This is a genomic window from Serratia sp. Sp408 (assembly GCF_057180665.1).
Map to the genome: position 1 here is coordinate 57,672 of NZ_JBXUFT010000008.1, position 56,373 is coordinate 114,044.

The window sequence follows — 56,373 nt, forward strand, 5'->3', positions numbered from 1 at the left end:
ACGGCTGGCGGTCAGCCAACCGCTGGCCACCGACAAGATGCGTCTGGAACGACGCATTTCTGCGGTTTACAAAGACTTGCCCGGCGGTCAGGTGCTTGGCCCAACCTACGATTACACCCATCGTCTGCTGGACTTCGCGCTGCTGGCAGAAGGCGAAACGCCCGCCGCGCCGTTGGCCGAAGAGCCGCTGCCGGAGCAATGCGCCCACGTGTTCGATCTGCTCAGCCAGCAGCAACTGGCGCAGCCCGAACTGGATGACGACAGCACGCCGGACGACATTACCCGCACGCCACCGGTTTACCCCTGCCCGCGTTCGGCACGCCTGCAACAGCTGGTGCGCGGCGACGAAGGCTTTCTGCTGGCGCTCGGTTATTCGACCCAGCGTGGCTATGGCCGCACCCACCCGTTCGCCGGGGAAATTCGCAGCGGCTACCTGACGGTGTCCATCGTGCCGGAAGAGTTGGGCTTTGCCATTGATATCGGCGAAATCCTGCTGACCGAATGCGAAATGGTCAACGGCTTCGTTGATCCGCCGCAACAGCCGCCGCATTTTACCCGCGGTTACGGGCTGGTATTCGGTCGCGCGGAACGCAAGGCCATGGCGATGGCGCTGGTCGATCGCGCTCTGCAAACCGCCGAATACGGCGAGAGCGTCGCCAGCCCGGCACAGGACGAAGAGTTCGTGTTGGCCCATGCCGATAACGTGGAAGCCGCCGGCTTCGTTTCTCACCTTAAATTGCCGCACTACGTTGATTTCCAGGCCGAACTGGAACTGTTGAAACGCCTGCGGCAGGAATTTGCCGAGCGTCAGGAGGCGCGTCATGACTGAAGTATTGAGCGGTTATAACCCCGGCTACCTGGACGAACAGACCAAACGCATGATCCGCCGCGCCATTCTGAAGGGCGTGGCCATCCCCGGCTATCAGGTGCCGTTCGGCGGTCGTGAAATGCCGATGCCATACGGCTGGGGCACCGGCGGCATTCAAATCACCGCCAGCGTTATCGGCCAGCACGACGTGCTGAAAGTGATTGACCAGGGCGCGGACGATACCACCAATGCCGTCTCCATCCGCCGCTTCTTCCAACGGGTGGCCGGCGTCGCCACCACCGAACGGACGCCGGAAGCCACGCTGATCCAGACCCGCCACCGCATTCCGGAAACGCCGCTGCGGGAAGATCAGATCCTGATTTATCAGGTGCCGATCCCCGAGCCGCTGCGCTTTATCGAACCGCGCGAGACCGAAACCCGCAAGATGCACGCGCTGGAAGAATACGGCGTGATGCAGGTGAAACTGTATGAGGACATCGCTCGCTACGGCCACATTGCCACCACCTATGCCTATCCGGTGAAGGTCAACGACCGCTATGTGATGGATCCGTCGCCAATCCCGAAGTTCGACAACCCGAAAATGCACATGATGCCGGCGCTGCAACTGTTTGGTGCCGGGCGTGAGAAGCGCATCTATGCCCTGCCGCCGTTCACCAAGGTGGAAAGCCTGGACTTTGACGATCACCCGTTCAGCATCCAGCAGTGGGAAGAGCCGTGCGCGCTGTGCGGTTCGCGCCACAGCTATCTGGATGAGGTGGTGCTCGACGATCGGGGCAGCCGTATGTTCGTCTGTTCGGATACCGATTATTGCCGGCAGCAGCTGGCGCAACAGCAAGAGGCGCAGCACTGATGACTTCCGCACTTTTGGACAGCGCCCCGCTGCTGTCGGTAAGCAACCTGACGCACCTGTACGCGCCGGGCAAAGGTTTTAACAATGTGTCATTTGATATCTATCCCGGTGAAGTGCTGGGTATCGTCGGCGAATCCGGCTCCGGCAAGACCACCCTGCTGAAGTCGATTTCAGCCCGCCTGGCGCCACAGCACGGACAGATCGTTTATCAGCCACAGGTCGGGCAACGGCACGATCTGTACGCGATGGCGGAAAGCGATCGCCGCCGTCTGCTGCGCACCGACTGGGGCGTGGTGCACCAGCATCCGCTTGACGGGCTGCGGCCGCAGGTCTCCGCCGGCGGCAATATCGGCGAACGGCTGATGGCAATTGGCCAACGGCACTATGGCGACATCCGCCAGCAGGCCGCGCAGTGGCTGGAGGACGTCGAGATCCCGGTGTCGCGCCTGGACGATCTGCCAACCACCTTTTCCGGTGGCATGCAGCAGCGGCTGCAAATCGCCCGCAATCTGGTCACCCACCCCAAACTGGTGTTTATGGACGAACCGACCGGCGGGCTGGACGTTTCGGTACAGGCGCGACTGCTGGATCTGCTGCGCACGCTGGTGGTGGAAATGCAGCTGGCGGCGGTGATCGTCACCCACGATCTTGGCGTGGCGCGGCTGCTGGCGCACCGTTTGCTGGTGATGAAACAGGGCGAAGTGGTGGAAAGCGGCCTGACCGACCGGGTACTGGACGATCCGCACCACCCCTATACCCAACTGCTGGTGTCGTCAGTGCTGGCATAACGGAGTGAAAACAACATGACGCTTAAAATCCGGGTTGAACACCTGAGTAAAACCTTTGTGCTGCACCAGCAGCACGGCACGCGGCTGCCGGTGTTGCATGACGCCAACCTGACGGTCAACAGCGGTGAATGCGTGGTGCTGCACGGCCATTCCGGCAGCGGGAAATCCACGCTGCTGCGGTCGCTGTACGCCAACTATCTGCCGGACAGCGGCCATATCTGGATCGAGCATCAAGGCCAATGGCTGGACGTGGTTCAGGCCGAAGCGCGGCAGATCCTGGCGGTGCGCCGCCATACCGTCGGCTGGGTCAGCCAGTTCCTGCGGGTGATCCCGCGCATCAGCGCGCTGGAAGTGGTGATGCAGCCGTTGCTGGAGCTGGGCGTTGAGCGCGCCGTCTGCCGTGAGCGTGCCGAAGCGCTGCTCAGCCAGCTCAATGTGCCGCAACGCCTGTGGCCGCTGGCACCGTCGACCTTTTCCGGCGGCGAACAGCAGCGGGTCAACATCGCCCGCGGCTTTATCGTCGATTACCCGATTCTGCTGCTGGACGAACCGACCGCCTCGCTCGACAGCCGCAACAGCGCGGCGGTCGTGAAGCTGATTGCCCGGGCGCGACAGCGCGGCGCGGCCATCGTCGGCATTTTCCATGATGAACAGGTCCGCGCACAGGTTGCCGACCGGTTGCACGATATGCAGGCGCCACAGGCGCTGGAGGTTCCGTGATTATTAACAACGTCAAATTGGTGCTTGAGGATCGGGTGGTAAACGGTTCGCTGGAAGTCAGCGACGGGGTGATCCGCAGCTTCGCCGATGGTAGCAGTGGTCTGCCGCAGGCGCTGGACGGTGAAGGCGGCTGGCTGTTGCCGGGGCTGATCGAGCTGCATACCGACAACCTCGACAAGTTTTTCACCCCGCGTCCCAACGTGGACTGGCCGGCGCACTCGGCCATGAGCAGCCACGACGCGCTGATGGTGGCCAACGGCATCACCACGGTGCTGGACGCGGTCGCGATTGGCGACGTGCGCGACGGCGGCCACCGGCTGGACAACCTGCAAAAGATGATCGACGCGGTGATCCACAGTCAGCGCGCCGGCGTCAATCGGGCCGAACACCGGCTGCACCTGCGCTGCGAACTGCCCCACCACAGCACCTTGCCACTGTTTGAACAGCTGATGGATAAGCCGGGCGTATCGCTGGTGTCGTTGATGGACCATTCGCCGGGTCAGCGCCAGTTCGCGGCACATGAAAAATATCGTGAATATTATCAAGGCAAATATAACCTGAACGATGGGGAAATGGACGCGTTCGAACAGGAACAGATCGCCATGTCGGCACGCTGGGCAACCCCCAATCGTGAAGCGATTGCCGCGCATTGCCGGGCGCGCGGCATTGCCCTGGCCAGCCATGACGACGCCACCGCGGCGCACGTCAGCGAGTCCTGCGCTCTGGGTAGCGTAATCGCCGAGTTCCCCACTACCGAAGCCGCCGCCCGCGCGTCGCATCAGCAAGGATTACAGGTGCTGATGGGCGCGCCGAACATCGTACGCGGCGGTTCGCATTCCGGCAACGTGGCGGCGCACCACCTGGCGGCGCTCGGGGTGCTGGACATTCTGTCGTCCGACTATTATCCGGCCAGCCTGCTCGATGCCGCATTCCGCCTTGCCGCCGACCCACGCAATGGCTATGACCTGCCGCAAACGATGGCGATGGTAACGCGCAATCCGGCGCGGGCGCTGGGGCTAGACGATCGTGGCACCATCGGCGAGGGGCTGCGCGGCGATCTGGTGCTGGCACGCCCGCACGGCGAGCATATTTACGTACAAAACGTCTGGCGCCAGGGCAAGCAGGTGTTCTGATGGCGTATCTCATCTATCTGATGGGCCCGTCCGGCGCGGGCAAAGACAGCCTGCTGGAGCGGTTGCGAGCCGACCCGCACGGCGCACCGCTGGTGGCGCACCGTTATATCACCCGGCCGGCGGCGGCCGGCTGTGAAAATCACATCGCGCTCAGCGAAGTGGAGTTTCTGCGCCGGCGAGCCAACGGCTTGTTTGCCCTCGACTGGCAGGCGCATCAGACCCATTACGCACTGGGGATCGAGGTGGATCTGTGGCTGCTGCAAGGGATCGATGTGGTGGTCAACGGCTCTCGCGCTCATCTGCCACAGGCGCAGCAGCGCTACGGCACGCAGCTGCTGCCGGTATGCCTGCAGGTCGATCCGGCCATTCTGCGCCAGCGATTGCAGCAACGCGGGCGCGAAGACGCCCAGCAGATAGAGCAGCGGCTAACGCGCGCGGCGGCCTATCAGCACGCCTTGCCGCCCGGCTGCCACCGTCTGGATAATAATGGCGATCTGGCCACCACGCTGGCGGCATTGACGGCGCTGCTGGCGCGGCATTCGCATAAGGAAACGTCATGCAATTAACTTTTCTTGGCACCGGTGGCGCGCAGCAGGTGCCGGCATTTGGCTGTGAGTGTCTGGTGTGTCGGCGCGCGCGGCGAGAAGCAGCCTTCCGGCGGCGGGCGTGCAGCGCCATGTTGCAATATAACGGGGAAACCAGCTTGCTGGATGCGGGATTGACGTCGTTGGAACGGCGATTTTCGGCGGGGCAAATTCAACGTTTTTTACTGACACATTACCACATGGATCACGTTCAGGGGCTATTTCATTTGCGTTGGGGGTGCGGAAATTCCATTCCGGTGTACGGGCCGCCCGATCCTCAAGGCTGCGACGATCTGTTCAAACACCCCGGGATCCTCGACTTTCAGCCGCCATTGGCGCCGTTTGTCAGCGTGGAGCTTGGCGGCCTGCAGATCACGCCGCTGCCGCTGATCCACTCAAAACCGACCCACGGATATCTGATTCAAACGCCGGGCAAGGCGCTGGCCTATCTTACCGATACCGTCGGCCTGCCACCGCAGACCGCGCGTTTCCTGCAACATGTGTCGCTGGATCTGCTGGTGCTGGATTGCAGCCTGCCACCGCAGGCGCAGGCGCCGCGCAACCATAACGATCTGACCCGCGCGCTGGAGATCCAGCAGCGCTTGCAGCCGCGCCGTACCCTGCTGACGCACATCAGCCATCAGCTCGATTTATGGTTGCTCGACAACCCCTTGCCTGGCGGCCTGGAATTGGCGTTTGATAATCTCAGCGTCAGTGTGTGACGGAGTGAAAACAGCGCAACTGGTTGGATTCTAATACCTTTACCCCGTTACCGGCGCTGAACGCCTGTTCCATCATGGTCTGCGCCACGTCTTTGGCGGCGATCGCTTTCCATTTGCCCGGCAGCAGATTGAACAGCGGCTGGGCGATACGCTCCATCAAGCGTGGCGTCGGCCTCTGGCCCAGCAGCATTGACGGCCGCACCAGCGTCAGGCGCGGCCAGCCCTGCTCACGCAGCGCCTGTTCCATTTCACCCTTGGTGCGATTGTACAGAAAGGTCGAGCGCGTGCTGGCGCCCAATGCGCTCACCGCCAGACAGTGCTGCGCCCCTAGCCGGCGGCCGGTCAGCGCGCTTTCCACCACCAGCGTATAATCCACATAGTGGAAATTGCCGTCGCTGCCGGCCTCGCGTCGGGTGGTGCCGAGACAGCAGAACACCATGTCGACCGGCTGATCCAGTCCGGTCAGTAATTGAAACAGATCGTCGCCGACCGGATTGTGCAATTTGTCATGTGGCGGCAACGGCTTGCGCGTTGGCGCGACGATCGCCGTTACCTGCCGATTGGCCTGCAACAGACGCAATAACTCACCGCCCACCAGTCCGGTAGCGCCAATAATCAGTACCCGTGCCATAAGCCCTCCCGTGCCGAGTTAGCTACTCGATTTCAGTATAAGTGATTTGCTGCTGTCACACCCTGTTACGTGTTGTGCATGGCGACAAACCGCGCCATGCCGCGGCCGGTGGGGTTTTCTGCCCGTTCGGGGTTGAGAATGACGCCCGGCGCCCCTAGCCTTATAAGACGGTCATTGATCAGAAGGAGGAAAATGTGAGCAAGAAAATTGCGGTGCTGATTACCGATGAATTTGAAGACGCCGAATTTACCTCTCCCGCCGACGCTTTTCGCCAGGCGGGGCATCAGGTGATCACCATTGAAAAACAGGCCGGTAAAACCGTTAAGGGCAAAAAAGGCGAGGCCAGCGTAACCATCGACAAATCGATCGATGAGGTACAAACCGCCGATTTCGACGCCCTGCTGTTGCCCGGCGGCCATTCGCCCGATGCGCTGCGCGCTGACGATCGCTTCGTCGAGTTTACTCGACAGTTTGCCGACAGCGGCAGACCGATTTTCGCCATCTGCCACGGGCCGCAGCTGCTGATCAGCGCCGATGCGGTACGCGGGCGCAAACTCACCACGGTCAAACCGGTGGTGGTCGACGTGAAAAACGCCGGTGCCGATTACTACGACAAGGAAGTGGTGGTGGATAACGATACGCTGGTCACCAGCCGCACGCCGGAGGATTTACCGGCCTTTAACCGTGAATCGCTGCGCATATTGGCGCAGTAATTATCCAGCCGGGGGCGCAGCCTGCGCCCCTTCATACCGTTAATCACGCTGCCAATACAGTTTTTTGCCAAAGCCCAGCGCATTGTCGGTCATTTTGACCTCCAGCAGATCGAGCTGCCACAGCGTCGCCTTCATTGCCTTGGCGATCGGGAAACGCCGGCAGTAGCGCGCACGCGCCAACGCCTCGTCGTCACCGCTCAGCTCGGTGACCAGGCCGCGATACTGCACGCCCTTGATCAGGGCGATGGTTTTTGGCCGTGGCGCAATGGTGCCCACCACGCTGGGGTTGTGTTGCATCAGCACCCCATGCCGGGTGTGCGGCTCGGTCATCAGCCACAGCGCCATGCGTTCGGCATCGAAGACGTAAAAACAATTGGCGCACCACATGTCGAGGCCATGGCCGGCGCACAGCGTCAATACGTGCTGCTTGCCAAGAAAGCGGCTGATGTGTTGTTGGTCTTCACTCTGTTCCACGCGTGTCTCCTTAGTCGCCTTGTTATCTTAACGCGCTTTATTGAAGCCAGTCACAATCGTCAGAAATTTCTTTATTACCAATAATCGAATAAAAATACATTAAAAACACATTTCCATTCAATTGAGATTAAAGATAAAAAATAACAAACAGAAAACAAGCGTGATTTATTCTGATGACATTCCTCGCGACTTGCGCTCGCTATTACCGTTACTGAGTTCGGTAATCGCGTTTATGCCATTTATTGGCCTCTGCGCCGTATCAATTTATTCACATACTGAATAGGTCATTTGGCAAGGTTATGCAATCATCTGCATAAAAAATGAATAGTTATTTAATTTAACGGCAGAATTAGTGACTGCAATCACATTTTTTGCCGTTTTCGGCGTTAAAATGACGCCATCGTTTCACTCATACCAGGTGGATGAAAATGGAAAACAACAATAGAAAATGGGCGCATATCAGGCGCACGACTCACTTAATGATGATGGCACACCGCAGTTGCTTTAGCTTCGCATTCTTCAACTACAGATAACTCTCCTCTTCGTTTCTTATTAGTTAATCGGAACGATCGCCGCTTTATTCGTTGATCCGCATTGTGCGACGGCTTCACTATGTCAATTATTCAATGACGTGGGTGGAACAGTGATTTCGTTTAATTAATAACAACACTATCCCATTTAAAAAATAAAACCGCGCAGTGCCATACAGGCATTGCCAAGGATCTGTATTTTTATTTTTACGGGAATATTTTTCAGTGAATCGTCGATTCGCTGCGGGATATTTCTGCCCAAAGGAAAACAAAATGAAAAGCTTGAAAATTGCCGCTAACCTTTCAACCCGAAGCTGCTTTGAAACCCACCGGGAAATCATTGATGTGCATCACACTGATTTTACCGATATTGCCGCAGTGGTACTTTCTGCCAACGATGTTCAACAGGGAATGGTGGCGAAAATAGCAGAACGCGGCTTGAATATTCCGCTGTTTGCCGCCATCTGCTGTGAAGAAGAGCTGGATAACGCTATCTTGCCAGCCCTGCATGGCGTCTTCGAATTGTGCGGCAAAAATACGCAGTTCTATGGCAAGCAGCTGGAAGCGGCGGCAGTAAAATATGAAAGCGAACTGTTGCCGCCATTCTTTAATACGCTGACCCAATACGTTGAAATGGGCAACGCAACCTTCGCCTGTCCCGGCCATCAGGGCGGTGAGTTTTTCCGTAAGCACCCGGCAGGCCGGCAGTTTTTTGACTTCTATGGCGAAACGCTGTTCCGTTCGGACATGTGCAACGCTGACGTTAAGCTGGGGGATCTGCTGATCCACGAAGGGGCGCCCTGTGATGCACAAAAACATGCGGCGAAGGTCTTCAACGCTGACAAAACCTATTTTGTGCTCAACGGAACCTCAGCCTCCAATAAGGTGGTGACCAACGCCTTATTGACGCGTGGCGATCTGGTGCTGTTCGATCGTAATAACCATAAATCCAACCACCACGGGGCGTTGATCCAGGCAGGCGCAACGCCGGTTTATCTGGAAACGGCCCGCAACCCGTTTGGTTTTATCGGCGGCATCGATGCGCACTGTTTCGAGGAACGCTATCTGCGCCAGCAGATCCAGGAAGTGGCACCGGAACGTGCTAACCAGCCACGGCCGTTCCGGCTGGCGATCATTCAATTAGGTACTTACGACGGCACCATCTATAACGCGCGCCAGGTGGTAGACAAGATAGGCCATCTTTGCGATTACATTTTGTTCGACTCGGCCTGGGTCGGCTACGAGCAGTTTATTCCGATGATGAAAGACTGCTCGCCACTGCTGTTGGAACTGACGGAAAACGATCCGGGCATCATCGTCACCCAATCGGTGCACAAGCAGCAGGCCGGCTTCTCGCAAACCTCGCAGATTCATAAAAAAGATAAACATATCAAAGGGCAACAGCGCTATTGCAACCATAAGCGTTTCAATAATGCCTTTATGCTACATGCTTCCACCAGCCCGTTTTATCCGCTGTTTGCGGCACTCGACGTCAACGCCAAAATGCACGAAGGTCAAAGCGGACAGCGTTTGTGGAAGGAGTGCGTACGGATTGGTATTGAAGCACGCAAAATGCTGCTGGATACCTGTCAGTTGATCAAACCGTTCGTCCCGGTGCAAATCGAAGGCCGGCCATGGCAATCATATGATACGGAAACCATGGCCGACGATCTGCGTTTCTTCAACTTCGTGCCCGGCGAGAAATGGCATGCCTTTGATGGTTACGCACAATCACAGTATTTCGTCGATCCGTGCAAACTGTTGCTGACGACCCCAGGGATCGACAGTGAAACGGGCGCCTACAGCCGTTTTGGCATACCGGCTACCATCCTTGCCAATTACCTGCGTGAAAACGGTATTGTTCCAGAAAAATGCGATCTCAATTCAATTCTGTTCCTGCTGACGCCGGCGGAAGACATCGCCAAGATGCAGCATCTGGTGGCGCTGATTGCACGCTTTGAACAACATATTGAACAGGATTCTCCGCTCAGTGAAGTGTTGCCGACGGTATATAAAAACCACCAGCAGCGTTATTTAAATTATACCTTACGTCAACTTTGCCAGGAAATGCATGATTTATACGTCAGCTATGACGTGAAAGAGTTGCAAAAGGAAATGTTCCGCAAAAAACATTTCCCACGGGTGGTAATGAATCCACAGGATGCCAATACACAATTTGTTCGCGGTAATGTGGAATTGGTTTCACTCGCCAAATCGGAAGGGCGAATTGCCGCGGAAGGCGCGCTTCCTTATCCTCCTGGCGTGTTGTGCGTGGTGCCTGGTGAAATATGGGGCGGTGCGGCACAGCGTTATTTCCTGGCTCTTGAGGAGGGTATCAACTTATTACCCGGCTTCGCACCTGAACTGCAGGGTGTTTATATCCAGCAGGACGAAGACGGCTGGCAACGCGCTTATGGTTATGTGATTAAAGATTAATTCCCCTTACAAGACGGTGAGCTTTCACCGTCACGATCGCATGATAAAAGAGAGAATGATCATGAGTAAGTCAAAGAACAAAATGGGCGTGGTTCAGTTAACCATTCTCACCGCTGTCAACATGATGGGATCCGGCATAATTATGCTGCCGACCAAGCTGGCCGAGGTAGGCACCATTTCCATCGTTTCATGGCTGGTTACCGCCGTCGGTTCGATGGCGCTGGCCTATGCCTTTGCCAAATGCGGCATGTTCAGTCGTAAATCCGGTGGCATGGGCGGTTATGCCGAGTACGCGTTCGGTAAATCCGGCAATTTCATGGCCAACTATACCTACGGCGTTTCCTTGCTGATTGCCAACATTGCCATCGCCATTTCTGCCGTTGGGTACGGCACCGAACTGTTCGGCGTTAATCTGACGCCGATTGGCATCTGCATCGCCACGATCTGTGTGCTGTGGATAGCAACCGTCGCCAACTTTGGCGGTGCCCGCATCACCGGGCAAATCAGCGGCATCACCGTTTGGGGGGTGTTTATCCCGGTGGTCGGCATTTCGGTCATCGGCTGGCACTGGTTCAGCGGCGACGCCTATCTGGCCGCCTGGAACCCACACGCCGTGCCGACCTTTGAAGCGATTGGCGCATCGATTTCCATGACATTGTGGGCATTCCTGGGGCTGGAATCGGCCTGCGCCAATACCGACGTGGTGGAAAACCCCGAGCGCAACGTGCCGATCGCCGTGCTCGGCGGTACACTGGGCGCCGCGGTGATTTATATCGTGTCCACCAACGTGATCGCCGGCATTGTGCCCAATATGGATCTTGCCAATTCTACCGCGCCGTTCGGCTTGGCGTTCTCGCACATGTTCAACCCTACCGTCGGCAAGATAATCATGGCACTGATGATCATGTCCTGCGTCGGTTCGCTGCTTGGCTGGCAATTCACCATTGCACAGGTGTTCAAATCCTCCGCCGACAGCGGCTTCTTCCCGAAAATTTTCTCGAAGCTGAGCAAAGCCGATGCGCCGGTCAAAGGCATGTTGACCATCGTTGTCATTCAGAGCGTGCTGTCCCTGATGACCATCAGCCCATCGCTCAACAAGCAGTTCAACGTGCTGGTCAATCTGGCGGTGGTCACCAACATCATCCCTTATATTTTGTCGATGGCAGCACTGGTGATCATCCAGAAAGTCGCCAAGGTGCCGGAAAACAAGGCGCAGATCGCCAACGTCATTGCCGGTATTGGCGCCCTTTACAGTTTCTACGCGCTCTATAGTTCGGGAGAGGAAGCCATGATGTGGGGAGCGATCGCCACCTTCCTAGGCTGGACGCTCTACGGCATGGTTTCACCACGTTTTGAAATGATGGATAAAAAAGGCTGATAATCGCCAGCATTAAAAAATGGGCGCAAAAGCGCCCATTTCAGCCTGTAACCGCAAGTCGCGGCGCATTTGGTCGGCAAGCGCTACATCGATGTTATTTTTCTAAGCTGCCTGTACGGCAGTGAACGATGATGCAAAAGCGTCAGCTGATGCCGCACATTTCTAAGCTGCCTGTACGGCAGTGAACGCCGCGCTTCACCATGCCCGACTTATCGTTATTTTCTAAGCTGCCTGTACGGCAGTGAACCGTTGCAGCATAGCGCTAGCCACATGATTTTAAAACAACATCAGCGTTTGCACGCAAAAAACCCTTTTTTTAATCTGGCGGCCACATCTTCTATTAATCAATGGGTTACGCCAAAACGCAAAAATAGGGTCAAAGAGAGGGGGCAAATAAATCTGATAATCGCCAGCATTAAAAAATGGGCGCAAAAGCGCCCATTCTTGCGTTCGTGCCGGGGTGATTAGGTTAAATCCGCGCCGTTACTGGCGATGACTTTTTGGTACCAATAGAACGATTTTTTTCTGGTTCTCGCCAGCGTGCCGTTCCCCTGGTCGTCACGATCGACATGGACAAAGCCATAGCGTTTGCTCATTTCCCCGGTGGAGGCGGAAACCAGATCGATACACCCCCAAGAGGTATATCCCATCACCGGCACACCGTCTTCAATGGCGTCGGCCATCGCTTTGATATGCTCGCGCAAATAGCTGATACGGTAGTCGTCGTCAATTTCACCCTGCTGATTGAACTCGTCTTTCGCGCCCAAGCCGTTTTCCACCAGGAATAGCGGTTTTTGGTAGCGGTCATACATCATGTTCATGGTGATGCGCAGGCCAAGGGGATCGATGCCCCAACCCCATTCGCTGGCGAGAATATGCGGATTCTTCAGCGACTTGACCACGTTGGCGGCGCTGCTGTTGTGCTCGTTCATCTCGGCCGATGCGCAGCGCGAAGCGTAGTAGCTGAAGGAAACGAAATCGACGCTGTTTTTGAGGATCTCGCTGTCGCCGGGTTGCATCTCGAGCGTCACGCCCTTTTCCCGCAGCAGCCGTTGCGTATAGGCGGGGTAAGCCCCACGCGCCTGTACATCGATGAAAAACAGGTTTTCGCGGTCTTTTTCCAACGCCGCCCAGACATCTTCCGGCTTGCACGACCAGGGGTAAAAACTGCCGCCGGCCAGCATGCAGCCTACCTGATTGTGCGGATTGACCTCATGGGCAATTTTAGTCGCCAGTGCACTCGCCAATAATTCATGATGAGCCGCCTGATATTTCACCTGCTCCTGATGCTCGCCGTCCTCAAACACCAGCCCGGCACCTGAAAACGGGCTGTGCAGCAAGATGTTGATTTCATTAAAGGTGAGCCAATACTTCACCAGGCCATCAAACGCCTCAAAGCAGCTGCGGGCATAGTGGGTAAAAAACGCCACCATTTTACGATTACGCCACGATCCGTATTCCTGCACCAGATGCATCGGCACGTCAAAATGGCACAGCGTCACCAACGGTTCGATACCGTGCTTTTGGCATTCGCGGAATACATCGCGATAAAAGGCGATGCCTTGCGCATTGGGCTGCGTTTCATCCCCGCGCGGAAACAGTCGGCTCCAGGCGATCGAGGTGCGGAATACGCTAAACCCCATTTCCGCCATCAGCGCGATATCCGCTTTATAACGATGATAAAAATCGATGCCTACATGGCTGGGATAGAACTCATCCTCACGCAGCGTGAAACGCTGTTCCTGCCCCAGCTTTACCGCCAGCCGGTGAGCGCCATGAGGGATCATGTCGACCGTGCTCAGCCCTTTGCCGCCTTCACGGTAGGCACCCTCGGCCTGGTTGGCAGCTAACGCACCACCCCATAAAAAGTCTGCGGGGAAAACAGATGCTGACATACTACACCTCTTGTTGATTATGTATTTTCATCATGGTCATACCGAGAGTGCCGGCGCGGTGGCGGCTTTTTCACTTTGCGCCTCCTGCTCAACGGGAATATCTTCAAACCCTAGCAGCAGCGTAAGAATAAACGACAGCACTACCGCCAGGATCATCACGCCAAACACCCAGACAATGGTCATCGGATTGCTCGGGTCGAAGAACTGCACGCTGGTGAACAGGCCCGGTGACGCCATCGAATGGCTAGCCAATCCGGCAATCCCGGCCACCCCACCACAGACAAAACCACTGATCAACGCCGCCACCAGCGGGCGCTTCAGGCGGACCGCCACGCCGTACAACGCAGGCTCTGAAATACCGGCCACGATAGCCGATGCCGCGGCAGCCAACGCCGTCTGGCGCAGTTCCGGATTTTTGGTGCGCCAGGCCACCGCCAGCGATGAGCCGCCCAGCGAAAGATTGGCGCCAATCTCTGACGGCATCACCATGCCTTCCTTGCCGGTTTCCGCGATGGTCTGAATAATGGTTGGCGTAAACACGCGATGCATGCCGGTCATCACCAGCAACGGCCAGAGACCGCCCATAATGGCCACCGATAACCACCCCAGATAGTTATGAATGGTATAGACCAACGCAGAAATACCGCTGCCGATCCAGATACCCAGCGGGCCAATCAGCAGGATGGCGATCGGTGCCGCAATCAGCACGATCAGCATCGGTTTGAGGAAATTTTTCGTCACCGCCGGCGTAATGCGATCGACCCATTTTTCAATGTATGACAGCAGCCAGGTCATGCACAGCGCCGGGATGACCGTGTAGGTGTATTTTACTGCGGTGATCGATAAGCCGATAAATTCCACCTGCTGGCCCTGAGCGGCCTTGGCCATTAAATCGATAAAAGAGGGATGCACCAGCACCCCGGCAATGGCGATGGCCAACGACATGTTGGTTTTGAATTTTATCGCGGCAGAAGCGGCCACCATCACCGGCAGGAAGAAGAATGCTCCGTCACCGATCACGTTCAGCACGATCAAGGTTGAAGAGCCTGGGTTGAATACGCCGGTCATATCCAGGATCATGGCGAGCAACTTCACCATCGACCCACCGATAATCGCCGGAATCAGCGGTGACATGGTGCCAATCAACGCATCCAGAATACCGGCGCCGATGCGTTTCAGGGTGATTTTACCTTTTGGCGGCGAAGGTTGCTGCGCCACCGCCTGGTCGGGTAATAACTTCACCACTTCGGCATAGGCCTGTGAAACCGTATTGCCGATGATCACCTGACACTGGTTTTCACTTCTGACCACGCCCAATACCCCGGCGATCGCCTTCAAACCGGCGCTATCGACCACGCTGTCATCGTTAAGCACGAAACGTAAGCGCGTCATACAATGCGTCACTGCCGCAATATTGCTCGCTCCCCCAACTGCTTCCACTATCGATCGTGATACCGCCGCATAATTCTTTGCCATGAGGATAACTCTCACAAATAGGTAACCGGTTTCACACGAGATTGATAATATTGACTGGCAATATCAATTTATATTTTTTATTTTTACCCGATTTGAGAAGTTGATCAACATACATGCCGCGCAATAATCTGCGCGATGCCCTGCTCAGGCGCGGTGGAATGTGTAGAATATGGGGCAAGTCAGCAAGCCAGGAAAACGCCATGTCAACCATGCAGGAAGTAGCCAACAAAGCAGGCGTCTCAAAGGCCACGGTTTCACGTGTGCTGTCCGGTAAAGGGTACGTCAGCGAGGCCACCCGGGATCAGGTGTATAAAGCCATTGAAGCGGCAGGTTATCGCCCTAATTTGCTGGCACGAAATCTGGCGACCAATAAGTCGCAATGCATTGGCCTGGTGGTTACTAATACCCTGTATAACGGCAGTTATTTCAGCGAACTACTGTCCCAGGCGGCACAAAAGCTGGAAGATAATGGCCGGCAGCTGATTCTGGTCGACGGCAAGCACAGCGCCGAAGAAGAGCAGGAAGCGATCCAGTTTCTGCTGGATTTACAATGTGATGCGGTGATTCTCTATCCACGTTTCTTAACCATCGACGTGATAGACGAGATTATCGAGCAGGTTAAGCAACCGATCATGGTGGCGAATCGCCGGCTGAGAAAGAACCAAAGCCACTGCATTTGTTGCGATCACAAAGGTGCCAGTTTTAACGCCACCGCATATCTGATTGAGCAGGGCCACCGCGATATCGCCTTTATTACCGGTTCGCTGGATTCTCCGACCGCCATCGAACGCTTATCCGGTTACAAAGAGGCCCTGACCCGGTTCAATATCCCCGTGCAGGAACGGCGCATCATCAAGGGCAAATGGACGCCGGCCTGCGGCGCCGCAGCGGTAGCCAGCCTGCTGCACGACAACATCCCGTTTAGCGCCTTACTGGCCAGTAACGACGACATGGCGATTGGCGCCATCAAGCAGCTGACCGATCGAGGCATTGCCGTACCGGGTCAGGTGTCTGTGATTGGTTTCGATAATATTCCAACCGCGCCCTATCTGACGCCGGCCTTGACCAGCGTTAAAGATCCGGTCAGCGACATGATCAACGAAGTGATCAATCGGTTGATTGCCATGCTCGACGGCGGCTATTTGTCAAAAGACACGCTTTTTAGCTCGCAACTTATCGTCAGGGATTCGGTCGCCCATGGCCCTTTCTGGGGTGGCGATCGGCGCGGACTCGGCGAGGAATAACCGCATGTCACATGACGCTGGCAGTCCCCCTGGCATAACCTGGCATCTGTATATGCTGCGCCTGCCCAACGGCATGCTGTATACCGGCATCACCACCGATGTACCGCGGCGCTTGGCACAGCATCAGGCCGGTAAGGGGGCAAAATCGCTACGCGGCAAAGGGGAACTGACGTTGGTATTCCACTGTCCGGCGGGGGATCGATCGTTGGCGCTACGCCTGGAGTATCGGGTTAAGCAACTGAGCAAACAGCAAAAAGAGAGGCTGGTGTCACACCCGCCCCTCTCGCTGGAACACCTGCTACCGCAGGTTAAAATCGATTGAACGGCGCGGCATAGGCAACCAGGCCGTTGACGCCGGTCAGCGCATCTTCCCCCAGCGGGTACACCTGAAATGCCTGCTCCGTTTCCGGCCAGCGGCAATGCAAGTCGTAGTCGGCAGCTCTTTTAAAGCCAAAGCGGCCGTAATACTCCGGCTCTCCCAACACGACTACTGCGGCGTAACTGAACTCGTTCAACGCGTCCAGCCCTTCGTAGACCAGCTTTTCACCCAGCCCTTGCCGGCGCAGGCTTTCGTCCACCGCCAGCGGCGCCAGGCCAACCCACTGCCGATCCTCTCCGGCCACCTCGACCGGACTGAAGGCGGCATAGCCAACCACGCCGCCCTCGTCATCGGTGGCCACAATACCCAGGGTCAGCAAGCCGTCCTCACGCAGTTGCTGCACCAAGTCGGCCTCATCATCTCCGCCGAAAGCGCGGCGCAGCAGATTGTCGATGCCAGCGGCGTCTACCGGAATTTCTACGCGTATCAGCATGATGCCATCACACGGTCAGACTGCACCGTGCCCTCCTGCATACCCGCTTCGATAAAGTCCGCCAACTGCAGCAAGCCCATGCGCAGCGGCGCCGGCATCGTGTCCAGTTCGATGGCGTCCATCAGATTTTTTACATACAGGCCCAATTCGGTGTCCCCTTCTATCCGCAGCCGACGCTGGAAGAACAGCGTGTCAGGATCCTGCTTGCGTGCCGCGATCAGCACCAGATCGTTGGCGTCGCCGCTGAAACTGACATCTGCCTGCGCGTGCTGGCTGACAACCAGCCGATCGTTTTCGACCGTCATAAACCAGTGTAGCGCCAGATCGCGCACTTCGATCTTCAACCAGCGCGATTCGAGGAATGCCAGATCGCCGTCCTCGAGCGCCTGGCGGAACTGCCAGCCCAGCACCTGTTGCAACAGTTGGCGTTGCAGAGCAAACGGCGTGAGTTTTAACGGTGTGCGCAATAGCGACGGCCCTTGACGCACAATGCGTGCTCGTAGTTTTTCCAACACGATCATCCACTCCTTTCAACTCGGTCTACGGTCATTTTGCCACAACGGTGCCCAGCTTCAGCGGCCTACATCAACAAATAGTGCAATTCAGTGCGCGTCACACCGCCTATCAATACGCCAGAAACTGCCTCAAATCAAAACCTGTTAACCGCAGCTTCACTAAAATCGTCCACCCGATAACAAAAAATGCCGACGGAAAACACCGTGCGGCGACCATCATCACGGCGTAAAACCCGCTGGAGCAGGATAAGACCATGGAACTGCTTTGTCCCGCCGGTAATTTGCCGGCCCTGAAGGCTGCGGTCGATAACGGCGCTGACGCCGTGTACATCGGCCTGAAAGACGACACCAACGCGCGACACTTTGCCGGGCTCAATTTTACCGAAAAAAAACTGCAACAGGCGGCAGATTACGTACATCAGCACCGCCGCAAGCTGCACATCGCGATAAATACCTTCGCGCATCCGGACGGTTTTTCACGTTGGCAACGCGCCGTCGATATGGCCGCGCAACTGGGCGCCGACGCGCTGATCCTGGCGGATCTGGCGATGCTGGAATACGCCGCCGAACGCTATCCGCAGATTGAACGCCACGTTTCGGTACAGGCGTCCGCCACCAATGAAGAAGCGATTCGCTTTTATCAACGCCATTTCGCGGTACATCGCGTGGTGCTGCCACGCGTGCTGTCGATGCACCAGGTTAAACAACTGGCGCGCACCAGTCCGGTACCGCTGGAGGTGTTTGCCTTCGGCAGTCTGTGCATCATGGCCGAAGGCCGCTGCTATCTGTCCTCTTACCTGACCGGGGAATCGCCCAATACCGTCGGCGCCTGTTCGCCCGCGCGCTTTGTACGTTGGCAGCAAACGCCGCAGGGCATGGAATCACGGCTGAACGATGTGCTGATAGACCGCTATCAGGACGGCGAAAATGCCGGTTATCCAACGCTGTGCAAAGGCCGTTACCTGGTGGACGACGTGCGCTATCACGCCCTGGAGGAGCCCACCAGCCTTAATACCCTGGAGCTGTTGCCAGAGCTGCTGGCCGCCAATATCGCCTCGGTGAAGATCGAAGGCCGTCAGCGCAGTCCGGCGTATGTCAGCCAGGTAGCACGCGTCTGGCGACAGGCTATTGACCGTTGCATCGCCGATCCAACCGGCTATCGGGCCGACAGCGCCTGGATGGAGACGCTCGGCGCGATGTCCGAAGGCTCGCAGACCACGCTTGGCGCCTATCACCGCAAATGGCAATAGCAGGAGTGACCATGAAATATGCATTGGGGCCGGTACTCTACTACTGGCCAAAAGACGACGTTGAAGCGTTTTATCAGCAGGCAATCCACAGCAGTGCCGATATTATTTACCTGGGCGAAAGCGTCTGTACCAAACGGCGGGAGTTGAAGGTCGCCGACTGGTTGGCGCTGGCACAGGCCATCGCACAGTCCGGCAAGCAGGTGGTGCTCACCACGCTGGCGCTGTTGCAGGCCCCCTCCGAGCTCAACGAGCTGAAACGCTATGTCGAAAACGGCGAGTTTCTGATTGAGGCCAACGACCTTGGCACGGTGAATATGGCGGCAGAACGCGGCTTGCCGTTTGTCGCCGGCCACGCGCTCAATTGTTATAACGCCTACACGCTGCGCCTGCTGCACAGGCAGGGCATGATGCGCTGGTGTATGCCGGTCGAACTGTCGCGCGACTGGCTGGTCAATCTGCTGGCGCAGTGTGAAACCCTGGGCTTTCGGCAGCAGTTTGAGGTCGAAGTGCTGAGTTATGGCTATCTGCCGCTGGCCTATTCGGCGCGCTGCTTCACCGCCCGCTCGGAAAACCGTGGCAAGGATGAGTGCGAAACCTGCTGTATCAAATACCCGCAGGGCCGCAGTATGCGATCGCAGGAAAATCAGCAGGTGTTCGTGCTAAACGGCATCCAGACCATGAGCGGCTATTGCTACAATCTGGGCAACGAACTGCATGGCATGCAGGGATTGGTAGACATCGTACGCCTGTCGCCGCAGGGAGTAGACACGCTGGCGATGCTCGAGCGCTTTCGTGCCAATCAACGAGGCGACGCCCCGCTGACGCTGACCAACGATGCCGACTGCAACGGTTACTGGCAGCGCGTCGCCGGGCTGGAGCTGGTGCAATAAGCTGTTCATCACGGAATTTGGCAATGCTTGCAGGCTACGCACAAGCATTGCCACGCCGTTTTGGTTCCGCAGTCGGCACCGGTTGATGTTTTAAAACATCGCTGGCAGCACCCAGGGTAAAATCCTTTTCGGCCGACAGCAAAGGGGGTTACCAACGACGGCGCTCTACGCCATTGCGCCAACGCTAGGCTCGTCGCCTACGGAACAGGTTGCGCAGCGCCACGCTGTTGCGCATCAAGCCAACGGCAATGCCAATGGCGGTATACAGCGCCCCCAACAGCAGCAGCATTGCCACGTCGCCCCACACGTCACGCAGCGGCACGCCCATCTGGTTCACGCCGGCTATCGCTTTGGTCGCCCAGGTCGAGGGAATCATTGACGAAATGGCGCGCACCCAGCCCGGCATCGCCTGTAGCGGCCAAATGGTGCCGGAAAGATAAAACACCGGCGTGGTGATAAACGACAGCGTCAGGTAAATCATTTCCACGCTGCGCAGGCATTCGGTCACCAGCTTGCCCAGCCCCAACACCGCCAGCAGGAAGGGGAACGTCAGCAGCAGTATCTCCGGGATCGCCGCCGCCTGCCGGTATCCCAGCACCCACGGCCACAAGACAAACAGCACGATCGACAAGAACAGCCAGATCGGCAGCAATGCCGACAGTCCGCCAAGATACACCGGCAGAGAGGGCTTGCCGCCCGGTGCGCTTTTCAGCGCGATGCTGACGCGCACGCTGGCGATCAGCAACGAGTGCTGTAGCAACATCACCAACAGGCCAGGGAAGATAATTGCCGCAAAACTGATGCCAGGGTTAAACAGATCCAGCGTCTGGCCCTGAATCGGCGTCAACACCACCTTAGCCTGCCGTTCGCTAAAGCCGTTTCGCAACAGCAGCTCGGTATTGTATTCATTGAGCAACTGCTGGTAAGCGGCAACCACGTCCTGTTGAATCTGCCCATTGGCCAACCGGTTGGTGGCGTCACCGAACACCGGAATAACCAGGCTTTCCCCGTGCAGGATTTTCTTTTCGAGATCCACCGGCATGATGATGATGGCAAACAGTTCGCGCCAGCCCAGATCGCGCTTGGCATCGTCCAGATTGTCATAGATCTTGATAGCGATTTTTGAGGTGGCATCCAGCTGGCGGATCAGCTGGCGGCTGGCGGTGCTGTGATCCTGATCGACCACCGCCACCGGCAAATCCCACACCGTGCGGTTGGCGTAAACCATACTCATGATGCACAGCGACAGCACCAGCATCAGCCACATCGGCCGTTCCAGCATGCCGATCAGCACCCGGCTAAAGGTCTGCCAGAAACTTTTCATGCCGCACTCTCCTGTTTCGCCAGACGTTTCAACAGCCGGTTACGCACCAGCAATGCCGTCACCAACGGATACACCAGCAACAGGGCACACACGCCGAAAATCGCCCGCGCCGGCACCTGGCGCAGGAACACGTCGAACATGGCATACAGCGCATGGGTCAGGGGTTCGATATTGGAGATAATCCGCGCCGGCAACGGCATTGACAGCTCCGGCACCGCCATCCCCGAAAAGGTCAGCGCGATACTGACCAGGATGCCGATCAGGCTGTAGGCGGTAATGGCGCTGCCGGTAAAGGTATACAGCAGCAAACCGACGCTCTGGGCGGCAATCACGTAAAAGAAGCCGATCAACAGCATAAACAGCGGGTTGCCACTGACGCGCGCGTCGAAAATCCCCACCAGCGCTGCGACCTCCACCATCAGCAGCGTAGTGAAACAGAGGGTATACGGCGCCAGTTTGCCCAACAGCGCCAGGCTGAACGGCCGCGCTTTCAGCAGGGATTTGCTGCGCGCCAGGACGTAGATCATGCAGGTCACGACGAACAGCTGCAGCAGGTGAATGGTGGCGGCAAACTGCTGGTAATAAATATAACTGCCGCTGGCATTGAACAGACTGCCGTAATTGAGCGTGACGTTGGCCAACGGCGGCAGCGTTTTACCCATTTCACCGGCGATAATCGAGCGGTAGTTGCCGTTGGTTTCGCTTATCAGCCCGGCGAAATCCTGCGTGGAATACAGCCCAGCGCCGTAGAACAACGCGTTGTAATACAGCACGATGCTCGGCTGTTTGCCCGCCAGCACATTGGCTTCAAAATCCGGTGGCACATACAGCAGCGCGTAATCCTGCGCGCTGCGCAAACGGCGCAACGATTCATCCATGCCGCCGTCATAGGCCGCGACATGGGCGTGAGAACCGGCATCCAACTTGCGCACCAGCGACTTCGACAGCGGGCTGTGATCGCTGTCGACCACCGACACCGGCAAGTCCAGCAGCGTGCCCTCGGAAAAGTTGCTGCTGATCAGACCGAACAGCAGCAGCGGGAACAGCCAGCCGAGCCAGTGAATTACCGGGCTGCGCAGAGCAATGCGGCACTCGCTGTCGAACGCGTGGCTGAAGCAGCGCCAGCAGGCCCTCAGTCTTTCCATTGCCATAAGGTACTCATCCCCGGTCGCAGCCCTTCAACCGGCTGCGCCGGATACAGACGCACCTCGAAGGTTTTCAGATCGAAATCGCCGGTGGCGCGGGTGGCGCGCTTGGTGGCGTAATCCCCCAATGGCGCGATGTAACGAACCTCGGCCTCGATGGTTTTGTCTTGCAGCGCCGGCACGCGCAGCGACACTTTATCGCCTTTGCGCACATGGGCCAGGATGTCTTCCCGCAGGTTGAAGACGAAATAGGCATCTGGCACGCGGATCAGCGTCAGCAGCGGGCTGGAGGCGTTAAGCAACTCCCCCACTTCCGCCGGGATCGGCCCCACTTCGCCATCCACCGGCGCTTTGACCTGCAGATCGTCGGTTTGCGCCTTCACTTCCAGCAGGTTTTCTTCTGCCGCCCGCAGCGCCGCCGCGTATTGTTGCCGCAGTTCAATACGATCGCCGTTAATGCCTTCATCCAGATTGGCCTTCGCTGCCAACACCTGTTGATAGGCGCTATCCCGTGCGCGCCGCGAGTTATCCAGCTCGGAGCGGGAAACATATCCTTTGGCGGCCACGCTCTGATTGCGATCGTAATCGCGCTGCGCATTGCGCAGTTCGGCCTGCGCTTGCGCCAGACTGGCACGCAGATTGCGGATGCTTTCTTCACGGGTACCGTGCAGCGATTGCTCAAGCTGCGCCTTGGCCTCATCGCGCGATGCCTGTGCGGAACGCAGTTGCGCCATCAGTTCCGGGCTGTCGAGCTGAATCATCAGTTGCCCGCTTTTGACATCGTCGCCCCGCTCAACCAAACGTTCAATCACTCGCCCTTTGGCTTTGGAAGCCACGATTACTTCCGGTGCGTCCACTTCACCCTGCAATAACAGATACTGGTTGTGCGCGCGGAACAGTACCGCCATGGCGATAACGATCACCACCAGCAACAGGGTAAATAAGGTCTTTTTTTTCATGCACTCGGCTCCCTGAACGGTACGCGGCGGGGGGAAAGGTAACGGTCCATATTCGCTGAATCTCCTAACATGTCATTTCTGTAGCAAGGATATCACAAGCACGGATATCCCCTTTTATAACCGCAATTTGAATTATGCTTTTAACGTTAACTTGCAGATTGCTGCACTCGCCCTTTACGCGATAACACTTTAGCCAATGGACGAATAACATGACTGAAACCACACGGGTACCGCTTTCGGTACTGGATCTTTCCCCGATCCCGGCCGGCGCCAAACCGCGCGATGCATTCCACAGCTCTTTAGATTTAGCACAACATGCTGAAAAGTGGGGCTTCCAACGCTATTGGTTAGCGGAACATCACAATATGACCGGCATCGGCAGCGCCGCCACCTCGGTATTGCTGGGCTACCTGGCTGCCGGCACGCACAGCATCCGCCTCGGTTCTGGCGGAGTGATGTTGCCAAACCATGCGCCGCTGGTGATCGCCGAGCAGTTTGGCACGCTGGAATCGCTGTATCCCGGACGCATCGATCTGGGGCTGGGCCGCGCGCCCGGTACCGATCAGCGCACCATGATGGCGCTGCGCCGTCACCTGTCGGGGGAAGTGGACAACTTCCCGCGCGACGTGCAGGAGCTGCAACATTACTTTGGCGAAGTGCAGCCGGGCCAGGCGGTACAGGCGGTGCCGGGGCAAGGCCTGCATGTGCCAATCTGGCTGTTGGGATCCAGCCTGTACAGTGCGCAGCTGGCGGCCAAGCTGGGGCTGCCGTTCGCCTTTGCCTCCCACTTTGCGCCAGACATGCTGTTCCAGGCCTTGAAGCTGTACCGTGAAAACTATCAGCCATCCGAGCGCTGGCCGCAGCCACATGCCATGGTATGCGTCAACGTGGTGGCCGCCGACAGTGACAACGATGCGCGTTTCCTGTTTACCTCGATGCAGCAACAGTTCATCAACCTGCGCCGCGGCTCGCCAGGCCCGCTGCCGGCACCGGTCGACAATATTCATGCGCTGTGGACCGCCGGCGAACAATACGGCGTTGAACAGGCGCTAAGCATGTCGATCATTGGCGATCAAACTACCGTACGCCACGGTCTGCAAACGCTGCTGCGGGAAACCGAAGCCGATGAAATCATGGTTAACGGCCAGATCTTCGATCACCAGGCGCGTCTGCGTTCGTTTGAGATTGTGTCGACGGTCAAAGACGACCTGCGCAAGGGCTAAATAATCGGGCGCCGCACGGCGCCCTGATTTTAGCGTTGAATAAGATAGCGAATGGTTGGCCCGTCCTGCTGAATATCCAGCACCTGATAGCCATGATTGCGCGCGTCGAGCGGAATATTGTTGATCGACTGCGGGCAATCGCTGATCACTTCCAGCACCTCGCCCGGCTTGAGTTGCGGCATTGCCTCCAGCGTGGCGACCGCCGGATAGGGGCACGGCTCGCCCAGCATGTCCAACCGGTAATCCGGCACTATCGTTGGTTGTTTCATGGCACACTCCTCAGATTAACCACCTGCGCCTGCGGTCTGGCGCGGAAAAAGCGTTTTTCCCACCACAGCATGGCGATGAACGCCAACCCCAGCAGCAGGTAGGTGACCAGCAGGCCGCCAAGCGGGCCGAAGGTGTCCAGCAAATTGACCTTGTCATAGTCGGTGGCCAACGCCGGGGCCAGATCGTCCCAATAATAGGCCAACAGCGTCGCCCCGATGATATTGCCAAGCCCGACCCACCAGTAATGAATTTGCCCTTCGACCGCGCGGTACATCCAGCCGGTTTCGCAGCCGCCCGCCAGCACGATGCCAAAACCAAACAGCAACCCACCCAGCACTGCGTTCGGGCCGGCCCACATAATCTTGGGCGATACGCCAAGCTGAACATAGCTGAAGATGCCTATCGCGCTGACCGCCATCCCCAGAATAATCGCCTTGGCCATGTGGGTGCGGCCGGTGATCCACAAATCACGGAACGCCGAGGTGAAGCAGATCTGCGCACGCTCAATCAACAGACCGAAGCCGATACCAAACAGCATGGCGATGCCGAGCTTCGGCGCGTCAAACAGCGTCCACAGCGACCAGGCCACGGCCAGCAGGAATACCAGCATGCCGAGCCGAAAACGGCGACGTGCCTGCTGCGGTTGCTGCGTCAATGGTGCCGCCGCGCGCACCTTCTGCAATTTCACCGGGATACGAAACAGCGGCAATAGGGTAAATTTGGCGCCGAAGTACGACCCCACCGCGGTCGCCAGCGCAAAGAACCAGGCGTGCAGCGAAAACTGCGGAATACCGGTAAAGAAAGCGGCAAGGTTACACCCCATCGCCAAACGCGCGCCAAAGCCAGCAATGATGCCACCCAACAGCGCCTGCACGATACGAATGCGGTGCTGCGGCCGTCGCAGCTTAACATTGTTGGCCCACAACGCGGCGGCAATGCAACCGGCGAACATGCCGATAATCATCCGCCCATCGATGCGTTGTAGCGGCGTCCCCTCAAGGCCGATAAGTTTGAAGTACCCCCATTGTTCCGGGTGAAAGCCGAGCCACTGCAACAGGTGACCGCCCCAACGGGTAAATTCACCGGTCACCGCCCAGAAGGTGCCGGTCAGGCCGAAATAATAGGTGGCAAGGATCCCTGCGGCGATCACCGCCGGTAGCGGCGCCCAAAAGCGCACCAGGAATTGCGATTTGAATTGCTGCCAGCTCATGGCATCTCCTATGCATCACATCCATGAATAATAACCAGATGAATGATACGTCATTAACCGCAGCAATCCCTCTTTTCAGACGTAAAAAAACCAGCCCGAGGGCTGGTTTTCATCATGACTTAGCGCGAACGATAAATCAGTGCTTATGCGTCACCGAAACGACGACGTGGAGTGGCTGGCGCTGCATCGTCACGACGCGGTGCGCGGTCACGGTTGAAGTTACCACCGCCACGACGTTCGCCACCGGCTGCATTTCCGCCTTCACGACGCTCGCCGAAAGAACGACGCGGTGCGCCTTCACGACGTTCGCCGTTGAAAGGACGACCGTTGCCGCGACGTTCGCCACCGGCGTTACCGCCTTCGCGACGCTCACGACGTTCATGCGGCTGAGCATCGCCCAACAGTTGCATATTCATCGGCTTGTTCAGAATGCGGGTGCGCGTGAAGTGATTCAGGATCTCGCCCGGCATGCCTTTTGGCAGTTCGATGGTGGAGTGGGAACCAAACAGCTTGATGTTACCGATGTAACGGCTGCTGATGTCGCCTTCGTTGGCAATCGCACCAACGATATGACGCACTTCCACGCCGTCATCACGGCCCACTTCGATGCGGTACAGCTGCATTTCACCCACGTCACGACGTTCGCGACGCTGTGGACGCTCACCGCCGTCACGGCTATCACGACGACGGTCACCGCCGCGATCGTCACGGTCGTTGAATTCACGACGTTGACGCGGTTTGAACACCGGATCCGGTGGCAGGATCAGTGGACGTTCGCCCTGTGCCATCTTCAGCAATGCTGCTGCCAGCGTTTCGATGTCCAGCTCTTCTTCCGGCTGCAGTTTAGCCAGCAACGCGCGGTACATATCCAGATCGCTGCTTTCCAGCTGCTGCTGAACCTTAGCGGCGAACTTGGCCAGACGGCGTTGACCCAGCAGTTCTGCGTTCGGCAGCTCAACCTCAGGGATCGTCAGCTTCATGGTGCGTTCAATGTTGCGCAGCAGGCGGCGTTCGCGGTTTTCCACGAACAGCAGCGCACGGCCAGCGCGGCCAGCACGACCGGTACGGCCGATACGGTGAACGTAAGATTCGGAATCCATCGGGATATCGTAGTTGACTACCAGGCTGATACGCTCAACGTCCAGGCCACGGGCCGCAACGTCGGTAGCAATCAGGATATCCAGACGACCGTCTTTCAAACGCTCCAGGGTCTGCTCACGCAGCGCCTGGTTCATGTCGCCATTCAGCGCGGCGCTGCTGTAACCGCTGCGCTCCAGCGCTTCGGCCACTTCCAGCGTGGCGTTTTTGGTACGCACGAAGATGATGGCTGCATCAAAGTCTTCGGCTTCCAGGAAACGCACCAGCGCTTCGTTTTTACGCATGCCCTGTGCAGTCCAGTAGCTCTGGCTGATGTCAGGACGGGTAGTGATGCTGGATTGAATGCGCACTTCCTGCGGCTCTTTCATAAAGCGGCGGGTAATGCGACGAATCGCTTCCGGCATGGTAGCGGAGAACAGCGCGGTCTGATGTTCAGCCGGGATTTCCGCCATGATGGTTTCTACGTCTTCGATAAAGCCCATGCGCAGCATTTCGTCAGCTTCATCCAGCACCAGACCGCTCAGGTTAGAGAGGTTCAGGGTGCCGCGTTTCAGGTGGTCCAGCAGACGGCCCGGGGTACCCACTACGATTTGTGGGCCCTGGCGCAGGGCTCGCAGCTGCACGTCGTAACGCTGGCCGCCGTACAGAGCCACAACGTTAACGCCGTTCATGTGTTTGGAGAAATCGGTCATCGCTTCGGCAACCTGAACCGCCAGTTCGCGGGTCGGGGCCAGCACCAGAATCTGTGGTGCCTTCAGGGAAGCGTCGAGGTTATGCAGCAGTGGCAGCGAGAACGCCGCAGTTTTACCGCTGCCGGTTTGTGCCATACCCAGCACATCGCGACCGTTCAACAGGTGAGGAATACACTCAGCCTGGATCGGTGACGGTTTTTCATAGCCCAGATCGGTCAGGGCGGAAATGATAGGAGCAGACAGCCCCAGGTCAGCAAAAGAGGTTTCAAGCTCAGTAGTCATGTACACGTGCCTCATTAATAATGGCAGCCAGTCTACATAACTCGTCGAGAAAATTTTCAGTCATTTTCATTGAAAAGTGTGAACCGGCTCAAATTAGATTATAAAACGAACAAAAAAGCCCTCACCCGTGAAGGCGATAGCTATGGTCGGTTAAACCAAGGTCTATCAGGCTGTTAGATGTTCGTCAGCTATTGCTGGTCCGATTCCGATAGGTCGTCTTGTTCTTGGCCCAAAAGCGCCAATTCCAACAATGCATAGCGGTGCTCAACAAAGTTATGAACGTTGTTAGCCACCGTCAGTTTGAACAGCGCCGAAGCGGTGTCCTTGTCCCCCAGACTCAGGTAGTGTTTACCCAAATAGAAGTCAGTTTCACTGAGATGCTCAGCGAGCGAAGTGTTATCCGTTGCATCCGCCTTGAGGCTTTCCATCAGCGTTTTTTCGCTGATCTTACCCAGGTAGAATTCGACAATTTTCCATCCCCATTGCCCTCGGTCCGCTTTGTCGTAACGCTGTTGAAGCGCTACGTCAGCCTTCTTGGGATCGATTTCTCGTTCCACAAGATACAGCCACAACGAACGGAAGGGATCATTTGGGTCGTCTTGATAAAACGCCAGCAGATCATCCTGCGCCAACGGGAAGCGGCCGCCATAATACAGTGCGATGCCCCGGTTTAAACGCGCGTAATTGTAAGTTGGATCAAGCTCTAGTACAGAATCAAACGCTTCATAGGCAGCATCAAAATTGCCTGCCTGCGTTAAGTAAATGCCCAGGTAGTTGAAAACTTCCGGCATATCGGGACGTATCGCCAGCGCTTGTGAAAAGTCATTGCGCGCCAGTGCACGTAACCCAAGACTATCATACAGCACACCGCGCTCATATAAAAGCTGCGCGCGCTCATCGTCCGTCAGTGCCCGACTGGCAAGTATTTGTTCCATGCGCGCCAGGATCACTTCCTGCTGCAACGTAGGCTGCAACGGGATAGCCAGAACGTCATCTTTACGCCAATCATTGTTGCTGCATCCTGCCAGCATGAGCGCTGTCGCAACGTAACACCAGCGTAAGAAAGGCTTCATTTCCCACTCCCGAAGACAAACATTGGATGAACGTCCTGTCCTCCGCTTGCTAAAACGCGGGCTTCCTACCCGCGCGATACGAACAGCTCCCAACCCCAGGGGCGGGGAGCTGTCAAAACTGCTTTACAGTTATTCTGCTTCTGGTGCAGCAGGAGCATCCGCTTCAGGCGCGGTAGCTTCCTTGATGCTCAGGCGCACACGGCCCTGGCGATCAACTTCCAGCACCTTGACCGGCACTTCCTGACCCATCTGCAGATAGTCGGTCACTTTCTCAACGCGCTTGTCAGCGATTTGTGAAATGTGAACCAGACCTTCTTTACCGCCGCCGATCGCCACGAAGGCGCCGAAATCAACGATACGGGTCACTTTACCCTGATACACGCGGCCCACTTCGATCTCTGCGGTGATCTCTTCGATGCGGCGAATGGCAAACTTGGCCTTCTCACCGTCGGTAGCAGCGATTTTAACTGTACCATCATCTTCGATTTCGATGGTAGTGCCAGTCTCTTCAGTCAACGCACGGATGACTGAACCGCCTTTACCGATCACATCCTTGATCTTGTCCGGATTGATCTTGATGGTGTGGATGCGTGGTGCAAACTGAGAAATATCGCCACGCGGAGTGCTGATAGCCTGTTCCATCACGCCCAGGATGTGCAGACGCGCGCCCTTGGCCTGGTTCAGTGCCACCTGCATGATTTCGCGGGTGATACCTTCAATTTTAATGTCCATTTGCAGCGCGGTGATACCATCACGGCTACCAGCCACTTTAAAGTCCATGTCACCCAGGTGATCTTCGTCACCCAGAATGTCGGACAGAACCACAAAGTTGTCCTGCTCTTTCACCAGACCCATGGCGATACCGGCAACGGCAGCCTTGATCGGCACACCGGCGTCCATCAGCGCCAAAGAGGCACCACAGACCGAAGCCATGGAAGAAGAACCGTTGGATTCGGTGATTTCAGACACCACACGCACCGTGTACGGGAAATCTTCTGGTTTAGGCATCATAGCCAATACGCCGCGTTTCGCCAGGCGACCGTGACCGATTTCACGACGTTTAGGCGAGCCCACCATACCGGTTTCACCCACGGAGTATGGAGGGAAGTTGTAGTGGAACAGGAAGCTGTCGGTTTTTTCGCCCATCAGCTCGTCCAGGTTCTGCGCGTCACGTGCGGTACCCAGCGTCGCGGTAACCAGCGCCTGAGTTTCGCCACGGGTGAACAGCGCGGAACCGTGGGTGCGCGGCAGTACGCCGGTGCGCACGTCCAGACCACGGATCATGTCTTTTTCGCGACCGTCGATACGCGGTTCGCCACGCAGTACGCGGCTACGCACTACGTTTTTCTCGACGCTACCCAGGATGTCCTGGATTTCGCCAGCGTCCAGGGACTCGTCCTGCGCCAACAATGCGGCAATCACGTCTTCTTTAATCGCATCAACCTGAGCATAACGCTGCTGTTTTTCGGTGATGTGATAAGCGTCACCCAGACGGCCTTCCGCCAGTTCTGCTACGCGGGCGTGCAGCGTTTCGTTAACCGCTGGCGCCTGCCAATCCCACTTCGGTTTGCCGACTTCGGCAACCAGGGAATTGATGTTTTCAATCACAACCTGCTGCTGCTCGTGGCCGAATACCACCGCGCCCAGCATTTGATCTTCGCTCAGAACGTCAGCTTCGGATTCAACCATCAGTACCGCGCCTTCGGTACCGGCAACCACCAGATCCAGACGGCTTTCTTTCAGCTCGTCGGTGGTCGGGTTCAGCACGTACTGGTCGTTGATGTAACCGACGCGTGCTGCACCAATTGGGCCGCTGAACGGAATACCGGACAGGCTCAGGGCGGCAGAAGCACCGATCATCGCCACGATGTCCGGGTTAACCTGCGGGTTGACCGATACTACGGTCGCAATCACCTGCACTTCGTTCAGGAAGTTGTCCGGGAACAGTGGGCGGATTGGACGGTCAATCAGACGCGAGGTCAGGGTTTCGCCTTCGCTTGGACGGCCTTCACGACGGAAGAAACTGCCTGGGATACGGCCGGCCGCGTAGGTACGCTCTTGATAGTTAACGGTCAGTGGGAAGAAGCTCTGACCTGGTTTGGCTTTTTTCTGGCCTACAACGGTAACGAATACCGCGGTGTCATCCATGCTTACCATGACGGCAGCAGTGGCCTGACGTGCCATCATACCGGTCTCGATGGTGACGGTATGCTGGCCATACTGGAATTTGCGAATAGTCGGTGTCAGCAAAATTTTTTCCTTAGATTAGGCGCGCAATCGTATTGACGACTCGACACGCCGGTGACTCACTGATCTTCACACTACATCCTCGCGACTAATGACAACCCTTATCTCATGCGCGAGATAAAGTCTCTCATTAGCCGCGCGAACCTCTGTACCGGAAGATCCTCAACAATACATTAACCTGATTTGCTTATGCTTCCTAGAAGAAAGGGGCCAAAATAGGCCCCTTTCCACTGAAACTTGTTCGATTAGCGACGCAGACCCAGACGCTCGATCAGGCTGGTGTAACGTGCTACATCTTTACGCTTCAGGTAGTCCAGCAGCTTACGACGCTGAGAAACCATACGCAGCAGACCACGACGGCTGTGGTGATCTTTTTTGTGCTCTGAGAAGTGGCCTTGCAGATGGTTGATCTGCGCAGTCAGCAGGGCAACCTGAACTTCGGTAGAACCGCTGTCGTTAGTACCACGACCGAAATCAGCTACGATTTTAGCTTTAGCTTCAACACTTAGAGACATTGTCATACTCCAGATTATAGATAATAAATACAGGCGCCGATCTCTAATTCAGCAACCCAATGCATAAGCTGCGCCATTCTACTCTGATCCCCATCATCCTTCAAGCAACAGGCAATGTGCGCAGCAGCAACGCCAGACGAGGCGTTGTTAACCGGTCAGTCGAAATGCTCGACAACCAGCCGTTTTGGTGCCACCCGCCCGTCGTCGGCAATCTCACCGACGCCGATGAATTTATGCTCATCGCCTTCGGTGATACGTACCATACCGTGCGCTGGCGCGCCGGCAGCCTGAACCGGCTGCCCCTGCTTGACGTAGCCCGCCACCGCTGGCAGCAGGTTAACTTCCGGGAAGTTTTCCACCGGACTGTCCATCGGCATCAGCAGCGGATCGAGCAGTTCACCCGGCGCGATGCCTTCGGCCTGTGCCTGTTCCAGCAATGCGCTCAGCTGTTCCAGCGTCACCATGCGTTCGATCGGATATTTCGCTACCTGCAAACGACGCAGATAAATCACGTGCGCGCCGCAGCCCAGCAGTTCGCCGAGATCGTCGGTAATGGTGCGGATGTAGGTTCCTTTGGAGCAGTGGATTTCCAGCTCCAGCTCATCCCCTTCCCAGCGGATGAACGTCAGTTCGTACACCGTGATGCTACGCGCCTCACGTGGCACTTCAATGCCCTGACGCGCGTATTCATACAGTTTCTTACCCTGATACTTCAGCGCGGAATACATCGATGGCACTTGCTGAATGTTGCCGCGGAAGGTGTCCAATGCCGCGTCGAGTTGCTCGCGGGTCACGTTGACCGGGCGCTCTTGCACCACCTGGCCGTCCGCATCCGAGGTATCGGTGCGCTGGCCCAGACGGGCTATCACCCGATAACGCTTGTCGGAGTCGAGCAGAAACTGGGAAAACTTGGTCGCTTCGCCCAGGCAAATCGGCAGCATACCGGTCGCCAGCGGATCGAGCGCGCCGGTATGGCCCGCGCGATTGGCGTTATAGCAACGTTTTACTTTTTGCAGCGCGTCGTTGGAAGACAGCCCCTGCGGCTTGTCCAGCAACAAAACGCCGTGAATGTCACGGCCGCGGCGACGAGGGCGACTCATTAAGCCTCCTCGTCATCACCGGAAGCAGTGCGACGCTCGGCGTCGTTCTTCACTACGTTAGTCACCAGGTTGGACATGCGCATGCCTTCAACCAGCGAGTTATCGTAGGCAAAGGTCAGTTCTGGCACCACGCGCAAACGCATGGCCTTGCCCAGCAGGGTACGGATATAACCGGACGCGTCTTGCAGCGCCTTGATGCCGTTGGTGACCAGATCGGGATCGTGGTTTTCGGTCAGCACGTTCAGGAAAGTCACATAAACTTTGGCATAGGCCAGATCGCGCGACACTTCCACGCCGGAAACGGTCGCCATGCCGACACGCGGATCTTTGACTTCACGTTGCAGAATGATGGCAATCTCTTTCTGCATCTCTTGCGCGACGCGTTGGCCGCGGCTGAATTCTTTTGCCATTTTGGATTCTCCAGACAAATCGGGGGGCACAAGGCCCCCCAGAACAGATGTTACCCATTGGGTATCAGCAGATATGCGATCGTTAAGCGATGGTGCGTTGGATCTCGATGATTTCGAATACTTCGATCATGTCGCCGACGCGCACGTCGTTGTAGTTCTTCACGCCGATACCACATTCCATGCCGTTACGGACTTCGTTAACGTCATCTTTAAAGCGACGCAGGGATTCCAGCTCGCCTTCGTAGATAACCACGTTGTCGCGCAGTACGCGGATTGGGTTGTGACGCTTGATGTTACCTTCGGTAACCATACAACCGGCGATAGCACCGAATTTCGGTGATTTGAACACGTCACGCACTTCGGCCAGGCCGATAATCTGCTGTTTGTATTCTGGTGCCAGCATGCCGCTCATCGCCTGCTTCACTTCGTCAATCAGGCTATAGATGACGGAGTAGTAACGCAGATCCAGGCTTTCAGCTTCGATGACACGGCGCGCAGAGGCGTCGGCACGAACGTTGAAGCCAATGATGATGGCATTGGAAGCCGCTGCCAGCGTGGCATCGGTTTCGGTGATGCCGCCAACGCCGGAACCGACAATCTTCACTTTCACTTCGTCGGTAGACAGCTTCAGCAACGAGTCGCTGATCGCTTCGCAAGAACCCTGTACATCGGATTTCAGTACGATGTTCAGTTCTGAAACTTCGCCGTCGGTCATGTTGGCGAACATGTTTTCCAGCTTGGATTTCTGCTGACGCGCCAGTTTGACTTCGCGGAACTTGCCTTGACGGTACAGCGCCACTTCACGCGCTTTCTTCTCGTCACGCACCACGGTCGCTTCGTCACCCGCTGCCGGAACGCTGGACAGACCAAGGATTTCCACCGGGATGGATGGACCGGCAGAGACCACTTCACGGCCCAGTTCATCACGCATCGCACGCACACGGCCGTATTCGAAGCCGCACAGCACGATGTCGCCCTTGTTCAGCGTACCTTCCTGTACCAGCACGGTGGCAACCGGGCCACGGCCTTTATCCAGGAAGGATTCGATGACAACGCCGCTCGCCATGCCGCTGCGCACCGCTTTCAGTTCGAGGACTTCAGCTTGCAACAGGATAGCGTCGAGCAGTTCATCAATACCGGTACCGGCTTTGGCAGATACGTGTACGAACTGCGCTTCACCGCCCCACTCTTCCGGCATAACGCCGTACTGGGACAGTTCTTGCTTCACGCGATCCGGATCGGCTTCTGGTTTGTCGATTTTGTTAACCGCAACCACCAATGGCACCTGAGCCGCCTTCGCGTGCTGGATGGCTTCGATGGTCTGCGGCATCACGCCGTCGTCCGCCGCCACAACCAGAACCACGATATCGGTCGCCTGAGCGCCGCGAGCACGCATCGAGGTAAACGCGGCGTGGCCCGGGGTATCCAGGAAGGTGATCATGCCACTGTCGGTTTCAACGTGGTAGGCACCGATGTGCTGGGTAATGCCGCCGGCTTCGCCCGATGCCACTTTGGTGGAGCGGATGTAGTCGAGCAGCGAGGTTTTACCGTGGTCAACGTGGCCCATGATGGTCACTACCGGAGCACGAGGCTCGGCAGCGGCAGCACCGGTATCACGATCGCTCATCAGCGCTTCTTCCAGCTCGTTTTCACGACGCAGGATAACCTTGTGGCCCATCTCTTCGGCAACCAGCTGTGCGGTTTCCTGGTCGATGACCTGGTTGATGGTGGCCATGGCGCCCAGCTTCATCATGGTTTTGATAACCTGAGAGCCTTTTACCGCCATCTTGTTGGCCAGTTCGGCAACGGTAATGGTTTCGCCAACGATAACGTCGCGGTTAACCGCCTGCGCTGGCTTGTTGAAGCCCTGCTGCAGCGTGCTTGGCTTACGCTTGCCTTTACCACCACGGGTAACGGCGCGCGCTTCTTCGCGATCGGCCTTGGATTCGGACAGCTTGCTGCCTTTCTTCTGCTTGGTGGATTTGCCACCGCGAGTACGGGCACGACGGTCACCTTCAACCTTGGCGTCGTTCTCGTCTTCTGCGGCACGCGCATGCTGGGAGGTGGTAACGTGATAGTCGGCAGTTTCAACAGCGGCGCTTGCCGCGTCGGCTTCAGCCCACTTCTCGCCGTTTTCTTCCGCCATGCGGCGCGCTTCTTCAGCAACGCGTTTGGCTTCTTCTTCCACCTTACGGCGCACTTCTTCTTCCGCTTTACGTTTCAGTTCAGCGGCTTCGGCTTCGCGTCGTGCTTTTTCTGCCTGAGCTGGCTTGGTCATTTCGTCGGTATGTTGATTGGTCACTTTATCTTTTTCCGCTGCATCACGCTTAGCTTTTTCAGCGGCCTCACGTTTGGCTTGCTCTTCGGCTGCGCGCTTCGCTTCTGCTTCGCGTTTCGCTAGCTCTTCCGCTTCGCGCCGTGCCTGCTCTTCCGCTTCACGCTGTGCCTGCTCTGCCGCTTCCGCCTGTTGGGCTTCTTGCGTATCGCGATTTACATAAGTGCGTTTCTTGCGGACCTCAATTTGCACCGATTTACTTTTACCGCCGGTGCTCGGGATATTCAAGGTGCTGCGCGTTTTGCGCTGCAACGTCAGTTTACCTGGCGCGCTGCCGTGTTCACGGTTCAGGTGCGCCAGTAGGGTTTCTTTTTCTTGCTGGGTGACAGAGTCGGTCTCAGACTTGTTGATCCCTGCATCAGCAAACTGCTGTACCAGGCGATCAACCGGAGTCTGAATCTCTGCTGCCAGTGATTTTACGGTTACATCTGTCGTCATGCTGTTCCTTCCTGCTACAGTTTATTACGCGTTGTCGCCAAACCAACAGATATTACGTGCGGCCATAATCAGCTCGCCGGCTTGCTGATCGCTAAGCCCTTCAATATCAGCCAGATCGTCAACACCCTGCTCGGCAAGATCTTCCAGCGTACAAACCCCACGCGCGGCCAGTTTAAAGGCCATGCTGCGCTCAAGACCCGGCAGGTTGAGCAAGTCATCAGCAGGTTTTTGGTCGCCCAGGCTTTCTTCTTGAGCCAGGGCCAGCGTGGTCAATGCAGCTTTGGCGCGATCGCGCAACGCTTCAACCATATCTTCATCGAGACCGTCGATTTCCAGCAGCTCTTTGATTGGCACATAGGCCAGCTCTTCCAGCGTAGAGAAGCCTTCTTCAACCAGTACGGTGGCGAATTCTTCGTCGATATCAAGATATTTGGTGAAGGTATCAATGGCGGCATGAGCTTCGGCCTGATGCTTGGCTTGCAGATCGTCCGCCGTCATCACGTTCAGTTCCCAGCCGCTGAGCTGAGAGGCCAAACGCACGTTTTGGCCGTTACGGCCAATCGCCTGTGCCAGATTGCTGGCTTCAACGGCGATATCCATGGTGTGCCGATCTTCATCAACCACGATCGAGGCAACGTCTGCCGGGGCCATGGCGTTGATGACGAACTGGGCCGGGTTGTCGTCCCACAGCACGATATCAATACGTTCGCCGCCGAGCTCGCTCGAAACGGCCTGAACGCGTGCGCCGCGCATCCCGACGCAGGCACCGACCGGGTCGATACGCTTGTCGTTGGTTTTAACGGCGATTTTGGCGCGAGAACCCGGATCGCGGGCTGCCGCTTTGATTTCAATAACTTCTTCGCCAATTTCCGGCACTTCGATGCGGAACAGTTCTTTCAGCATTTCCGGGCTGGAGCGGCTGACGAACAGCTGTGCGCCGCGTGCTTCCGGGCGAACCGCGTACAGAACGCCGCGGATACGGTCGCCTGGGCGGAAGTTTTCGCGTGGCAGCATGTCTTCACGGCCAATCACCGCTTCGGCGTTGCCGCCGAGATCCAGCGCGATGCTGTCGCGGTTAACTTTTTTCACCACGCCGGTGACGATTTCACCTTCGTGCTGACGGAAAGCGTCGACCACCATCGCACGCTCGGCTTCACGTACTTTCTGTACGATAACCTGCTTGGCGGTCTGGGTGGTGATGCGGTCAAAGGTAACGGATTCAATCTGGTCTTCGACGTATCCGCCCAGCTCGATGCTTGGGTCTTCATACTGAGCCGCTTCCAGCGTGATTTCACGCGTAGGCTGGGTAACTTCGTCAACGGCGACCCAGCGACGGAAAGTATCGAAATCGCCGGTTTTGCGATCGATGCTGACGCGCACGTCAATTTCCTGCTCGTATTTTTTCTTGGTTGCGGTGGCTAATGCGGTTTCCAGCGCTTCAAAAATCTTCTCACGCGGAAGGGATTTTTCATTGGAAACAGCTTCAACAACAGCCAGAATCTCTTTATTCATCCTAGTTGCCTCATCCAAACTTTAAAAGTGGGGTACCAGGTTCGCTTTCTGAATATTGCTCAGCGCGAACACTTCATCTTTCCCATCCACAGTAACCGTGATCATTTCGCCTTCGACAGACTTGATGATGCCCTGCCACTTACGGCGGTTCTGTACCGCCATGCGCAGGACCAGGCTGACTTCTTCACCGAGGAAACGAGTATAGTGTTCTGCGGTGAACATCGGGCGATCAAGGCCAGGAGAGGAGACTTCCAAGTTGTAAGCGACCGTAACCGGATCTTCGACATCCAATACGGCGCTGACCTGGTGGCTGACATCAGCACAATCATCAACATTAATGCCGTTTTCACTATCAATATAGATGCGGAGCGTGGATTGGCGCGCACGAATAAATTCTATGCCTACAAGCTCAAAGCCCAACGCCTCTACCGGTGCCGAAAGCATCTCTGTCAATTTTTGTTCTAATGTGGACAAGCCCACCCCCAAGACATAAAAAAAGGGCTTAATAGCCCAGTGATTCTGTTGCCAAATAACAAAAAACCCCGAAAATTCGGGGCTTTATGCAACTGGACCCTGTTTGCCGCAATGCGGCTTCGGTACAACTTTCTGACAAGTGTCATTTTCAAATGTTGTTCGAGAAAAGCGGATTCAATCGAAAAGTGTATTTGAAAATAAACACTTAAAGGAAAGTGGTTGCGGGGGCCGGATTTGAACCGACGACCTTCGGGTTATGAGCCCGACGAGCTACCAGGCTGCTCCACCCCGCGTCCGAAAACGTGGCAAATACTACGCTGATAATCGCAAAAATGCAAGTTATCTCTGGGATATTGGTACCGAGGATGGGACTCGAACCCACAAGCCCGTTAGGGCACTACCACCTCAAGGTAGCGTGTCTACCAATTCCACCACCTCGGTACTGATTCTTACTGCAACGGCCGTTTGCATTGCTGCCAACCACCGTTTAAACACGTTTACTGCTGACGGCTTATTGCGGGATATCGCTGCTCGGCTTGGCTGGTGCTGCCGGCGCGGTAGTCTGCTCGGTTTTAACCGGCTGACCCAGGTTTTCCCACTCGCTGCCTTTTTGGCTCTGGTTGCTGCTCAGGTTGCCCAGGATCAGACTAATGACGAAAAACAGCGTCGCCAAAACAGCCGTCATGCGGGTCATGAAGTTACCGGAACCGCTCGAACCGAACAATGTGCCAGACGCACCTGCTCCGAATGAGGCTCCCATATCAGCGCCTTTACCTTGCTGCAACATGATCAGAGCCACAAGCCCGATCGAAATCAGCAGGAAAATTACCAGAAGAGCTTCGTACATAGTTGTACCCGTATCCTTGCGGCTTCACCGCGTGCCAAATGCTTCTCACCCCAAATGCTTCTAAACGAAGTCGCAGGCGTTGTTATCAACGGCCTACTGAAGCGGGTGTGAATACTAACCAAAGCCGTCAAACCGTGCAAGGGCAATTTGCTGCGGCAGGCGCGTTTGCGGAAAAAAACAGCAAACGCGCCACGCCCAGTGGCTCAAATATTCGACAAGGCAGTTAACCGCCTGTTTTAACCCGCAGATTTTACCGCTTCGGCGATGCGGTTGGCCAGTTCGGTCACCTGTTGTTCATCTTCGCCTTCCACCATCACGCGGATCAGCGGCTCGGTACCGGATTTACGCAGCAGCACGCGGCCGCGCCCCGCCAGTTCAGCTTCCACCGCTTCGGTCACTTGTCGTACCGATTCCGACTCGAGCGGGTTGTGCTCGCCGGTGAAACGGACGTTAACCAGGATCTGCGGCAGTAATTTCATGCCGCTGCACAAATCGTGCAGGCTCATGTTGTTGCGCACAATGGCGGTCAATACCTGCAGACCGGCCACGATACCGTCACCGGTGGTGGTCTTGTCCAGCAGAATCACGTGACCGGAGTTTTCCGCCCCGATGCGCCAGCCCAGCTCTTGCAGTTTTTCCAGCACGTAGCGGTCGCCCACCTTGGCGCGCGCAAACGGAATGCCCAACTGCTTGAGCGCCAGTTCCAGACCCATGTTACTCATCAGCGTGCCGACGGCACCGCCGCGCAACTGGCCCTGACGCAGCCCTTCGCGGGCAATGATATACAGGATCTGGTCGCCATCGACCTTATTGCCCAGGTGATCAACCATCATCACCCGGTCGCCGTCGCCGTCAAATGCCAGTCCGACGTGCGCCTTTTCGGCCAGCACCCGCTCTTGCAGTTGACGAACGTCGGTTGCACCGCACTGTTCGTTGATGTTCATGCCGTCCGGCTCACAGCCGATGGCAATCACGTTGGCGCCCAGCTCACGCAGTACGCTCGGCGCGATGTGATAGGTGGCGCCGTTGGCGCAGTCCACGACGATCTTCAGCCCCTTCAGGCTCAGCTCGCTTGGGAAGGTGCCTTTACAGAATTCAATGTAGCGACCGGCAGCATCAATAATGCGGCTGGCCTTGCCGAGCTCCGCAGACTCGACGCAGGTCAGCGGTTTTTCCATTTCAGCTTCGATGGCTTCTTCAACGTGATCCGGCAACTTGGCACCATCGATCGAGAAGAATTTGATGCCATTGTCATAATACGGGTTGTGCGACGCGGAAATGACGATACCGGCTTCGGCACGGAAGGTACGGGTCAGATAGGCAATCGCCGGGGTTGGCATCGGGCCGGTAAACGACGCGGACAGCCCTGCCGCCGCCAGGCCGGCCTCCAGCGCCGATTCCAGCATATAGCCGGAAATACGGGTATCTTTGCCGATGATGATTTTGCGTGAGCCATGGCGTGCCAGCACTTTCCCTGCAGCCCAGCCGAGCTTAAGGACGAAATCCGGCGTGATCGGACTGTCACCGACCTTGCCACGGATGCCATCGGTACCAAAATATTTACGCTCGCTCATGTCTCTACTGTCCCTTAGCTGAAAGTGTTGCCTCGACGACGCGCATCGCCTCGACGGTTTCTTTAACGTCATGTACCCGGATGATCTGTGCGCCTTGCATCGCCGCGATCACCGCGCAGGCCACGCTGCCGGTAACCCGCTGTTCTGGCGGCACGTTCAACAATTGCCCAATCATCGATTTACGCGACATGCCCACCAACAGCGGTAGGCCGAACTGGTGAAATTCGGACAACCGTGCCAATAGCTGGTAATTATGCGCCAGATTCTTACCGAAACCGAAGCCCGGGTCGAGCAACAATTTCTGTTTTGCTATGCCCGCCGCAGTACAACGCGCGATATGCTGCTGGAAAAAGGCCATCACGTCGCCCATCAGGTCATCATAGTGCGGCGCCTGCTGCATGTTGCGCGGCTCGCCCTGCATGTGCATCAGACATACCGGCAGGCCACTGTCGATCGCTGCCGTCAGCGCTCCCGGTTCCTGCAAGGAACGCACATCGTTGATCAGATGCGCACCGGCGTTGGCGGATTCACGAATCACCCCCGGTTTGGAGGTGTCCACCGAAATAAACACCTCAAAGCGCCGGGCAATCGCCTCAACCACCGGCACCACGCGCGCCATCTCTTCGTCCTCGCTGACCTCTGCCGCGCCTGGTCGGGTCGATTCACCGCCCACGTCAATCATCGTCGCGCCGGCAGATATCAATCCATGGGCATGCAACAAGGCATCATTCAACGTGTTGTGTTTGCCGCCATCGGAGAAGGAATCCGGGGTAACGTTGAGAATGCCCATCACCCGCGGATGGGAGAGGTCGAGCGTCATGTCGCGCACGGTTAACTGCATCGTTGTTCTACCTTACTGTTGCTGTTCCACTGCCTGTGGGCAATAAAAAACCCCGGCATGCCGGGGTTTGATGTTATTACACAGTCGATGTTACTTGTCGAGCTGTTCAGACATGGTATTGCCTGGATTTGGCGTGCGAGGATCATCAACCGGCGTCGGGGCTTTTGGTGTGCCGCCGTTGTCGGAGTTGTTGCCTTTGCTCGCATCGTCCCAACCCGCTGGCGGACGCACGTCCTTACGGTTCATCAGGTCGTCAATCTGCGGCGCGTCGATGGTTTCGTACTTCATCAGGGCATCCTTCATTGAGTGCAGGATGTCCATGTTTTCCATCAACAGCGAACGCGCGCGGGTGTAGTTGCGTTCGATCAGGGATTTGACTTCCTGGTCGATGATACGCGCGGTTTCATCAGACATGTGCTTCGCCTTGGCCACGGAACGACCCAGGAACACTTCGCCCTCTTCTTCGGCATACAGCAGTGGCCCCAGCTTCTCGGAGAAGCCCCATTGGGTCACCATGTTGCGCGCGATGGAGGTCGCGACCTTGATGTCGTTCGAGGCACCGGTAGACACTTTTTCCGGCCCGTAGATGATTTCTTCCGCCAGGCGACCACCGTACAGGGTAGAAATCTGGCTTTCCAGCTTCTGACGGCTGGCGCTGATCGCGTCCCCTTCCGGCAGGAAGAAGGTCACACCCAGCGCGCGACCACGTGGAATAATCGTCACCTTGTGCACCGGATCGTGTTCCGGAACCAGGCGGCCGATAATCGCGTGCCCCGCTTCGTGATAGGCGGTCGACTCTTTCTGCGCTTCGGTCATTACCATCGAGCGACGTTCCGCGCCCATCATGATTTTGTCTTTGGCTTTTTCGAACTCGACCATCGACACCACGCGTTTGTTGCCACGGGCAGCGAACAGCGCAGCTTCGTTGACCAGGTTGGCCAGATCGGCACCGGAGAAACCCGGGGTACCGCGAGCGATAACCGACGCGTCGATATCTGCCGCCAATGGCACGCGACGCATGTGCACCTTCAGGATCTGCTCACGGCCACGCACGTCCGGCAAGCCGACTACCACCTGACGGTCGAAACGGCCTGGACGCAGCAACGCCGGGTCAAGCACGTCAGGACGGTTGGTTGCCGCGATGACGATGATGCCTTCGTTGCCTTCAAAACCGTCCATCTCAACCAGCATCTGGTTCAGCGTCTGCTCACGTTCATCGTGACCGCCACCCAGACCGGCGCCACGCTGGCGACCGACGGCGTCGATTTCATCGATGAAGATGATGCAAGGCGCGGCTTTCTTCGCCTGTTCAAACATGTCGCGAACGCGGGATGCACCCACACCGACAAACATTTCCACGAAGTCGGAACCGGAAATGGTGAAGAACGGTACTTTCGCCTCGCCGGCGATGGCTTTCGCCAGCAACGTCTTACCGGTACCCGGAGGGCCAACCATCAGCACGCCTTTCGGGATCTTGCCGCCCAGTTTCTGGAATCGGCTCGGTTCGCGCAGGTAGTCAACCAGTTCGCTCACTTCTTCTTTTGCTTCGTCGCAGCCGGCAACGTCGGCAAAGGTGGTCTTGATCTGATCTTCAGTCAGCATACGAGCCTTGCTCTTGCCGAAGGACATCGCGCCCTTGCCGCCGCCGCCCTGCATCTGCCGCATAAAGAATATCCAGACCCCAATCAGCAACAGCATCGGGAACCACGAAATGAAGATAGAAGCCAGCAAACTCGGTTCTTCCGGCGGTTCACCGACAACTTTCACATTCTTCGTCAGTAACGTATCCAACAGCTTGGGATCGTTGACGGGGATATAAGTCGTGTATCGGTTACTATCTTTCTTGGTAACGTTGATCTCACGTCCGTTGATTCGCGCTTCGCGAACCTGATCTTGGGTCAGTTCGGACATGAAGGTAGAGTAATCCACCCTACGGCCATTCGACTCGCTGGGCCCAAAGCTCTGGAATACAGACATCAACACTACCGCGATGACTAACCAGAGAATTAGGTTTTTCGCCATGTCACTCAAGGGATTAACCTCATATTACAACTGTGTTAACAAACAGCGTTAGGGTACTACAGTTTGCGCCCTGTCGCTACAATGTACACTTCGCGCGAACGGGCGCGGGAAGCGTCTGGCTTACGAATCTTAACCTTCGTAAACAGGGAGCGAATTTCCCGTAGGTACTCGTCAAAGCCATCTCCCTGGAACACCTTCACCAGGAAACTTCCGCCTGGTGCGAGGACATCACGACACATTTCCAGTGCTAATTCCACCAGATACATCGATCTTGGAATATCGACCGCCGGGGTGCCACTCATATTCGGGGCCATGTCAGACATGACCACCTGAACCTTGCTTTCACCTACACGATCCAACAGCGCCTTTAATACCAGTTCATCACGAAAGTCGCCCTGGAGGAAATCGACGCCAACGATAGGATCCATTGGTAAAATATCACAGGCGATGATCCGCCCGGTACCGCCGATCTGGGTAACGACATACTGCGACCAGCCACCTGGCGCCGCCCCCAAATCCACTACCGTCATACCCGGTTTAAACAGTTTGTCGCTTTGCTGTATTTCATCAAGTTTAAACCAGGCACGAGAGCGCAGCCCTTTTTTCTGCGCCTGTTGTACATATTTATCGCTAAAGTGTTCTTGAAGCCAGCGACTGGAACTCGCCGAACGCTTTTTATTTGCCATCTCGTTTTCCAACTATCCTAAAAAGAGTCTTATGTCAGGTTCGCTGCTCACGTAGACTCTCATCGGTGAAGACCGATTTGGTGATACACATGAGATGGCGGTAGAATGTACCGTTTTCAATCCCAACTTAAGCAAAAAAGACAATGAATCTGAATAATAAACAAAAACAGCACCTGAAAGGCCTGGCGCATCCGTTAAAACCGGTTGTCATGCTGGGTAATAACGGTCTCACCGAAGGGGTGCTGGCTGAAATTGAACAGGCTCTGGAGCACCACGAGCTGATCAAAGTAAAAATCGCTGCTGAAGATCGCGAGACCAAAACCCTGATCGCCGATGCTATCGTGCGTGAAACGGGTGCCTGCAACGTGCAGGTTATCGGTAGTACGCTTATTCTTTACCGCCCTTCCAAAGAGCGCAAGATCAGTCTACCGCGTTAATTGACGCCAGTTTAACGAAAAGGTGCCATGCACCTGCGTCAGATAAAAGGCCGCCATGCGGCCTTTTTCTTTTCTTTACAAAACCCTGCCGAACTTCTGACCAGCCTTGGTCAATCAGAGGTATTCCACCTTCAGGATTTCGTAGTCCACGTCGCCGCCGGGGGTTTTGATCACCACCACGTCGTCCTGTTCTTTACCGATTAAACCACGCGCCATCGGCGAATTGACCGAAATCAGATTTTTCTTGAAATCGGCTTCATCGTCGCCAACGATGCGGTAGGTCACTTCGTCTTCGCTATCCAGATTCATCACCGTAACGGTGGAGCCAAAAATCACGCGGCCGGTATTGGGCATTTTGGTGATATCAATCACCTGGGCGTTGGACAGTTTGGCTTCGATTTCCTGGATACGACCTTCACAGAAACCCTGCTGCTCACGCGCCGCATGATATTCGGCATTTTCTTTCAAATCGCCGTGTTCGCGCGCTTCCGCAATGTCAGCAATGATTTTCGGGCGGCGCACGCTCTTCAAATATTCAAGTTCTTCGCGCAGTTTTTCAGCGCCAAACAAGGTCATCGGAATCTGTTTCATAATTTCACTACCTCTAAATCTTTCCTGTTCAAATAACCGTCATCCTGACGTATTCGTATGAAAACACGGATGGCTACCGCCAGCCGCCTCCAGGCGATAAACAAAAGAAGCCTGACTCGGAACTGTTGCCCAAGTCAGGATCGATTTTGCATTTTGATACGCATTTTAGCGTAGAGTTCCTTGAGGGTCATCGTTTACTTTTTCCCTGAATGCGCCGTAGTATGGCGGCACGTTACCCAGCAGCTATTCCGAGATTATGCGTTTTTCACGAATTGTCAGTGCATTGGCTTGCGCATTTGTTCTAAATGTAAATGCGGCCCCGGTTGAAGATTACACACAATATTTGCCTGATGGGGCCAACCTTGCCCTGGTAGTTCAGAAGATCGGCGCACCGGCGCCGATCATCGATTATCACTCTCAGCAAATGGCCCTGCCCGCCAGTACCCAGAAGGTGCTGACCGCGCTGGCAGCCCTGTTGCAGCTCGGCCCGGACTATCGCTTCAGCACCACGCTGGAAAGCCAGGGCAACATCAACGACGGCGTGTTACAGGGCAACCTGATTGCGCGCTTCGGCGGCGATCCGACCTTTAAACGCCAAAGCCTGCGCAACATGGTCGCGGTGCTGAAAAAACAGGGCGTGCGGCAAATCACCGGCGACGTACTGGTTGATACCTCGGTGTTCGCCAGCCATGACAAGGCTCCGGGCTGGCCGTGGAACGATTTGACGCAGTGTTTCAGCGCCCCGCCGTCGGCGGCCATCGTTGATCGCAACTGCTTCTCGGTATCATTGTACAGCGCACCGAAACCCGGCGACATGGCGTTTATCCGCGTTGCATCCTATTATCCGGTGAACATGTTCAGCCAGGTGCGTACCCTGGCCAAAGGCTCGTCAGACGCGCAATACTGCGAGCTGGACGTGGTGCCGGGCGAGCTGAACCGCTTTACCCTGACCGGCTGTCTGACGCAGCGCAGCGACCCTTTGCCGCTGGCCTTCGCCATTCAGGACGGCGCCAGCTATGCCGGCGCGATTTTAAAAGACGAACTGACGCAGGCCGGTATCCAGATTGACGGTCATCTGAAGCGCCAGACACAGCCAGGCATCAGTGGAACGGTGATCGCGCAGACCCAGTCAGCGCCGTTGCACGATCTGCTGAAGATTATGCTGAAAAAGTCCGACAACATGATTGCCGACACCGTATTTCGTACCATCGGCCATGAACGCTTCGGCGTACCGGGTACCTGGCGGGCAGGCGCCGACGCCGTGCGTCAGGTTCTGCGCCAGAAAGCGGGAGTAGATCTTGGCAACAGCATCGTAGTGGACGGCTCTGGCCTGTCGCGCCACAACCTGCTGGCGCCGGCCACCATGATGCAGGCATTGCAATACATCGCGCAGCACGACAGCGAGCTGAACTTTATTTCGATGTTACCGCTGTCCGGTTACGATGGCACCTTGCGTTATCGCGGCGGTCTGCACGAAGCCGGCGTCGACGGCAAGGTATCAGCGAAAACCGGGGCGCTGCAAGGCGTGTACAACCTGGCCGGTTTTATCACCACCGCCAGCGGTCAGCGTCTGGCCTTCGTACAGTATCTGTCGGGCTATGCGGTGCCACCAGAAGACCAGCGACAACGTCGTATCCCGCTGGTGCGTTTTGAAAGCCGGCTGTACAAGGATATTTACCAAAATAACTGAGTAGCACAATAACCGAGGCCCAGGGTGAAGTTACTGATCGTTGAGGATGATGAACTGCTGCTACAGGGTCTGGCCATGGCGTTGGCCAGCGAAGGCTATGCCTGCGACAGCGCCCTGAACGCCGCCGAGGCCAATGCGTTGATCGTCAGCAGTCAGTACAGCATGGTGATCCTCGATTTGGGTCTGCCGGATTTGGACGGCGCCAGTCTGCTGCGCCAGTGGCGCCGTCAGCATATCGATCTGCCGGTGCTGATCCTCACCGCCCGCGACGCGCTGGAAGACCGCGTCGACGGCCTGGACGCCGGCGCCGACGACTATCTGGTCAAACCGTTCGCATTGGTCGAACTGAAGGCGCGGGTACGCGCCTTGATTCGCCGCTATCAGGGCCACAGCGACAACCTGTTGCAACTCGATGACCTGACGCTAAACCTGTCCAGCCAGCAGGTGTATGTACAGCAACAGCCGGTGGACGTCACTCCCAAGGAATTTGCCATTCTGTCGCGCCTGATGATGCGCGCCGGGCAAACGGTCAATCGCGAGCTGTTGCAGCAGGATTTGTACACCTGGAACGACGACCTCGGCTCCAACACCCTCGAAGTACACGTCCACAATCTTCGCCGCAAGCTGGGTAAGGATCGTATCCGCACCGTGCGCGGCATTGGCTACCGTCTGGAATCCCTACCATGATCAGCATGCGCCGTCGTCTGCTGCTGATGCTGGCGTTGATCCTGTTGGTCACCCAGTTGATCAGCGCTTTATGGCTATGGCATGAAAGCCGTGAGCAAATCGGTTTTCTGGTCGATGAAACGCTGACCGCCAAGGTTCGCACCGAGCGGGTCGACAACGAAATCGCCGAAGCCATCGCTTCGCTACTGGCACCGTCGCTGATCATGATGATGGTGACGCTGTTGGCGTCGTTCTGGGCCATCAGCTGGATTATCCGGCCGCTCAACCAGTTGCAAACGCGTCTGGAGCAGCGTTCCGCCGATAACCTGTCGCCGCTGCCCGTCAACAGCGACAGTCGCGAAATGGTCGCGGTCACTACCGCGCTCAATCAGCTCTTTTCTCGGCTGGACAATACCATCCAACAAGAACGGCTGTTTACTGCCGATGCCGCACATGAGCTACGCACGCCGCTGGCCGGTATCCGCCTGCATCTGGAGCTGATGGAACAGCAGGGCGTCAAGGAAAGCACCTTGCTGATTGCCCGTATCGATCAACTGATGCACACGGTCGAACAGTTGCTGATGCTGTCACGTGCCGGGCAGAACTTCGCCGGCGGCCACTATCAGCGGTTCGACTGGGTGGATAACGTTATCCAGCCATTGCAGGAAGAATTGACCGAGTTGGCGGCGCAGCGCCAGCAGCGCCTGGAGTGGCAATTGCCGCCCGTTGCGCCGACCCGTGGCGATCCGGTGCTGTTACGGCTGCTGTTGCGTAACCTGGTGGAAAACGCCCACCGCTACAGCCCGCAGAACAGTAGCATTCAGGTACGGCTGACGCCGCAGGCTGAGGGGCATCTGTTGCAGGTGATCGACGCAGGGCCGGGGATCAAGGAAACCATGATCGGGGAAATCACCCAGGCGTTTCGCCGTATGGATCAGCGCTACGGCGGCAGCGGCCTGGGCTTGAACATCGTCATCCGCATAGTACAACTGCACCAGGGACGTTTGACGCTGGAAAACCGTAGCGACAGCCACGGGCTAAATGCCCAGTGCTGGCTGCCGAACGACGCGCTGAAGCCTTGATAACCCCGCCGACGCGCAAAAGAAAAGGCCCTGCATCACGCAGGGCCCTTTAATCATGACAACCGGTAATTACTTCTTGTAGATGAACTCGACGCCTTCGTCGTCTTCTTCATCCCAATCATCATCCCAGTCATCGTCCGCTTCGGCTTCCACTTCAGCGATCTGTTCACGGTGGTAGTCATCCCACATGAACTCCACTTTTTCCGGCGCGCTTTCTTCGATCGCCATCGCTTTAGGCTGGGTGTTGATAAAGTTCATCACATCCCAGCACAGTGCGTTGACGCCGGCGCGGTTGGCGGCGGAGATCATGTAGTACTTGCCTTCCCAGCCCATGCCTTCAACGATGGCCTTGGCACGCTCGGCGGCCTCTTCCTCATCCAGCAGGTCGACTTTGTTGAACACCAGCCAGCGCGGCTTTTGCGCCAGATTTTCGCTGTACTGGTTCAGTTCGTTAACGATCACGCGGGCGTTTTCAACCGGATCGGATTCATCGATCGGCGCAATATCCACCAGGTGCAGCAATACGCGGCAACGCTCCAGGTGCTTCAGGAAGCGAATACCCAAACCGGCACCGTCGGAAGCGCCTTCGATCAGCCCCGGAATATCGGCCACGACGAAGCTTTGTTCGTTGTCCATACGCACCACGCCCAGGCTTGGCACCAGCGTAGTAAACGGATAGTCCGCGACCTTCGGCTTGGCGGCGGAAACCGCGCGAATAAAGGTGGATTTACCGGCATTCGGCAGCCCCAGCATACCGACGTCAGCCAACAGTAACAGCTCCAGCAGCAGATCGCGCTCTTCGCCCGGCGTACCGTTGGTTTTCTGGCGCGGTGCACGGTTTACCGAGGATTTGAAACGGGTGTTGCCCAGGCCATGCCAACCGCCCTTGGCGACCATCAGACGCTGCTCGTGGCGCGTCATATCGCCGAGGATCTCGCCGGTGCCCTGATCTTTCACCCGGGTGCCCACCGGAACCTTGATGATAACGTCTTTACCGCGCTTCCCGGTACAGTCACGGCTCTGACCGTTCTGGCCACGCTCCGCGCGGAAAGATTTTTCAAAGCGGTAATCGATCAGCGTGTTCAGGTTTTCGTCCGCCAGCAGATAAACGTCGCCGCCATCGCCGCCGTCACCGCCATCTGGGCCGCCGTTCGGAATATATTTTTCGCGGCGGAAGCTGACGCAACCATTACCACCATCACCTGCAACGACCAAAATCGCTGCTTCATCTACAAACTTCATTTACCGTCTCCGTAAATCATTCACCGGGTTGCTTTAGAGGAGCAACCAGGCGGGGTTCTGCCCGTCGCGGCCACCACCGGTGACCAATTGCGGAAAACATGGCGCCGGCGACCACCACGAAAGCACCGACATAACCGACGACATTGAGCGTCGGTGCGGTGAATACCTGTGGCCAGGCCAACGCCAATAAATCTGAAAACAGCAGGGTAAACAGCGGAGTAAGCGTTACTAACGCACTCACCTGCGCAGCCTGCCAGCGCGCCATGGCTTCCGCCAGCGCACCATAGCCAATCAGCGTGTTGGCACCGCAAAACAGCAGACAGGCCAATTGCCAACTGCTGAGCTGGAAAATAACTGCCGGCTTCGCCAATGGGAACAACGCGATTGCACATAAAGTGTACAACATTACCAGGATCTGCGGCGAGGCCAATCGACGCAGCAAGACTTTCTGCGCAACGCCATAGGTGACCCAGACCATTGCCGCACACACCCCCAACAGCACGCCAAGCGTGTAATCCGTCAGGCGGGTGAAGATTTCGATCAGGCTGACGTTAAAGAACAGCATCAACCCGCAAATCAGCATCAAGGCGCCAATCACCTGGGTAATACGCATCCGCTCTTTTAAAATCAACACGCTGGCAAACATCATGCCGACCGGCGACAGCTGGCCGATAACCTGCGAAGCCGTCGGGCTGAGGTATTGCAGCGAAGAGCTGAAGAACACAAAGTTCCCCAGCAACCCGGCGGTGGCAATCACCAGTAACAGCAGCCAGCGCGGTTGGCGGAACATCTTGAGCGGCGGCAACCTGCCGCGCACCGCCAGAATCAGACCCAACCCGATGGCCGCCATGGTAAAGCGATACCAGACGACGGTAAACGGCTCCATCACCTGCAACACTTCCTTCATGGCGATCGGCAATGCCCCCCAGCAAACCGCCGTGGTCACCGCCAGAAAAATGCCAATACCGACCTGCTGTTTTGTTTCCATTCGTGATTTTTGCCTGCGCGCTGTCGGGCCGCTGCACAGCCCTATACCCTCATCGCAAGAAGCGTCAATTCGGTCGTAGACCGATTGATACGGCGTACCAACCCGTGGCCCGCAATCGCCTAAAGCGAGTTTCGGGCGCTGTTGGCGCGCCTGCAACCTGAATATGCCGGGTATAAATGTAAAAAGCCCCGCAACGAATTGCGGGGCTTACATCTATTTAGTAAGGCTCGGAAAATTATTCAGCGTCGATGCTGATGAATTTACGATTGCTCGGGCCTTTAACTTCGAATTTGACTTTACCGTCTTTCAAAGCAAACAGAGTGTGGTCTTTGCCGCAACCCACGTTGGTACCAGCGTGGAATTTGGTGCCGCGCTGACGAACGATGATGCTGCCTGCCAGTACTGCTTCGCCGCCGAAGCGCTTAACGCCCAGACGTTTGCTTTCAGAATCGCGACCGTTACGAGTCGAGCCGCCAGCCTTTTTGTGTGCCATTAATCCGCTCTCCTAACTTAAGCGCTGATGCCGGTGATTTTGACGTCAGTGAACCACTGACGGTGGCCTTGCTGCTTACGGTAGTGCTTACGACGACGAAACTTAACAATCTTAATTTTCTCGCCACGACCGTGAGCAACGACTTCAGCTTTGATCTTGCCGCCATCGACGAAAGGAACGCCGATTTTGATATCTTCGCCATTAGCGATCATCAGAATCTGGTCAAACTCAACCGCTTCACCAGTTGCGATGTCCAGCTTTTCCAAGCGAACGGTCTGACCTTCGCTTACTCGGTGTTGTTTACCACCACTTTGGAAAACCGCGTACATATAAAACTCCGCTTTCCGCGTGCTCAACCGTGTAGTACAGAGCGCGCTATAAATATTCACAATAGGGCGCGAATTCTACGCAAAAATACAGCACATGACAAGAGCAGAATCCGGCCTGAAGCAGAAAAAAGAAGAAAAAAAGCACAGTTTCTTTCCTGGCGTTTATCTGAGGCGTTTTTCAAGTACAATCAAGGAACAGTTACCGCCATGTACCGATGTGAGCAGCGATCTCAACGCGGTGAAGAGAAACACAGCTGAAAACAATACAATGAATCTAGAACAAATTACCGAGTTAACCGCGCAGGATATGGCGGCCGTGAACGCAACAATTCTTGAACAGTTGAATTCCGAAGTCACGCTCATCAATCAGCTTGGCTATTACATTATCAGCGGTGGCGGTAAACGCATTCGCCCGATGATCGCCGTACTGGCAGCTCGGGCGTTGCAGTATCAGGGTGATAAGCACATTACCGTTGCTGCGCTGATCGAGTTCATCCACACCGCTACTTTACTGCATGACGATGTGGTCGATGAGTCCGATATGCGCCGCGGCAAGGCAACCGCCAACGCGGCGTTCGGCAACGCCGCCAGCGTGCTGGTGGGCGACTTCATTTATACGCGCGCATTTCAGATGATGACCAGTCTGGAATCGCTGCGGGTGCTGGCGCTGATGTCGGAGGCGGTCAATGTGATTGCCGAAGGCGAAGTACTGCAATTAATGAACGTGCACGATCCGGACATTACCGAAGAAAGCTACATGCGGGTGATCTACAGCAAGACCGCGCGCCTGTTTGAAGCTGCCGCACAGTCTTCCGCCATTTTGTCCGGCGCCACAGAGGCACAGGAACAGGGGCTGCAGGATTATGGCCGCTATCTCGGCACCGCTTTCCAATTGATTGACGACTTGCTTGATTACAGCGCTGACGGCGTCACGCTGGGCAAGAACACCGGCGACGATCTGAATGAAGGCAAACCGACGCTGCCGCTGCTGCACGCCATGCACCACGGTAATGCGCAGCAGACGGCGATGATTCGCGGCGCCATCGAGCAGGGCAACGGCCGGCATTTGCTGGAACCGGTGCTGACAGCCATGGAACAGTGCGGTTCGCTGAGCTATACCCGCCAGCGGGCGGAAGAAGAAGCAGACAAGGCTATCGCTGCGCTGCATGTCCTGCCGCAATCACCGTTCCGTGATGCGCTGGAAGGCCTGGCGCATCTGGCGGTGCAACGGGATTTCTAGCAACGGGGTTTCCCTATCGTTTCTCAGGCTCGCTATCCGGGCCTGTCATCGCATCAGCGGTAGCCTCATCGCTGATGCGCGCCAACAGGCTGCCAATGCCTTCCCGCATCAAAAACGTCAATAACCGTTCGCGCTCGCTTTCCGTCATGCGGCGGAAACATTCGATCAACACCACCAACGAATCGTTGCGTTCAACCTGATAACCGGCTGGCTCTTCTTGCAATATCAGTAAATTACGCGCCGACAATGGCAGGCTGTCGATGTGATACTCCACCGCCTTACCCTGGACACCCTTGCGACGACGGCTAACCCATCCCTCACGGCGAGCCATTTGATTGATTCCCTGTGGTGAGGACGGTAACCCTGCGATGCCTATCAGCTCCTTGGCGGCAAACCACTCGTTTTTCATAACCTTTTTCTCTGGGAAATTATGTGGTCAACGCATTTTTAGGAAACCATTCCGCCATTTTCAGAAAACAATGGTATTCTGGTTTCCGTCTAAGCGTTTCATGTTGTGCGAACGATTAATACATGCCTGTTAGTTATACCACTAACGGAACTTTGACTAATCAAAAAAAGGAATGAAAACATGAATTCAAGGAGTCAGGATTGGCATCCGGCAGACGTTATTGCCGCATTACGCAAGAGAGGCACTACGCTGGCAGCGGTCTCGCGACGCGCCGGTTTAAGCTCGTCCACCTTGGCAAATGCCCTGTCGCGCCCATGGCCGAAGGGAGAATGGCTGATTGCCGATGCGCTGAGCATCCATCCGGCGGAAATCTGGCCGAGCCGCTATTTTGATCCCGATACTCATCAGCTGCTGGATCGCAAATCGCGGATGAAATCGTAATTGCGGGCAAAAAAAACCGCCGGAACGCTGTCCGGCGGCCTAACAAGAGTTTACTCAGAGCAAGCGATCACTTGTTGACGAAAGTCTCGCCCAGCTCGATATCTTTGCGCAGCGTGTCTAACATCTCTTCCAGCGCTTTTTGCTCGAACGCACTCAGGGTGCCGATGTCTTTGCGTTCTTCCACGCCGTTTTTACCCAGCAGCAGCGGTTGTGCAAAGAAACGGGCATATTTGCCGTCACCTTCTACATAGGCGCATTCCACCACCCCTTGCTCGCCCTGCAGCGCGCGTACCAGCGACAGACCGAAACGTGCCGCAGCCTGGCCCATGGACAACGTAGCAGACCCGCCGCCGGCTTTTGCTTCAACCACTTCGGTACCTGCGTTCTGGATACGCTTGGTCAAGTCCGCAACTTCCTGCTCGCTGAAGGTAACGCCAGGGATCTGGGACAGCAATGGCAGGATGGTCACGCCCGAGTGGCCACCGATTACCGGCACGTTCAGTTCTTCCGGCTTTTTGCCTTTCAGCTCGGCCACGAAGGTATTGGAACGAATGATATCCAGCGAGGTGACGCCAAACAGTTTGTTCTTGTCATACACACCGGCTTTTTTCAGCACTTCGGCCGCGATGGCAACCGTGGTGTTCACCGGGTTGGTGATGATGCCGATGCAGGCTTTCGGGCAGGTTTCCGCTACTTGCTGGATCAGGTTACGCACGATGCCGGCGTTGACGTTGAACAGATCGGAGCGATCCATCCCTGGTTTACGCGCCACACCAGCGGAAATCAGTACTACATCCGCACCCTGCAAGGCAGGTTTTGCGTCTTCGCCGGCAAAGCCTTTGATGTTCACTGCGGTTGGGATGTGGCTTAAATCGACGGCAACGCCTGGGGTTACTGGGGCAATGTCGTAGAGGGAGAGTTCAGAACCTGAAGGAAGCTGGGTTTTGAGTAGAAGGGCGAGGGCCTGGCCGATACCGCCAGCAGCACCGAGAACTGCAACTTTCATCCTATACTCCTTTATTATCTTAAATATAAAAGCGCCGTGAATTTCTGGGTACGGACCTTAGATTATTACACCTTTTAAAACAATCTCTTAACAGTTGGATTGAGAGCTGGCGCAACAAAATGGCCTCGATCGCGGACATTTTAGATTAAATAGCTTACGCATTAAGGGCATAGCGCACACTAATCGAAAATAGTGCGAGGTTATTCACGAGCAAGTTAACCGGCCGTTACATTACACCCTTACACAACATCAGAACAACATCATTTTAATAACATTTTCTTTACCGGGGAGGCAGCTTTCCCCCCTGGGTGAAATGGGCATATTCATGAGATACGGATTTTGTTAAAATGCCGCCCTTTCCTTATTGTCCGGGCTATTTTGATTTTTCCGGACACTGCCTTATTGCATAAAAATTCATTTATATGCATAATAATGAACTCTATTGTTAACATTCACCGGTGCAAAATGCGTAATCCCGCAAAGCAGGAAGATCTGATCAAGGCGTTTAAAGCGTTATTGAAAGAAGAAAAATTCAGCTCGCAAGGCGAGATCGTTTTGGCGCTGCAGGAAGAAGGCTTCGAAAACATTAACCAATCCAAAGTGTCGCGCATGCTGACCAAGTTCGGCGCGGTGCGTACACGCAATGCCAAAATGGAAATGGTTTACTGCCTGCCAGCCGAACTGGGCGTGCCGACCACCTCCAGTCCGCTGAAGAATCTGGTACTGGACGTCGACCACAATGATGCGGTGGTCGTTATCCATACCAGCCCGGGTGCAGCACAGTTAATTGCCCGTTTACTCGACTCGTTGGGCAAATCCGAAGGCATACTGGGCACCATTGCTGGTGATGACACCATTTTTGTTACCCCGGCCAACACCTTCAGCGCGCGTCAACTGTATGAAGCTATCCTGACGCTGTTCGAGCAGGAACTGTGATCGCCATGGCTAATAAAATGCGGCTCTCCGCCGCGTTTTGTTAGCTTTTGCTTAACCACCGCTTTACGTTGCCGGCACATTCCCCCTCTCGACTACCACGTATAACGCCGCACAACACCCCACCTGCGACACATTTCCATGACATTTATCCGTAACTAGTGATACCTGCTATTAATTTCCGCACTTTTGGTCAAAAGCACTTAGCTTGTTGAAATTACATCTAATTAACAATAAAAGTGTGTTTTATGAGCGCTTTTTATTCCATTTGGATATAAAAAATAATCAATATTATGCGTAAGTTTCACAAGAAACTGTTAGCTAACTATTAATTTTTCGCGTTACTAGATGTATACTCATTTCCGTGACGTAAATCACAGTTCATGCGAACTGACAAAAGAATTCGAAGAGGCAAAATCATGAAAGTTAAAACTACAGTAATGACGTTAGGCGTTCTATCCATGCTTTCTTTCGGTGCATTTGCAGCACAATCCGTTAGCGCAGATCAGGCAACCAAACTGCAATCCGCAGGCACCATTACCGTTAGCGGCGTTGCCGGCGCACCGTCTGATATTCGCGCAGCGCTGTCTGCCAAAGCGGATGCCCAAGGCGCGACCGCTTACCGTGTGATTGAAGCGCGTAACGAAGGCAACTACCACGCCACCGCAGAAATCTATAA

General features: G+C 56.1%; 57 protein-coding genes and 2 tRNA genes (2 of these 59 running past the window's edge). 24 read left to right on the forward strand and 35 right to left on the reverse strand.

Annotated elements, in window-relative coordinates; all coding sequences use genetic code 11:
* The 7 genes in view from AC2AXP_RS19365 to phnP are tightly spaced (at most 15 nt apart) and all read left to right on the forward strand, a layout consistent with a single transcriptional unit that may run on beyond the window.
* Positions 1–829: the 3' portion of a carbon-phosphorus lyase complex subunit gene (locus AC2AXP_RS19365; protein WP_004955849.1), read on the forward strand. 257 nt of this gene lie to the left of the window's left edge; only the last 829 of its 1,086 coding nucleotides appear in the window; the start codon falls outside the window, past its left edge; it ends in the stop codon at positions 827–829.
* Complete coding sequence (locus tag AC2AXP_RS19370; RefSeq protein WP_198773194.1) at positions 822–1,679, forward strand: alpha-D-ribose 1-methylphosphonate 5-phosphate C-P-lyase PhnJ; 858 nt, start codon at positions 822–824, stop codon at positions 1,677–1,679. Before AC2AXP_RS19365 ends, AC2AXP_RS19370 begins: the two co-directional genes overlap by 8 nt.
* Positions 1,679–2,467 (forward strand): phosphonate C-P lyase system protein PhnK, encoded by a 789-nt coding sequence (phnK, locus tag AC2AXP_RS19375; RefSeq protein ID WP_484381884.1) that lies wholly within the window; start codon positions 1,679–1,681, stop codon positions 2,465–2,467. Before AC2AXP_RS19370 ends, phnK begins: the two co-directional genes overlap by 1 nt.
* A 15-nt stretch (positions 2,468–2,482) precedes the next feature.
* Positions 2,483–3,187, forward strand: a complete 705-nt coding sequence (gene phnL / locus AC2AXP_RS19380) for a phosphonate C-P lyase system protein PhnL (RefSeq protein WP_004955854.1) — start codon at positions 2,483–2,485, stop codon at positions 3,185–3,187.
* On the forward strand, positions 3,184–4,320 hold the full coding sequence (gene phnM / locus AC2AXP_RS19385) for an alpha-D-ribose 1-methylphosphonate 5-triphosphate diphosphatase (RefSeq protein WP_484381885.1): 1,137 nt from the start codon (positions 3,184–3,186) through the stop codon (positions 4,318–4,320). Before phnL ends, phnM begins: the two co-directional genes overlap by 4 nt.
* A complete protein-coding gene (phnN, locus tag AC2AXP_RS19390) occupies positions 4,320–4,886 on the forward strand; it encodes a ribose 1,5-bisphosphokinase (RefSeq protein WP_004955858.1) in 567 nt (188 codons plus the stop codon). Before phnM ends, phnN begins: the two co-directional genes overlap by 1 nt.
* Entirely contained in the window at positions 4,877–5,626 is a 750-nt protein-coding gene (gene phnP / locus AC2AXP_RS19395; protein WP_371902162.1) for a phosphonate metabolism protein PhnP, read from the forward strand. Before phnN ends, phnP begins: the two co-directional genes overlap by 10 nt.
* Here the strand turns inward: phnP and AC2AXP_RS19400 are convergent.
* Entirely contained in the window at positions 5,616–6,257 is a 642-nt protein-coding gene (locus AC2AXP_RS19400) for an NAD(P)H-binding protein (protein ID WP_004955860.1), read from the reverse strand. The two genes, phnP and AC2AXP_RS19400, sit on opposite strands and share 11 nt — an antisense overlap.
* 194 nt (positions 6,258–6,451) lie before the next feature.
* Between AC2AXP_RS19400 and AC2AXP_RS19405 the strand changes: the two genes are divergently transcribed.
* On the forward strand, positions 6,452–6,970 hold the full coding sequence (locus tag AC2AXP_RS19405) for a type 1 glutamine amidotransferase domain-containing protein (RefSeq protein ID WP_004955861.1): 519 nt from the start codon (positions 6,452–6,454) through the stop codon (positions 6,968–6,970).
* A gap of 39 nt (positions 6,971–7,009) precedes the next feature.
* Here the strand turns inward: AC2AXP_RS19405 and AC2AXP_RS19410 are convergent, their stop codons facing one another.
* Positions 7,010–7,444 carry a YhbP family protein gene (locus AC2AXP_RS19410; RefSeq protein WP_004955862.1) on the reverse strand — a complete coding sequence of 145 codons (435 nt, stop codon included), beginning with the start codon at positions 7,442–7,444 and terminating at the stop codon, positions 7,010–7,012.
* Positions 7,445–7,872: 428 nt separating this feature from the next.
* Between AC2AXP_RS19410 and speFL the strand changes: the two genes are divergently transcribed.
* The 3 genes from speFL (at position 7,873) to potE (ending at position 11,788) form a co-directional block, all read left to right on the forward strand.
* Complete coding sequence (speFL, locus tag AC2AXP_RS19415) at positions 7,873–7,977, forward strand: leader peptide SpeFL (protein ID WP_119426095.1); 105 nt, start codon at positions 7,873–7,875, stop codon at positions 7,975–7,977.
* A gap of 270 nt (positions 7,978–8,247) precedes the next feature.
* A complete protein-coding gene (speF, locus tag AC2AXP_RS19420; protein ID WP_004955865.1) occupies positions 8,248–10,410 on the forward strand; it encodes an ornithine decarboxylase SpeF in 2,163 nt (720 codons plus the stop codon).
* A 61-nt stretch (positions 10,411–10,471) separates the two neighbouring features.
* Entirely contained in the window at positions 10,472–11,788 is a 1,317-nt protein-coding gene (gene potE, locus AC2AXP_RS19425; RefSeq protein ID WP_484381886.1) for a putrescine-ornithine antiporter, read from the forward strand.
* A 464-nt stretch (positions 11,789–12,252) separates the two neighbouring features.
* Here the strand turns inward: potE and AC2AXP_RS19430 are convergent, their stop codons facing one another.
* Both AC2AXP_RS19430 and ascF read right to left on the reverse strand, forming a co-directional pair.
* A complete protein-coding gene (locus AC2AXP_RS19430) occupies positions 12,253–13,683 on the reverse strand; it encodes a 6-phospho-beta-glucosidase (protein ID WP_484381887.1) in 1,431 nt (476 codons plus the stop codon).
* 36 nt (positions 13,684–13,719) lie between these two features.
* Entirely contained in the window at positions 13,720–15,159 is a 1,440-nt protein-coding gene (gene ascF, locus AC2AXP_RS19435; protein WP_198773189.1) for a PTS cellobiose/arbutin/salicin transporter subunit IIBC, read from the reverse strand.
* A gap of 200 nt (positions 15,160–15,359) precedes the next feature.
* Between ascF and AC2AXP_RS19440 the strand changes: the two genes are divergently transcribed.
* Both AC2AXP_RS19440 and AC2AXP_RS19445 read left to right on the forward strand, forming a co-directional pair.
* Positions 15,360–16,403 (forward strand): LacI family DNA-binding transcriptional regulator, encoded by a 1,044-nt coding sequence (locus tag AC2AXP_RS19440; RefSeq protein ID WP_198773188.1) that lies wholly within the window; start codon positions 15,360–15,362, stop codon positions 16,401–16,403.
* Between the two features lie 4 nt (positions 16,404–16,407).
* Complete coding sequence (locus AC2AXP_RS19445; protein ID WP_147415624.1) at positions 16,408–16,725, forward strand: GIY-YIG nuclease family protein; 318 nt, start codon at positions 16,408–16,410, stop codon at positions 16,723–16,725.
* Here the strand turns inward: AC2AXP_RS19445 and AC2AXP_RS19450 are convergent.
* The gene (locus tag AC2AXP_RS19450; RefSeq protein WP_004955875.1) at positions 16,712–17,215 is read right to left on the reverse strand and encodes a GNAT family N-acetyltransferase; all 504 of its coding nucleotides are present in this window, start codon (positions 17,213–17,215) and stop codon (positions 16,712–16,714) included. The genes AC2AXP_RS19445 and AC2AXP_RS19450 overlap by 14 nt on opposite strands.
* On the reverse strand, positions 17,209–17,730 hold the full coding sequence (gene ubiT / locus AC2AXP_RS19455; protein ID WP_273870607.1) for a ubiquinone anaerobic biosynthesis accessory factor UbiT: 522 nt from the start codon (positions 17,728–17,730) through the stop codon (positions 17,209–17,211). Before ubiT ends, AC2AXP_RS19450 begins: the two co-directional genes overlap by 7 nt.
* Positions 17,731–17,984: 254 nt before the next feature.
* On the opposite strand from ubiT, the gene ubiU reads away from it, so the two are divergent.
* Both ubiU and AC2AXP_RS19465 read left to right on the forward strand, forming a co-directional pair.
* Positions 17,985–18,980 (forward strand): ubiquinone anaerobic biosynthesis protein UbiU, encoded by a 996-nt coding sequence (gene ubiU / locus AC2AXP_RS19460; protein ID WP_088499852.1) that lies wholly within the window; start codon positions 17,985–17,987, stop codon positions 18,978–18,980.
* A gap of 11 nt (positions 18,981–18,991) precedes the next feature.
* Positions 18,992–19,870 carry a U32 family peptidase gene (locus AC2AXP_RS19465; protein WP_039991251.1) on the forward strand — a complete coding sequence of 293 codons (879 nt, stop codon included), beginning with the start codon at positions 18,992–18,994 and terminating at the stop codon, positions 19,868–19,870.
* A gap of 184 nt (positions 19,871–20,054) precedes the next feature.
* On the opposite strand, the gene AC2AXP_RS19470 is transcribed toward AC2AXP_RS19465, so the two are convergent.
* Genes AC2AXP_RS19470 through AC2AXP_RS19480 form a run of 3 tightly spaced genes read right to left on the reverse strand, consistent with a single transcriptional unit; the run spans position 20,055 to position 23,298 of the window.
* A complete protein-coding gene (locus AC2AXP_RS19470; protein ID WP_004955886.1) occupies positions 20,055–21,194 on the reverse strand; it encodes an ABC transporter permease in 1,140 nt (379 codons plus the stop codon).
* Positions 21,191–22,345 carry an ABC transporter permease gene (locus tag AC2AXP_RS19475; protein WP_484381888.1) on the reverse strand — a complete coding sequence of 385 codons (1,155 nt, stop codon included), beginning with the start codon at positions 22,343–22,345 and terminating at the stop codon, positions 21,191–21,193. Before AC2AXP_RS19475 ends, AC2AXP_RS19470 begins: the two co-directional genes overlap by 4 nt.
* Entirely contained in the window at positions 22,327–23,298 is a 972-nt protein-coding gene (locus AC2AXP_RS19480) for an HlyD family secretion protein (protein WP_004955888.1), read from the reverse strand. Before AC2AXP_RS19480 ends, AC2AXP_RS19475 begins: the two co-directional genes overlap by 19 nt.
* 209 nt (positions 23,299–23,507) lie before the next feature.
* Between AC2AXP_RS19480 and AC2AXP_RS19485 the strand changes: the two genes are divergently transcribed.
* The gene (locus tag AC2AXP_RS19485; RefSeq protein ID WP_004955891.1) at positions 23,508–24,521 is read left to right on the forward strand and encodes a luciferase-like monooxygenase; all 1,014 of its coding nucleotides are present in this window, start codon (positions 23,508–23,510) and stop codon (positions 24,519–24,521) included.
* Positions 24,522–24,550: 29 nt separating this feature from the next.
* On the opposite strand, the gene yedF is transcribed toward AC2AXP_RS19485, so the two are convergent.
* The 19 genes from yedF to rlmE all read right to left on the reverse strand — a co-directional run bounded on the left by yedF (position 24,551) and on the right by rlmE (position 44,147).
* Entirely contained in the window at positions 24,551–24,790 is a 240-nt protein-coding gene (gene yedF, locus AC2AXP_RS19490) for a sulfurtransferase-like selenium metabolism protein YedF (protein WP_198773185.1), read from the reverse strand.
* The gene (yedE, locus tag AC2AXP_RS19495) at positions 24,787–26,001 is read right to left on the reverse strand and encodes a selenium metabolism membrane protein YedE/FdhT (protein ID WP_484381889.1); all 1,215 of its coding nucleotides are present in this window, start codon (positions 25,999–26,001) and stop codon (positions 24,787–24,789) included. Before yedE ends, yedF begins: the two co-directional genes overlap by 4 nt.
* Positions 26,002–26,144: 143 nt before the next feature.
* Complete coding sequence (locus AC2AXP_RS19500) at positions 26,145–28,073, reverse strand: DEAD/DEAH family ATP-dependent RNA helicase (RefSeq protein WP_004955898.1); 1,929 nt, start codon at positions 28,071–28,073, stop codon at positions 26,145–26,147.
* On the reverse strand, positions 28,063–28,143 hold the full coding sequence (yrbN, locus tag AC2AXP_RS19505; protein WP_096335046.1) for a protein YrbN: 81 nt from the start codon (positions 28,141–28,143) through the stop codon (positions 28,063–28,065). The genes AC2AXP_RS19500 and yrbN overlap by 11 nt, the downstream gene beginning before the upstream one ends.
* A gap of 118 nt (positions 28,144–28,261) precedes the next feature.
* Positions 28,262–29,146, reverse strand: a complete 885-nt coding sequence (gene nlpI, locus AC2AXP_RS19510; protein WP_004955899.1) for a lipoprotein NlpI — start codon at positions 29,144–29,146, stop codon at positions 28,262–28,264.
* Between the two features lie 129 nt (positions 29,147–29,275).
* Positions 29,276–31,396: a polyribonucleotide nucleotidyltransferase gene (gene pnp, locus AC2AXP_RS19515; RefSeq protein ID WP_004955901.1), complete on the reverse strand. Its 2,121-nt coding sequence runs from the start codon at positions 31,394–31,396 to the stop codon at positions 29,276–29,278.
* Positions 31,397–31,638: 242 nt separating this feature from the next.
* Entirely contained in the window at positions 31,639–31,908 is a 270-nt protein-coding gene (gene rpsO / locus AC2AXP_RS19520; RefSeq protein ID WP_010279698.1) for a 30S ribosomal protein S15, read from the reverse strand.
* Between the two features lie 155 nt (positions 31,909–32,063).
* A complete protein-coding gene (gene truB, locus AC2AXP_RS19525; protein ID WP_004955902.1) occupies positions 32,064–33,008 on the reverse strand; it encodes a tRNA pseudouridine(55) synthase TruB in 945 nt (314 codons plus the stop codon).
* On the reverse strand, positions 33,008–33,418 hold the full coding sequence (rbfA, locus tag AC2AXP_RS19530; protein ID WP_004955903.1) for a 30S ribosome-binding factor RbfA: 411 nt from the start codon (positions 33,416–33,418) through the stop codon (positions 33,008–33,010). Before rbfA ends, truB begins: the two co-directional genes overlap by 1 nt.
* An 82-nt stretch (positions 33,419–33,500) precedes the next feature.
* Positions 33,501–36,191, reverse strand: a complete 2,691-nt coding sequence (gene infB, locus AC2AXP_RS19535; RefSeq protein WP_004955904.1) for a translation initiation factor IF-2 — start codon at positions 36,189–36,191, stop codon at positions 33,501–33,503.
* Between the two features lie 24 nt (positions 36,192–36,215).
* The gene (gene nusA, locus AC2AXP_RS19540) at positions 36,216–37,703 is read right to left on the reverse strand and encodes a transcription termination factor NusA (protein WP_004955905.1); all 1,488 of its coding nucleotides are present in this window, start codon (positions 37,701–37,703) and stop codon (positions 36,216–36,218) included.
* A 21-nt stretch (positions 37,704–37,724) separates the two neighbouring features.
* Complete coding sequence (rimP, locus tag AC2AXP_RS19545; protein ID WP_071586634.1) at positions 37,725–38,177, reverse strand: ribosome maturation factor RimP; 453 nt, start codon at positions 38,175–38,177, stop codon at positions 37,725–37,727.
* Positions 38,178–38,393: 216 nt separating this feature from the next.
* Positions 38,394–38,470 (reverse strand) — tRNA-Met (locus tag AC2AXP_RS19550).
* A gap of 61 nt (positions 38,471–38,531) precedes the next feature.
* Positions 38,532–38,618 (reverse strand) — tRNA-Leu (locus AC2AXP_RS19555).
* A gap of 70 nt (positions 38,619–38,688) precedes the next feature.
* Positions 38,689–39,024: a preprotein translocase subunit SecG gene (secG, locus tag AC2AXP_RS19560; RefSeq protein WP_004955910.1), complete on the reverse strand. Its 336-nt coding sequence runs from the start codon at positions 39,022–39,024 to the stop codon at positions 38,689–38,691.
* A 236-nt stretch (positions 39,025–39,260) separates the two neighbouring features.
* On the reverse strand, positions 39,261–40,598 hold the full coding sequence (gene glmM / locus AC2AXP_RS19565) for a phosphoglucosamine mutase (protein ID WP_004955912.1): 1,338 nt from the start codon (positions 40,596–40,598) through the stop codon (positions 39,261–39,263).
* A 4-nt stretch (positions 40,599–40,602) separates the two neighbouring features.
* Positions 40,603–41,439 (reverse strand): dihydropteroate synthase, encoded by an 837-nt coding sequence (folP, locus tag AC2AXP_RS19570; RefSeq protein WP_004955914.1) that lies wholly within the window; start codon positions 41,437–41,439, stop codon positions 40,603–40,605.
* 90 nt (positions 41,440–41,529) lie between these two features.
* Entirely contained in the window at positions 41,530–43,461 is a 1,932-nt protein-coding gene (gene ftsH, locus AC2AXP_RS19575) for an ATP-dependent zinc metalloprotease FtsH (RefSeq protein WP_004955915.1), read from the reverse strand.
* Between the two features lie 56 nt (positions 43,462–43,517).
* Complete coding sequence (gene rlmE / locus AC2AXP_RS19580; RefSeq protein ID WP_088499850.1) at positions 43,518–44,147, reverse strand: 23S rRNA (uridine(2552)-2'-O)-methyltransferase RlmE; 630 nt, start codon at positions 44,145–44,147, stop codon at positions 43,518–43,520.
* A 143-nt stretch (positions 44,148–44,290) separates the two neighbouring features.
* Between rlmE and yhbY the strand changes: the two genes are divergently transcribed.
* Complete coding sequence (gene yhbY / locus AC2AXP_RS19585) at positions 44,291–44,584, forward strand: ribosome assembly RNA-binding protein YhbY (protein ID WP_004933536.1); 294 nt, start codon at positions 44,291–44,293, stop codon at positions 44,582–44,584.
* Between the two features lie 114 nt (positions 44,585–44,698).
* On the opposite strand, the gene greA is transcribed toward yhbY, so the two are convergent.
* Positions 44,699–45,175 carry a transcription elongation factor GreA gene (gene greA / locus AC2AXP_RS19590; RefSeq protein ID WP_004955917.1) on the reverse strand — a complete coding sequence of 159 codons (477 nt, stop codon included), beginning with the start codon at positions 45,173–45,175 and terminating at the stop codon, positions 44,699–44,701.
* A gap of 256 nt (positions 45,176–45,431) precedes the next feature.
* Between greA and dacB the strand changes: the two genes are divergently transcribed.
* From dacB to pmrB, 3 genes are read left to right on the forward strand one after another with little or no spacing between them, the layout of a single operon-like run.
* Positions 45,432–46,865: a serine-type D-Ala-D-Ala carboxypeptidase gene (gene dacB, locus AC2AXP_RS19595; protein WP_273870636.1), complete on the forward strand. Its 1,434-nt coding sequence runs from the start codon at positions 45,432–45,434 to the stop codon at positions 46,863–46,865.
* A 24-nt stretch (positions 46,866–46,889) separates the two neighbouring features.
* Entirely contained in the window at positions 46,890–47,552 is a 663-nt protein-coding gene (gene pmrA, locus AC2AXP_RS19600; RefSeq protein WP_004955919.1) for a two-component system response regulator PmrA, read from the forward strand.
* Positions 47,549–48,613, forward strand: coding sequence for a two-component system sensor histidine kinase PmrB (pmrB, locus tag AC2AXP_RS19605; protein ID WP_004955921.1), 1,065 nt, complete (start codon positions 47,549–47,551; stop codon positions 48,611–48,613). The genes pmrA and pmrB overlap by 4 nt, the downstream gene beginning before the upstream one ends.
* Positions 48,614–48,682: 69 nt before the next feature.
* On the opposite strand, the gene cgtA is transcribed toward pmrB, so the two are convergent.
* From cgtA to rplU, 4 genes are all read right to left on the reverse strand, one after another.
* Positions 48,683–49,855: an Obg family GTPase CgtA gene (gene cgtA / locus AC2AXP_RS19610; RefSeq protein WP_004955923.1), complete on the reverse strand. Its 1,173-nt coding sequence runs from the start codon at positions 49,853–49,855 to the stop codon at positions 48,683–48,685.
* A gap of 16 nt (positions 49,856–49,871) precedes the next feature.
* A complete protein-coding gene (locus AC2AXP_RS19615) occupies positions 49,872–50,843 on the reverse strand; it encodes a DMT family transporter (RefSeq protein WP_004955924.1) in 972 nt (323 codons plus the stop codon).
* Positions 50,844–51,078: 235 nt separating this feature from the next.
* Positions 51,079–51,336 carry a 50S ribosomal protein L27 gene (gene rpmA / locus AC2AXP_RS19620; protein WP_004955926.1) on the reverse strand — a complete coding sequence of 86 codons (258 nt, stop codon included), beginning with the start codon at positions 51,334–51,336 and terminating at the stop codon, positions 51,079–51,081.
* A 17-nt stretch (positions 51,337–51,353) separates the two neighbouring features.
* Positions 51,354–51,665, reverse strand: a complete 312-nt coding sequence (rplU, locus tag AC2AXP_RS19625) for a 50S ribosomal protein L21 (protein WP_004955927.1) — start codon at positions 51,663–51,665, stop codon at positions 51,354–51,356.
* Between the two features lie 268 nt (positions 51,666–51,933).
* Between rplU and ispB the strand changes: the two genes are divergently transcribed.
* Positions 51,934–52,905, forward strand: a complete 972-nt coding sequence (gene ispB, locus AC2AXP_RS19630; protein WP_039991271.1) for an octaprenyl diphosphate synthase — start codon at positions 51,934–51,936, stop codon at positions 52,903–52,905.
* Between the two features lie 13 nt (positions 52,906–52,918).
* Here the strand turns inward: ispB and AC2AXP_RS19635 are convergent, their stop codons facing one another.
* The gene (locus AC2AXP_RS19635) at positions 52,919–53,314 is read right to left on the reverse strand and encodes a DNA-binding protein (RefSeq protein ID WP_004955930.1); all 396 of its coding nucleotides are present in this window, start codon (positions 53,312–53,314) and stop codon (positions 52,919–52,921) included.
* A 180-nt stretch (positions 53,315–53,494) separates the two neighbouring features.
* Here AC2AXP_RS19635 and AC2AXP_RS19640 point away from each other — a divergent pair, with 180 nt between their 5' ends.
* Positions 53,495–53,755: a helix-turn-helix domain-containing protein gene (locus AC2AXP_RS19640; protein WP_004955931.1), complete on the forward strand. Its 261-nt coding sequence runs from the start codon at positions 53,495–53,497 to the stop codon at positions 53,753–53,755.
* Positions 53,756–53,822: 67 nt separating this feature from the next.
* Here AC2AXP_RS19640 and mdh read toward each other — a convergent pair whose 3' ends face one another.
* On the reverse strand, positions 53,823–54,761 hold the full coding sequence (gene mdh, locus AC2AXP_RS19645) for a malate dehydrogenase (RefSeq protein ID WP_004955932.1): 939 nt from the start codon (positions 54,759–54,761) through the stop codon (positions 53,823–53,825).
* A gap of 465 nt (positions 54,762–55,226) precedes the next feature.
* Here mdh and argR point away from each other — a divergent pair, with 465 nt between their 5' ends.
* Positions 55,227–55,697, forward strand: coding sequence for a transcriptional regulator ArgR (gene argR, locus AC2AXP_RS19650; RefSeq protein WP_039991272.1), 471 nt, complete (start codon positions 55,227–55,229; stop codon positions 55,695–55,697).
* Between the two features lie 416 nt (positions 55,698–56,113).
* Positions 56,114–56,373, forward strand: partial view of a peroxide/acid stress response protein YhcN gene (gene yhcN / locus AC2AXP_RS19655; RefSeq protein WP_039991273.1) — the 5' portion only. 4 nt of this gene lie beyond the right edge of the window; only the first 260 of its 264 coding nucleotides appear in the window; it begins with the start codon at positions 56,114–56,116; its stop codon lies off the right edge, out of view.

Bases quoted from the DNA above. Each gene is read 5' to 3' on its own strand.
- AC2AXP_RS19370 (WP_198773194.1), top strand. From the start codon at position 822: ATGACTGAAGTATTGAGCGGTTATAACCCCGGCTACCTGGACGAACAG.
- phnK (WP_484381884.1), top strand. From the start codon at position 1,679: ATGACTTCCGCACTTTTGGACAGCGCCCCGCTGCTGTCGGTAAGCAAC.
- phnL (WP_004955854.1), top strand. From the start codon at position 2,483: ATGACGCTTAAAATCCGGGTTGAACACCTGAGTAAAACCTTTGTGCTG.
- phnN (WP_004955858.1), top strand. From the start codon at position 4,320: ATGGCGTATCTCATCTATCTGATGGGCCCGTCCGGCGCGGGCAAAGAC.
- phnP (WP_371902162.1), top strand. From the start codon at position 4,877: ATGCAATTAACTTTTCTTGGCACCGGTGGCGCGCAGCAGGTGCCGGCA.
- AC2AXP_RS19400 (WP_004955860.1), bottom strand. From the start codon at position 6,257: ATGGCACGGGTACTGATTATTGGCGCTACCGGACTGGTGGGCGGTGAG.
- speFL (WP_119426095.1), top strand. From the start codon at position 7,873: ATGGAAAACAACAATAGAAAATGGGCGCATATCAGGCGCACGACTCAC.
- speF (WP_004955865.1), top strand. From the start codon at position 8,248: ATGAAAAGCTTGAAAATTGCCGCTAACCTTTCAACCCGAAGCTGCTTT.
- potE (WP_484381886.1), top strand. From the start codon at position 10,472: ATGAGTAAGTCAAAGAACAAAATGGGCGTGGTTCAGTTAACCATTCTC.
- AC2AXP_RS19430 (WP_484381887.1), bottom strand. From the start codon at position 13,683: ATGTCAGCATCTGTTTTCCCCGCAGACTTTTTATGGGGTGGTGCGTTA.
- ascF (WP_198773189.1), bottom strand. From the start codon at position 15,159: ATGGCAAAGAATTATGCGGCGGTATCACGATCGATAGTGGAAGCAGTT.
- AC2AXP_RS19440 (WP_198773188.1), top strand. From the start codon at position 15,360: ATGTCAACCATGCAGGAAGTAGCCAACAAAGCAGGCGTCTCAAAGGCC.
- AC2AXP_RS19445 (WP_147415624.1), top strand. From the start codon at position 16,408: ATGTCACATGACGCTGGCAGTCCCCCTGGCATAACCTGGCATCTGTAT.
- AC2AXP_RS19450 (WP_004955875.1), bottom strand. From the start codon at position 17,215: ATGCTGATACGCGTAGAAATTCCGGTAGACGCCGCTGGCATCGACAAT.
- ubiU (WP_088499852.1), top strand. From the start codon at position 17,985: ATGGAACTGCTTTGTCCCGCCGGTAATTTGCCGGCCCTGAAGGCTGCG.
- AC2AXP_RS19465 (WP_039991251.1), top strand. From the start codon at position 18,992: ATGAAATATGCATTGGGGCCGGTACTCTACTACTGGCCAAAAGACGAC.
- AC2AXP_RS19470 (WP_004955886.1), bottom strand. From the start codon at position 21,194: ATGAAAAGTTTCTGGCAGACCTTTAGCCGGGTGCTGATCGGCATGCTG.
- AC2AXP_RS19475 (WP_484381888.1), bottom strand. From the start codon at position 22,345: ATGGCAATGGAAAGACTGAGGGCCTGCTGGCGCTGCTTCAGCCACGCG.
- AC2AXP_RS19480 (WP_004955888.1), bottom strand. From the start codon at position 23,298: ATGAAAAAAAAGACCTTATTTACCCTGTTGCTGGTGGTGATCGTTATC.
- AC2AXP_RS19485 (WP_004955891.1), top strand. From the start codon at position 23,508: ATGACTGAAACCACACGGGTACCGCTTTCGGTACTGGATCTTTCCCCG.
- yedF (WP_198773185.1), bottom strand. From the start codon at position 24,790: ATGAAACAACCAACGATAGTGCCGGATTACCGGTTGGACATGCTGGGC.
- yedE (WP_484381889.1), bottom strand. From the start codon at position 26,001: ATGAGCTGGCAGCAATTCAAATCGCAATTCCTGGTGCGCTTTTGGGCG.
- AC2AXP_RS19500 (WP_004955898.1), bottom strand. From the start codon at position 28,073: ATGACTACTGAGCTTGAAACCTCTTTTGCTGACCTGGGGCTGTCTGCT.
- yrbN (WP_096335046.1), bottom strand. From the start codon at position 28,143: ATGAAAATGACTGAAAATTTTCTCGACGAGTTATGTAGACTGGCTGCC.
- nlpI (WP_004955899.1), bottom strand. From the start codon at position 29,146: ATGAAGCCTTTCTTACGCTGGTGTTACGTTGCGACAGCGCTCATGCTG.
- rpsO (WP_010279698.1), bottom strand. From the start codon at position 31,908: ATGTCTCTAAGTGTTGAAGCTAAAGCTAAAATCGTAGCTGATTTCGGT.
- truB (WP_004955902.1), bottom strand. From the start codon at position 33,008: ATGAGTCGCCCTCGTCGCCGCGGCCGTGACATTCACGGCGTTTTGTTG.
- rbfA (WP_004955903.1), bottom strand. From the start codon at position 33,418: ATGGCAAAAGAATTCAGCCGCGGCCAACGCGTCGCGCAAGAGATGCAG.
- infB (WP_004955904.1), bottom strand. From the start codon at position 36,191: ATGACGACAGATGTAACCGTAAAATCACTGGCAGCAGAGATTCAGACT.
- nusA (WP_004955905.1), bottom strand. From the start codon at position 37,703: ATGAATAAAGAGATTCTGGCTGTTGTTGAAGCTGTTTCCAATGAAAAA.
- secG (WP_004955910.1), bottom strand. From the start codon at position 39,024: ATGTACGAAGCTCTTCTGGTAATTTTCCTGCTGATTTCGATCGGGCTT.
- glmM (WP_004955912.1), bottom strand. From the start codon at position 40,598: ATGAGCGAGCGTAAATATTTTGGTACCGATGGCATCCGTGGCAAGGTC.
- folP (WP_004955914.1), bottom strand. From the start codon at position 41,439: ATGCAGTTAACCGTGCGCGACATGACGCTCGACCTCTCCCATCCGCGG.
- ftsH (WP_004955915.1), bottom strand. From the start codon at position 43,461: ATGGCGAAAAACCTAATTCTCTGGTTAGTCATCGCGGTAGTGTTGATG.
- rlmE (WP_088499850.1), bottom strand. From the start codon at position 44,147: ATGGCAAATAAAAAGCGTTCGGCGAGTTCCAGTCGCTGGCTTCAAGAA.
- yhbY (WP_004933536.1), top strand. From the start codon at position 44,291: ATGAATCTGAATAATAAACAAAAACAGCACCTGAAAGGCCTGGCGCAT.
- greA (WP_004955917.1), bottom strand. From the start codon at position 45,175: ATGAAACAGATTCCGATGACCTTGTTTGGCGCTGAAAAACTGCGCGAA.
- dacB (WP_273870636.1), top strand. From the start codon at position 45,432: ATGCGTTTTTCACGAATTGTCAGTGCATTGGCTTGCGCATTTGTTCTA.
- pmrB (WP_004955921.1), top strand. From the start codon at position 47,549: ATGATCAGCATGCGCCGTCGTCTGCTGCTGATGCTGGCGTTGATCCTG.
- cgtA (WP_004955923.1), bottom strand. From the start codon at position 49,855: ATGAAGTTTGTAGATGAAGCAGCGATTTTGGTCGTTGCAGGTGATGGT.
- AC2AXP_RS19615 (WP_004955924.1), bottom strand. From the start codon at position 50,843: ATGGAAACAAAACAGCAGGTCGGTATTGGCATTTTTCTGGCGGTGACC.
- rpmA (WP_004955926.1), bottom strand. From the start codon at position 51,336: ATGGCACACAAAAAGGCTGGCGGCTCGACTCGTAACGGTCGCGATTCT.
- rplU (WP_004955927.1), bottom strand. From the start codon at position 51,665: ATGTACGCGGTTTTCCAAAGTGGTGGTAAACAACACCGAGTAAGCGAA.
- ispB (WP_039991271.1), top strand. From the start codon at position 51,934: ATGAATCTAGAACAAATTACCGAGTTAACCGCGCAGGATATGGCGGCC.
- AC2AXP_RS19635 (WP_004955930.1), bottom strand. From the start codon at position 53,314: ATGAAAAACGAGTGGTTTGCCGCCAAGGAGCTGATAGGCATCGCAGGG.
- AC2AXP_RS19640 (WP_004955931.1), top strand. From the start codon at position 53,495: ATGAATTCAAGGAGTCAGGATTGGCATCCGGCAGACGTTATTGCCGCA.
- mdh (WP_004955932.1), bottom strand. From the start codon at position 54,761: ATGAAAGTTGCAGTTCTCGGTGCTGCTGGCGGTATCGGCCAGGCCCTC.
- argR (WP_039991272.1), top strand. From the start codon at position 55,227: ATGCGTAATCCCGCAAAGCAGGAAGATCTGATCAAGGCGTTTAAAGCG.